At 68.3% G+C, this 56,429-nt stretch carries 53 protein-coding genes and 1 pseudogene (2 of these 54 cut by a window edge); 32 read left to right on the forward strand and 22 right to left on the reverse strand.

Annotated elements, in window-relative coordinates:
- A protein-coding gene (gene coaBC / locus ACZYVJ_RS24265) for a bifunctional phosphopantothenoylcysteine decarboxylase/phosphopantothenate--cysteine ligase CoaBC (RefSeq protein WP_463833682.1) crosses the window boundary here: on the forward strand, positions 1-1,055 show its 3' portion. Its footprint begins 211 nt before the window's first position; 1,055 of the gene's 1,266 nt are visible here — the last part of the coding sequence; the start codon falls outside the window, past its left edge; its stop codon occupies positions 1,053-1,055.
- A 97-nt stretch (positions 1,056-1,152) separates the two neighbouring features.
- Complete coding sequence (metK, locus tag ACZYVJ_RS24270) at positions 1,153-2,364, forward strand: methionine adenosyltransferase (protein ID WP_463833683.1); 1,212 nt, start codon at positions 1,153-1,155, stop codon at positions 2,362-2,364.
- Here metK and ACZYVJ_RS24275 read toward each other — a convergent pair.
- From ACZYVJ_RS24275 to ACZYVJ_RS24290, 4 genes are read right to left on the reverse strand one after another with little or no spacing between them, the layout of a single operon-like run.
- Positions 2,348-2,920, reverse strand: a complete 573-nt coding sequence (locus ACZYVJ_RS24275; protein ID WP_463833684.1) for a pyridoxamine 5'-phosphate oxidase family protein — start codon at positions 2,918-2,920, stop codon at positions 2,348-2,350. The genes metK and ACZYVJ_RS24275 overlap by 17 nt on opposite strands.
- Positions 2,921-2,936: 16 nt before the next feature.
- Complete coding sequence (locus ACZYVJ_RS24280) at positions 2,937-4,433, reverse strand: flavin-containing monooxygenase (RefSeq protein ID WP_463833685.1); 1,497 nt, start codon at positions 4,431-4,433, stop codon at positions 2,937-2,939.
- Positions 4,434-4,443: 10 nt separating this feature from the next.
- Positions 4,444-4,584, reverse strand: a complete 141-nt coding sequence (locus tag ACZYVJ_RS24285; RefSeq protein ID WP_463833686.1) for a hypothetical protein — start codon at positions 4,582-4,584, stop codon at positions 4,444-4,446.
- Between the two features lie 22 nt (positions 4,585-4,606).
- A complete protein-coding gene (locus tag ACZYVJ_RS24290) occupies positions 4,607-5,581 on the reverse strand; it encodes an alpha/beta hydrolase (protein WP_463833687.1) in 975 nt (324 codons plus the stop codon).
- On the opposite strand from ACZYVJ_RS24290, the gene ACZYVJ_RS24295 reads away from it, so the two are divergent.
- From ACZYVJ_RS24295 to ACZYVJ_RS24305, 3 genes are all read left to right on the forward strand, one after another.
- Entirely contained in the window at positions 5,580-6,362 is a 783-nt protein-coding gene (locus ACZYVJ_RS24295; RefSeq protein WP_463833688.1) for a lysoplasmalogenase, read from the forward strand. The two genes, ACZYVJ_RS24290 and ACZYVJ_RS24295, sit on opposite strands and share 2 nt — an antisense overlap.
- 79 nt (positions 6,363-6,441) lie before the next feature.
- Positions 6,442-8,454: a primosomal protein N' gene (locus tag ACZYVJ_RS24300; RefSeq protein WP_463833689.1), complete on the forward strand. Its 2,013-nt coding sequence runs from the start codon at positions 6,442-6,444 to the stop codon at positions 8,452-8,454.
- A 129-nt stretch (positions 8,455-8,583) separates the two neighbouring features.
- Positions 8,584-9,069: a MarR family winged helix-turn-helix transcriptional regulator gene (locus tag ACZYVJ_RS24305; RefSeq protein ID WP_064878794.1), complete on the forward strand. Its 486-nt coding sequence runs from the start codon at positions 8,584-8,586 to the stop codon at positions 9,067-9,069.
- An 8-nt stretch (positions 9,070-9,077) separates the two neighbouring features.
- On the opposite strand, the gene ACZYVJ_RS24310 is transcribed toward ACZYVJ_RS24305, so the two are convergent.
- The gene (locus ACZYVJ_RS24310) at positions 9,078-9,905 is read right to left on the reverse strand and encodes a class I SAM-dependent methyltransferase (RefSeq protein WP_463833690.1); all 828 of its coding nucleotides are present in this window, start codon (positions 9,903-9,905) and stop codon (positions 9,078-9,080) included.
- Positions 9,906-10,090: 185 nt separating this feature from the next.
- Here ACZYVJ_RS24310 and fmt point away from each other — a divergent pair, with 185 nt between their 5' ends.
- From fmt to ribD, 4 genes are read left to right on the forward strand one after another with little or no spacing between them, the layout of a single operon-like run.
- Positions 10,091-11,038, forward strand: coding sequence for a methionyl-tRNA formyltransferase (gene fmt / locus ACZYVJ_RS24315; RefSeq protein ID WP_463833691.1), 948 nt, complete (start codon positions 10,091-10,093; stop codon positions 11,036-11,038).
- Positions 11,035-12,486 carry an RsmB/NOP family class I SAM-dependent RNA methyltransferase gene (locus ACZYVJ_RS24320; RefSeq protein ID WP_463833692.1) on the forward strand — a complete coding sequence of 484 codons (1,452 nt, stop codon included), beginning with the start codon at positions 11,035-11,037 and terminating at the stop codon, positions 12,484-12,486. The genes fmt and ACZYVJ_RS24320 overlap by 4 nt, the downstream gene beginning before the upstream one ends.
- A 52-nt stretch (positions 12,487-12,538) precedes the next feature.
- Positions 12,539-13,237 carry a ribulose-phosphate 3-epimerase gene (gene rpe / locus ACZYVJ_RS24325; RefSeq protein ID WP_463833693.1) on the forward strand — a complete coding sequence of 233 codons (699 nt, stop codon included), beginning with the start codon at positions 12,539-12,541 and terminating at the stop codon, positions 13,235-13,237.
- A complete protein-coding gene (gene ribD, locus ACZYVJ_RS24330) occupies positions 13,234-14,259 on the forward strand; it encodes a bifunctional diaminohydroxyphosphoribosylaminopyrimidine deaminase/5-amino-6-(5-phosphoribosylamino)uracil reductase RibD (RefSeq protein ID WP_463833694.1) in 1,026 nt (341 codons plus the stop codon). The genes rpe and ribD overlap by 4 nt, the downstream gene beginning before the upstream one ends.
- Here the strand turns inward: ribD and ACZYVJ_RS24335 are convergent.
- Together ACZYVJ_RS24335 and ACZYVJ_RS24340 are read right to left on the reverse strand one after the other, a co-directional pair.
- The gene (locus ACZYVJ_RS24335; protein WP_463833695.1) at positions 14,256-15,836 is read right to left on the reverse strand and encodes an MFS transporter; all 1,581 of its coding nucleotides are present in this window, start codon (positions 15,834-15,836) and stop codon (positions 14,256-14,258) included. The genes ribD and ACZYVJ_RS24335 overlap by 4 nt on opposite strands.
- Positions 15,833-16,540, reverse strand: coding sequence for an LppX_LprAFG lipoprotein (locus ACZYVJ_RS24340; protein WP_463833696.1), 708 nt, complete (start codon positions 16,538-16,540; stop codon positions 15,833-15,835). The genes ACZYVJ_RS24335 and ACZYVJ_RS24340 overlap by 4 nt, the downstream gene beginning before the upstream one ends.
- Before the next feature lie 118 nt (positions 16,541-16,658).
- Here ACZYVJ_RS24340 and ACZYVJ_RS24345 point away from each other — a divergent pair, with 118 nt between their 5' ends.
- Positions 16,659-17,261, forward strand: a complete 603-nt coding sequence (locus ACZYVJ_RS24345) for a riboflavin synthase (protein WP_463833697.1) — start codon at positions 16,659-16,661, stop codon at positions 17,259-17,261.
- A gap of 55 nt (positions 17,262-17,316) precedes the next feature.
- Here the strand turns inward: ACZYVJ_RS24345 and ACZYVJ_RS24350 are convergent, their stop codons facing one another.
- Positions 17,317-18,216 carry a TIGR03619 family F420-dependent LLM class oxidoreductase gene (locus ACZYVJ_RS24350; protein ID WP_463833698.1) on the reverse strand — a complete coding sequence of 300 codons (900 nt, stop codon included), beginning with the start codon at positions 18,214-18,216 and terminating at the stop codon, positions 17,317-17,319.
- 86 nt (positions 18,217-18,302) lie between these two features.
- A complete protein-coding gene (locus ACZYVJ_RS24355; protein ID WP_463833699.1) occupies positions 18,303-18,926 on the reverse strand; it encodes an NADPH-dependent F420 reductase in 624 nt (207 codons plus the stop codon).
- Positions 18,927-19,025: 99 nt separating this feature from the next.
- Between ACZYVJ_RS24355 and ACZYVJ_RS24360 the strand changes: the two genes are divergently transcribed.
- From ACZYVJ_RS24360 to ACZYVJ_RS24380, 5 genes are all read left to right on the forward strand, one after another.
- Positions 19,026-19,508 carry a MarR family winged helix-turn-helix transcriptional regulator gene (locus tag ACZYVJ_RS24360; RefSeq protein ID WP_463833700.1) on the forward strand — a complete coding sequence of 161 codons (483 nt, stop codon included), beginning with the start codon at positions 19,026-19,028 and terminating at the stop codon, positions 19,506-19,508.
- Positions 19,509-19,973: 465 nt separating this feature from the next.
- Positions 19,974-21,251 (forward strand): bifunctional 3,4-dihydroxy-2-butanone-4-phosphate synthase/GTP cyclohydrolase II, encoded by a 1,278-nt coding sequence (locus tag ACZYVJ_RS24365; RefSeq protein WP_064952937.1) that lies wholly within the window; start codon positions 19,974-19,976, stop codon positions 21,249-21,251.
- A 49-nt stretch (positions 21,252-21,300) separates the two neighbouring features.
- Entirely contained in the window at positions 21,301-21,783 is a 483-nt protein-coding gene (gene ribH, locus ACZYVJ_RS24370) for a 6,7-dimethyl-8-ribityllumazine synthase (protein ID WP_463833701.1), read from the forward strand.
- A complete protein-coding gene (locus ACZYVJ_RS24375) occupies positions 21,780-22,250 on the forward strand; it encodes a PH domain-containing protein (RefSeq protein WP_463833702.1) in 471 nt (156 codons plus the stop codon). The genes ribH and ACZYVJ_RS24375 overlap by 4 nt, the downstream gene beginning before the upstream one ends.
- An 18-nt stretch (positions 22,251-22,268) precedes the next feature.
- Positions 22,269-22,946: a hypothetical protein gene (locus ACZYVJ_RS24380; protein WP_463833703.1), complete on the forward strand. Its 678-nt coding sequence runs from the start codon at positions 22,269-22,271 to the stop codon at positions 22,944-22,946.
- Positions 22,947-23,007: 61 nt separating this feature from the next.
- On the opposite strand, the gene ACZYVJ_RS24385 is transcribed toward ACZYVJ_RS24380, so the two are convergent.
- From ACZYVJ_RS24385 to ACZYVJ_RS24395, 3 genes are all read right to left on the reverse strand, one after another.
- Positions 23,008-23,346, reverse strand: a complete 339-nt coding sequence (locus ACZYVJ_RS24385) for a hemophore-related protein (protein ID WP_064936546.1) — start codon at positions 23,344-23,346, stop codon at positions 23,008-23,010.
- Between the two features lie 103 nt (positions 23,347-23,449).
- Positions 23,450-24,928, reverse strand: coding sequence for a PPE family protein (locus tag ACZYVJ_RS24390; protein ID WP_463833704.1), 1,479 nt, complete (start codon positions 24,926-24,928; stop codon positions 23,450-23,452).
- Between the two features lie 316 nt (positions 24,929-25,244).
- Positions 25,245-26,426, reverse strand: a complete 1,182-nt coding sequence (locus tag ACZYVJ_RS24395) for a cupin domain-containing protein (RefSeq protein ID WP_463833861.1) — start codon at positions 26,424-26,426, stop codon at positions 25,245-25,247.
- A gap of 103 nt (positions 26,427-26,529) precedes the next feature.
- On the opposite strand from ACZYVJ_RS24395, the gene uvrC reads away from it, so the two are divergent.
- The 9 genes from uvrC to ACZYVJ_RS24440 all read left to right on the forward strand — a co-directional run bounded on the left by uvrC (position 26,530) and on the right by ACZYVJ_RS24440 (position 37,915).
- A complete protein-coding gene (gene uvrC, locus ACZYVJ_RS24400; RefSeq protein WP_463833705.1) occupies positions 26,530-28,473 on the forward strand; it encodes an excinuclease ABC subunit UvrC in 1,944 nt (647 codons plus the stop codon).
- The gene (rapZ, locus tag ACZYVJ_RS24405) at positions 28,470-29,390 is read left to right on the forward strand and encodes an RNase adapter RapZ (RefSeq protein ID WP_463833706.1); all 921 of its coding nucleotides are present in this window, start codon (positions 28,470-28,472) and stop codon (positions 29,388-29,390) included. Before uvrC ends, rapZ begins: the two co-directional genes overlap by 4 nt.
- Before the next feature lie 8 nt (positions 29,391-29,398).
- Positions 29,399-30,463, forward strand: a complete 1,065-nt coding sequence (gene yvcK, locus ACZYVJ_RS24410; RefSeq protein ID WP_463833862.1) for a uridine diphosphate-N-acetylglucosamine-binding protein YvcK — start codon at positions 29,399-29,401, stop codon at positions 30,461-30,463.
- Entirely contained in the window at positions 30,460-31,437 is a 978-nt protein-coding gene (gene whiA, locus ACZYVJ_RS24415; protein WP_040631623.1) for a DNA-binding protein WhiA, read from the forward strand. Before yvcK ends, whiA begins: the two co-directional genes overlap by 4 nt.
- A gap of 829 nt (positions 31,438-32,266) precedes the next feature.
- Positions 32,267-33,517 (forward strand): PPE family protein, encoded by a 1,251-nt coding sequence (locus ACZYVJ_RS24420; RefSeq protein WP_463833864.1) that lies wholly within the window; start codon positions 32,267-32,269, stop codon positions 33,515-33,517.
- 14 nt (positions 33,518-33,531) lie between these two features.
- The gene (locus ACZYVJ_RS24425; protein WP_463833707.1) at positions 33,532-34,890 is read left to right on the forward strand and encodes a PPE family protein; all 1,359 of its coding nucleotides are present in this window, start codon (positions 33,532-33,534) and stop codon (positions 34,888-34,890) included.
- A 42-nt stretch (positions 34,891-34,932) separates the two neighbouring features.
- Positions 34,933-35,292 carry a DUF732 domain-containing protein gene (locus ACZYVJ_RS24430; protein ID WP_463833708.1) on the forward strand — a complete coding sequence of 120 codons (360 nt, stop codon included), beginning with the start codon at positions 34,933-34,935 and terminating at the stop codon, positions 35,290-35,292.
- A gap of 74 nt (positions 35,293-35,366) precedes the next feature.
- Positions 35,367-36,356: a PPE family protein gene (locus tag ACZYVJ_RS24435; protein ID WP_463833709.1), complete on the forward strand. Its 990-nt coding sequence runs from the start codon at positions 35,367-35,369 to the stop codon at positions 36,354-36,356.
- A gap of 164 nt (positions 36,357-36,520) precedes the next feature.
- Positions 36,521-37,915: a WS/DGAT/MGAT family O-acyltransferase gene (locus ACZYVJ_RS24440; RefSeq protein WP_463833710.1), complete on the forward strand. Its 1,395-nt coding sequence runs from the start codon at positions 36,521-36,523 to the stop codon at positions 37,913-37,915.
- A 21-nt stretch (positions 37,916-37,936) separates the two neighbouring features.
- Here the strand turns inward: ACZYVJ_RS24440 and ACZYVJ_RS24445 are convergent, their stop codons facing one another.
- From ACZYVJ_RS24445 to ACZYVJ_RS24460, 4 genes are all read right to left on the reverse strand, one after another.
- Positions 37,937-39,304 carry an HNH endonuclease signature motif containing protein gene (locus tag ACZYVJ_RS24445; RefSeq protein ID WP_463833711.1) on the reverse strand — a complete coding sequence of 456 codons (1,368 nt, stop codon included), beginning with the start codon at positions 39,302-39,304 and terminating at the stop codon, positions 37,937-37,939.
- Positions 39,305-39,416: 112 nt separating this feature from the next.
- Positions 39,417-40,688, reverse strand: a complete 1,272-nt coding sequence (locus ACZYVJ_RS24450) for an alpha/beta hydrolase (protein WP_463833712.1) — start codon at positions 40,686-40,688, stop codon at positions 39,417-39,419.
- The gene (fadD12, locus tag ACZYVJ_RS24455) at positions 40,688-42,307 is read right to left on the reverse strand and encodes an acyl-CoA ligase FadD12 (protein ID WP_463833865.1); all 1,620 of its coding nucleotides are present in this window, start codon (positions 42,305-42,307) and stop codon (positions 40,688-40,690) included. The genes ACZYVJ_RS24450 and fadD12 overlap by 1 nt, the downstream gene beginning before the upstream one ends.
- A 15-nt stretch (positions 42,308-42,322) precedes the next feature.
- Positions 42,323-43,063: a lysophospholipid acyltransferase family protein gene (locus ACZYVJ_RS24460; protein WP_463833867.1), complete on the reverse strand. Its 741-nt coding sequence runs from the start codon at positions 43,061-43,063 to the stop codon at positions 42,323-42,325.
- Positions 43,064-43,321: 258 nt separating this feature from the next.
- Between ACZYVJ_RS24460 and ACZYVJ_RS24465 the strand changes: the two genes are divergently transcribed.
- The 4 genes and pseudogenes from ACZYVJ_RS24465 (at position 43,322) to ACZYVJ_RS24480 (ending at position 47,652) form a co-directional block, all read left to right on the forward strand.
- Positions 43,322-43,768, forward strand: a complete 447-nt coding sequence (locus ACZYVJ_RS24465) for a hypothetical protein (protein WP_463833713.1) — start codon at positions 43,322-43,324, stop codon at positions 43,766-43,768.
- 148 nt (positions 43,769-43,916) lie between these two features.
- On the forward strand, positions 43,917-45,674 hold the full coding sequence (locus ACZYVJ_RS24470) for a DUF3556 domain-containing protein (RefSeq protein ID WP_463833714.1): 1,758 nt from the start codon (positions 43,917-43,919) through the stop codon (positions 45,672-45,674).
- Complete coding sequence (locus ACZYVJ_RS24475) at positions 45,671-47,098, forward strand: phytoene desaturase family protein (RefSeq protein WP_463833715.1); 1,428 nt, start codon at positions 45,671-45,673, stop codon at positions 47,096-47,098. Before ACZYVJ_RS24470 ends, ACZYVJ_RS24475 begins: the two co-directional genes overlap by 4 nt.
- 71 nt (positions 47,099-47,169) lie before the next feature.
- A pseudogene (locus tag ACZYVJ_RS24480) lies at positions 47,170-47,652 on the forward strand (DUF309 domain-containing protein).
- A 178-nt stretch (positions 47,653-47,830) separates the two neighbouring features.
- On the opposite strand, the gene ACZYVJ_RS24485 reads toward ACZYVJ_RS24480, so the two are convergent.
- The 5 genes from ACZYVJ_RS24485 to ACZYVJ_RS24505 form a co-directional block, all read right to left on the reverse strand.
- Positions 47,831-48,211 carry a hypothetical protein gene (locus tag ACZYVJ_RS24485; RefSeq protein WP_463833716.1) on the reverse strand — a complete coding sequence of 127 codons (381 nt, stop codon included), beginning with the start codon at positions 48,209-48,211 and terminating at the stop codon, positions 47,831-47,833.
- A complete protein-coding gene (locus ACZYVJ_RS24490) occupies positions 48,208-49,788 on the reverse strand; it encodes a wax ester/triacylglycerol synthase family O-acyltransferase (RefSeq protein WP_463833717.1) in 1,581 nt (526 codons plus the stop codon). Before ACZYVJ_RS24490 ends, ACZYVJ_RS24485 begins: the two co-directional genes overlap by 4 nt.
- A 315-nt stretch (positions 49,789-50,103) precedes the next feature.
- A complete protein-coding gene (locus ACZYVJ_RS24495; RefSeq protein ID WP_463833718.1) occupies positions 50,104-50,286 on the reverse strand; it encodes a DUF6307 family protein in 183 nt (60 codons plus the stop codon).
- A 36-nt stretch (positions 50,287-50,322) separates the two neighbouring features.
- Positions 50,323-51,498, reverse strand: a complete 1,176-nt coding sequence (locus tag ACZYVJ_RS24500) for a N(5)-(carboxyethyl)ornithine synthase (RefSeq protein ID WP_463833719.1) — start codon at positions 51,496-51,498, stop codon at positions 50,323-50,325.
- 6 nt (positions 51,499-51,504) lie between these two features.
- Complete coding sequence (locus ACZYVJ_RS24505; protein WP_463833720.1) at positions 51,505-52,248, reverse strand: TetR/AcrR family transcriptional regulator; 744 nt, start codon at positions 52,246-52,248, stop codon at positions 51,505-51,507.
- A gap of 379 nt (positions 52,249-52,627) precedes the next feature.
- On the opposite strand from ACZYVJ_RS24505, the gene gap reads away from it, so the two are divergent.
- Genes gap through secG form a run of 4 tightly spaced genes read left to right on the forward strand, consistent with a single transcriptional unit; the run spans position 52,628 to position 55,944 of the window.
- On the forward strand, positions 52,628-53,647 hold the full coding sequence (gene gap, locus ACZYVJ_RS24510; protein WP_064950380.1) for a type I glyceraldehyde-3-phosphate dehydrogenase: 1,020 nt from the start codon (positions 52,628-52,630) through the stop codon (positions 53,645-53,647).
- 3 nt (positions 53,648-53,650) lie between these two features.
- Positions 53,651-54,880, forward strand: a complete 1,230-nt coding sequence (locus ACZYVJ_RS24515; protein ID WP_463833721.1) for a phosphoglycerate kinase — start codon at positions 53,651-53,653, stop codon at positions 54,878-54,880.
- A 14-nt stretch (positions 54,881-54,894) separates the two neighbouring features.
- Complete coding sequence (tpiA, locus tag ACZYVJ_RS24520) at positions 54,895-55,680, forward strand: triose-phosphate isomerase (protein ID WP_463833722.1); 786 nt, start codon at positions 54,895-54,897, stop codon at positions 55,678-55,680.
- A gap of 30 nt (positions 55,681-55,710) precedes the next feature.
- A complete protein-coding gene (gene secG, locus ACZYVJ_RS24525; RefSeq protein WP_064879356.1) occupies positions 55,711-55,944 on the forward strand; it encodes a preprotein translocase subunit SecG in 234 nt (77 codons plus the stop codon).
- A gap of 24 nt (positions 55,945-55,968) precedes the next feature.
- On the opposite strand, the gene ACZYVJ_RS24530 is transcribed toward secG, so the two are convergent.
- Positions 55,969-56,429 carry the 3' portion of an LLM class F420-dependent oxidoreductase gene (locus ACZYVJ_RS24530; protein ID WP_463833723.1) on the reverse strand. Its footprint extends 457 nt past the window's final position, so the window shows 461 of its 918 coding nt (coding positions 458-918); its start codon lies off the right edge, out of view; it ends in the stop codon at positions 55,969-55,971.

Genomic DNA, 56,429 nt, shown 5'->3' on the forward strand with positions numbered 1-56,429 from the left:
TGCCGGAGGTTCCGCACGTCCAGCTCGGTAAGCAAGCCGACCTGGTCGTGGTGGCACCGGCCACCGCGGACCTGCTGGCCCGGGCGGTACACGGCCGGGCCGACGATCTGCTCACCGCCACCCTGCTCACCGCGCGATGTCCGGTGCTGTTCGCACCCGCCATGCACACCGAGATGTGGTTGCACCCGGCCACCGTCGACAACGTGGCCACGCTGCGCCGCCGGGGAGCGGTGGTGCTCGAACCCGCCGCCGGGCGGCTCACCGGGACGGACAGCGGCTCGGGCCGGCTACCCGAGGCCGAAGAGATCACCACGCTGGCTCACCTGCTGCTGGAGCGCCACGACGCGTTGCCCTACGACCTCGCCGGCTGCAAGGTGCTGGTGACGGCAGGCGGCACGCGTGAACCCGTCGACCCGGTGCGCTTCATCGGCAACCGCAGCTCCGGCAAGCAGGGCTACGCGGTGGCGCGGGTGGCCGCCCAGCGCGGCGCCGAGGTCACGCTGATCGCCGGGCACACCGCCGGGCTGATCGACCCCGCCGGCGTCGAGGTGGTCCACGTCAGTTCTGCCCAGCAACTGGGCGACGCCGTCGCCAAGCACGCGGCCGAGGCTGACGTGCTGGTGATGGCCGCCGCCGTCGCCGACTTCCGGCCGGCCCGGGTTGCGGCCGCCAAGATCAAAAAAAGCCCGAAGGAGCAGGACCAGCCGCCCACGATCGAGTTGGTCCGCAACGACGACGTGCTGGCGGGCGCGGTGCGGGCGCGGGCCAACGGCGAGTTGCCCAATATGCGCGCCATCGTGGGATTCGCCGCGGAGACCGGCGACGCCAACGGGGACGTGCTGTTTCACGCCCGGGCAAAGCTGCGCAACAAGGGCTGCGACCTGTTGGTGGTCAATGCGGTCGGCGACGGCCGGGCCTTCGAGGTGGACAGCAACGACGGCTGGCTGCTGGCGGCCGACGGCACCGAGTCGGCGCTGCAGCACGGCTCGAAGACGTTGATGGCCAGTCGTATCGTGGATGCGATCGCCGCGTTCCTGCACGGGGACAGCGGGTAGAACGGTCGAGTTCTTCTCGGTATCCGGGGCAGGTGCCGGCCGGGCCGACGCCAGCCGATATAATTCGGCTAACTAACTAATTGGAAGGATTGGCATTGTGAGCGAAAAGGGTCGCCTGTTTACCAGTGAGTCGGTGACGGAGGGACATCCCGACAAGATCTGTGACGCGATCAGCGACTCGGTCCTGGACGCCCTCCTGGCGCAGGACCCCCGCTCGCGTGTCGCCGTCGAGACGCTGGTCACCACCGGTCAGGTGCACGTGGTGGGTGAGGTGACCACGACGGCCAAAGAGGCCTTCGCCGACATCACCAACACGGTTCGCGAGCGCATCCTCGACATCGGCTACGACTCCTCGGACAAGGGCTTCGACGGGAGCACGTGCGGGGTGAACATCGGCATCGGGGCGCAGTCACCTGACATCGCCCAGGGCGTCGACACCGCCCACGAGCACCGCGTCGAGGGTGCCGGCGACCCGCTGGACCTGCAGGGCGCCGGCGACCAGGGGCTGATGTTCGGCTACGCGATCAACGACACCCCGGAGCGGATGCCGCTGCCGATCGCGCTGGCCCACCGGCTGTCGCGGAAGCTGACCGAGGTCCGCAAGAACGGCACGCTGCCCTATCTGCGGCCGGACGGCAAGACGCAGGTCACGATCGAGTACGAGGACGACGTTCCGGTCCGTCTGGACACCGTGGTGGTGTCCACCCAGCACGCCGAAGGCATCGACCTGGAGAAAACGCTGGACCCCGACATCCGGCAGCACGTGCTCAAGACCGTGCTGGCGGAGCTGGCCCACGACACCCTGGACTCGTCGGCGACGCGGGTGCTGGTCAACCCGACCGGCAAGTTCGTCCTCGGCGGCCCGATGGGCGACGCCGGGCTGACCGGCCGCAAGATCATCGTCGACACCTATGGCGGCTGGGCCCGTCACGGCGGCGGCGCCTTCTCCGGCAAGGATCCGTCCAAGGTGGACCGTTCGGCGGCCTACGCGATGCGCTGGGTGGCCAAGAACATCGTCGCCGCCGGGCTGGCGGAGCGAGTCGAGGTGCAGGTGGCCTACGCCATCGGCAAGGCGGCCCCGGTCGGGCTGTTCATCGAGACCTTCGGCACCGCGACGGTCGACCCGGTCAAGATCGAGAAGATCGTGCCGGAGGTGTTCGACCTGCGGCCCGGCGCGATCATCCGCGACCTGGACCTGCTGCGGCCGATCTACGCACAGACCGCCGCGTACGGGCACTTCGGTCGCACCGACATCGAGCTGCCGTGGGAGCAGCTGAACAAGGTCGACGACCTCAAGCGCGCGATCTAGGCGGCGGGTGGTCGGATTCCAGCGCGGGCAGCCCGTCGATGCTGCGCCGGTTGCGATCGACCAGCCGCCCGTACTGGTCGTCGGTGGCCTTGCGATGCGCGGCGTCGAGCACCGGCCGTTCGTCGACGAGATCGAAATAGGGCACCGCGAATCCGCACGCGTCGGCGATCCGCTCCACATCGACCACGATGATGGCGCGGACCCCCGCGTGCTGGTCGCCGAAATGCCGCATCAGATCGGCGAATTCGGCGTCGTCCGGGCGGATCACCCGCCCCGTGCCGAACAGCCGCAGAATCCGCGAGTTGCGGGTGAACGAGCAGAACATCACGGTGATGCGGCCGTTGTCGCGCAGATGGGCGATGGTTTCCACGCCGCTGCCGAAAAGATCCAGGTAGGCGACGGTGTGCTCGTCGAGCACCGCGAACGTGTCGCGATATCCCTTGGGGGACAGGTTGATTCGCCCGCCCTCGGACGGGGCGGTGGCGACGAAGAATACGGCCTGCTCCCGGATGAAGTCGCGAAGCGACCCGTCGATGCCCGGAAACTCCTTCGCCACGTGTGCAGCGTAGCCGCTAACGGGTGAACCGGTAGTCGTCCAGATTGAATCGCCGGCTGCGCCAGTACACCTCCGGGGTGGTGCCCGGCCGCAGCGGCACGTCCCCGTTCTTGTCGAAGTAGTAACTGTTGGCTAGTTGGCAGCTGTCCTGCCAGAAGATCTGCCGGGGCCGCCGGCGCATCATCTCGGCGAAGTAGCGGTCGTTGGCCTCCTCGCTCACCTCGACGCGGGTCGCGCCGACGCGCTTGGCCTGCTTGAGGCAGCGCACGATGTGGTGGGTCTGCGCCTCGATCAGCGCGAAATACGAAGAGCCGACGTAACCGTAAGGACCGAACACGGTGAACAGGTTGGGAAATCCCGGCACGGTCACGCCCTCGTAGGCCTGCAGCCGGTGTTCATCCCAGAAGCGGCTCAACGACTTCCCGCCGGTCCCGGTCACGGCGAAGGTGGGCACGTTGTCGGGATCCATCACCTTGAAGCCGGTCGCCAGGATCAGGACGTCGATCTCGTGGTTCTCGCCGTCGGTGGTGGCCACCGCGTCGGGCGTGATCTTGTCGATCGGTTCGGTGACCAGCCGCACGTTGTCGCGGTTGAACGTGGCGAGGTAGCCGTTGTGGAAGCCGGGACGTTTGCAGCCGACGGCGTATCGCGGGGTGAGCTGTTCGCGCACGACGGGATCCCGAACCTGTTGCCGCAGATAGGACTTCCCCAGCGAGGCCATCCTCTTGGCCAGCGGGATGACCGTGAAATAGTGCGCCGAGATGGGGAAGGTGAGCTCCACGTAGGCCTGGCTGAGCAGACGCTGGACGAACTTGCCGCCGGGAATTCGCATCGCCCAGCGCGCCGGCGCCGGCAGCGGGACGTCGAACTTCGGGAAGCACCAGATCGGGGTGCGCTGAAAGACCGTGAGCGACGACACGATTGGCGCGATTTCGGGAATCACCTGCACGGCCGAGGCACCGGTGCCGATCACCGCGACGCGCTTGCCGCGCAGATCCTGGCCGTGGTCCCACCGCGCGGTGTGCATGGTGATGCCGCCGAACGAGTCCACGCCGTCGATGTCGGGCAGGTTCGGCACCGTCAGCACGCCGCAGGCGCTGATCAGAAACCGGGCGGTGATCTCCCCGGCCGGGTCGGTCTGCACCCGCCACAGGCCGCGCTCGTCGTCGAACTCAGCGGTTTGCACCTTGGTGTTGAACCGGATTCGCGAGCGGATGCCGTACTTGTCGGCGCAGTGTTCGGCGTAGGCCTTGAGCTCACGGCCCGGCGCGTAGGTCCGCGACCAGTGCCGGCTCTGCTCGAAGGAGAACTGGTAGGAGAACGACGGAATGTCCACGGCGATACCGGGATAGGTGTTCCAGTGCCAGGTGCCGCCGACCCCGTCGCCGGCCTCGATCACCAGGTAATCGGGCAGCCCGGCCCTGTCCAGGTTGATCGCCGCACCGATGCCGGAGAACCCGGCGCCGATGATCAGCGTGTGGTAGTCGGGGGTTTCGTCTTCGTGCGTGACCATCGTTGCCTGCCTAGGGGTGCAGCGCCTTGTGGAGAGCCGTCAGTCCGCGCTCGGTGGCCGCCGCGGCGGCGGGTATCGCCAGGGCTGGGCTCGTTGCTGAGCTCCACCGGCACGCCGTTATCGCGGGCCGGGCGGTGGTCGGCTCGTTCATGGGTTCACCGTACGCCGCGACCTCACCGGTGCAGGGCGGTTCGCAGCGCGTCCAGTCCGGCCTCGAGGGCCGCGGTGGCGGCGGGCACCACGCCGGCATAGCCCAGGTAGCCGTGCACCAGCGTCTCGGCGTTGTGCACCCGGGCGTCGACCCCGGCGGCGGTCAGCAATTCGCCGTAGCGGATGCCGTCGTCGCGCAGCGGGTCGTACCCGGCGACTGCGATGTAGGCCGGTGCCAGGTTGCTCAGGTCCTTCGCACGCCCCGGCGCCATGTCTGACGGCGGATTCGACATGTCGACTTCGCCCGCGTACCAACGAGAGAACTCCGCGACGGCCTTGGCGTCCAGGATCGGCGCGGTGGCGTTCTCGGCGAACGACGGCAGCGACGCGTCCCACATCGTCGACGGATACCAGAGCAGCTGGAACACGATCGGTGGGGCGGCGTTGTCCCGCGCCCGCTGCGCCACCGCGGCGGAGATGGTGCCACCGGCCGAATCTCCGGCGACGGCGATCCGGTTCGGGTCGCCGTGTAGTTCGGCGGCGTTCTCGGCGGCCCAAAGCGTTGCGGCCCAAGCATCTTCGACGGCGGCGGGGTAGGGGTGCTCGGGGGCCAGCCGGTAGTCGACGGACACCACGATCGCGTCGGCGCCGACCGCGTGCTGACGAGCGGTTCCGTCGTGGGTGTCGAGGTCGCCGATGACGAACCCGCCGCCGTGGAAATACAGCACGACGGGCGACGCCGCGCTCTCCGGTTGACCGTCAGAATGGATTGGTGGCCAATAGATCCGGACCGCGATGGCGCCCGAGGGCCCCGGGATCGTGCGGTCCTCGACCCGCAGCTCGGGATGCAGCGGCCGGCGCGGCAGATCGCGGAACCGCTGCCGCGCCGCGTCGATTCCGTCCTCAGTGGATAGCCGGAAGGGAACCGCATCCAGTACCTTCTGCAGGATGGGGTCGATAGCGGGTTTCTCGTCGGCTGTGTTAGCCAAGCTGGGCATGGACGTACCGTACGCACCTCGTCTGGTGGCCGGCGCTTGGGTGGTGGCCGGCTGGGTGGCCCTCGGCTACGGCATCTACCTGACCGTACTGGCGCTGCGCTCGCCGCCGGGTATCGAGCTGACCGGGCACTGGGTGCTGCAGCCGGCGTTCAAGGCCTCGATGGCGTTCCTGCTGACGCTGGCGGCGGCCGGGCACGCCGTCGTCCGCGAGCGGCGGTGGCTGATGCTGGCGCTGCTGCTCTCGGCGACCGGCGACTGGGTGCTGGCGATCCCGTGGTGGACGCTGTCCTTCGTGGTGGGCCTGGCGGCATTCCTGTTGGCGCACTTGTGTTTTGTGGCCGCGCTGCTGCCGCTGGTGCCGGCCTTCTCGGGGGAGGGCAAGGATGCACGGCCGTCGACGGTGCGCATCGTTGCGGTGGTCCTGATGTGCGCGGTGTCGATCGCGTTACTGGCCTGGTTCTGGCCCCACCTGGGCGCGGAGAAGCTGAACCTTCCGGTGACGGTCTACATCGTGGTGCTGACCGCGATGGTGTGCACGGCCCTGCTGGCGAAACTGCCGACGATCTGGACGGCGGTGGGGGCGGTGTGTTTCGCGGCGTCGGACTCGATGATCGCCATCGCCCGCTTCATCCTGGGCAATGAGGCGCTGGCGGTGCCGATCTGGTGGTCGTATGCGGCGGCCCAGATCCTGATCACGGCGGGGTTCTTCTTCGGCCGCGAGCTTCCTGCCCAGCAAAGCGGGGCGGTCGCCGGGGACGCTCCGACGCCCGCCGAGGGCTGATTGTCACCGGTGCCCGGTACGCTGCGGACCGGGCGGTGAAGGCATTGGATGACAACATGATTCGCGGTCCGGGGTCGCGGTGAGCCCCAGCGCGCGCACGCCCGTCGAGGTGGAGCCCATCGCCCGGGTGCTGCCGATGCTGTCGGTGCCGCACCTGGACCGCGAGTTCGACTACCTGGTGTCGGCAGAGCAGTCCGACGACGCCCAGCCCGGGGTGCGGGTGCGGGTGCGCTTCCACGGCCGGCTGGTCGACGGGTTCGTGCTGGAGCGCCGCAACGACACCGATCACGCCGGCAAGCTGGGCTGGCTGGATCGCGTCGTGTCGGCCGAACCGGTGCTCACCCCGGAAATCCGCCGGCTGGTCGACGCGGTGGCCGCGCATTACGCCGGCACCCGCCCCGACGTACTGCGCCTGGCCGTGCCGGCCCGGCACGCGCGGGTGGAGCGGGAAGCCCTGGTCAGCCGCGATGCGGCGGTCCCGGAGCCCGTCGACCCGGCGAGCTGGGACGGTTACGGCCGGGGCGCTCAGTTTCTAGCCGCCCTGGCCGAATCCCGGGCCGCCCGGGCCGTCTGGCAGGCGCTGCCGGGCGAGTCGTGGACGGACCGCTTCACCGAGGCCGCCGCGCAAACCGTGCGGACCGGCCGGTCGGTGCTGGCGATCGTTCCCGACCAGCGCGACCTGGACGCGCTGTGGCAGGCCGCGACGGCGCGGATCGACGAGGGCAGCGTGGTGGCCCTGTCGGCCGGCCTGGGGCCGGCGGCCCGGTATCGGCGCTGGCTGGCGGCGCTGCGCGGCTCCGCGCGGTTGGTGATCGGCACGCGCAGCGCGGTGTTCACGCCGCTGAGTGATCTCGGGCTGGTCATGGTGTGGGCCGACGCCGACGACAGCCTGGCCGAGCCGCGGGCGCCGTACCCGCACGCACGCGAGGTGGCGATGCTGCGCGCGCATCAGGCCCGGTGCGCGGCCCTGATCGGCGGGTACGCGCGCACCGCCGAAGCCCACGCGCTGGTGCGCAGCGGCTGGGCCCACGACATCGTCGCGGCGCGGCCGGTGGTGCGCACCCGCACGCCACGGGTGATCGCCCTCGACGACACCGGTTACGCCGATGAGCGCGACCCGGCGGCGCGCACGGCGCGCATACCTTCCATCGCGCTGCGCGCCGCCCGCTCGGCGCTGCAGGCCGGGGCCCCGGTGCTGGTCCAGGTGCCGCGGCGGGGGTATGTCCCGTCGCTGGCCTGCGCGCGGTGCCGGACCATCGCCCGCTGCCGGCACTGCACGGGCCCGCTGTCGTTGCAGGAGGGCGGCGCGGCGCTGCTGTGCCGCTGGTGCGGCCGCGTCGACCCGACGCGCCGGTGCGCGCGCTGCGGGTCGGACGCGGTGCGCGCCGTCGTGGTCGGTGCCCGCCGCACCGCCGAAGAACTCGGCCGCGCGTTTCCCGCCACCGCGGTTATCACCTCGTCGGGTGACGGCGTGGTGCCCCAGGTCGCGGCCGGCCCGGCGCTGGTGGTGGCTACCCCCGGCGCCGAGCCGCCGGCGGCGGGCGGTTATGGGGCGGCGCTGCTGTTGGACACCTGGGCGCTGCTGGGCCGCCAAGACCTGCGCGCGGCCGAGGATGCGCTGTGGCGTTGGATGACCGCCGCCGCGCTGGTGCGCGCCCGCGGCGACGGCGGCGTGGTGATGGTGGTCGCCGAATCCTCGCTTCCCACGGTGCAATCGCTGATCCGCTGGGATCCGGTGGGTCATGCGGAGGCCGAAGCGACCGCGCGGGCCGAGGTCGGTCTGCCGCCCAGCGTGCACATGGCCGCCGTCGACGGGACGCCCGGCGCCGTCACTGCGCTGCTCGACGAGGCCCGGCTGTCCGACCAGGAGTCTCTCCACGCGGATTTGCTTGGGCCGGTGGACCTTCCGGCCGGGGTGCGCCGCCCGGCCGGCACCCCGGCCGGTGCCCCGGTGACGCGAATGCTGGTGCGCGTGCCCCGTCAGCAGGGCCTGGCGCTGGCGGCGGCGCTGCGGCGCGGCGTCGGTGTGCTCAGCGCGCGGCAGACCCATGAGCCGGCCAGGGTGCAGATCGACCCGCTGCACATCGGCTAACCTTCACCAACCATTACCCTAGGCGACAATATTCGCATGCAATAATCTCTTCTTACGACATTAGAGTGTTGCTACACTTTCTAATCCTTAGCCGCCGAGAGGTCCCGAAACCACCCCGGAAGGGGCGATATGGCAGCCGACAACACCGCCGTTGACGAGTCATTGGACGTCATCACCGATGCCCTGCTGACGGCCTCTCGTTTGCTGATGGCCATCTCGGCTCGCTCCGTCGGGCAGGTCGACGAGACCATCACCATCGCGCAGTTCCGGACGCTGGTGATCCTGTCCAATCGCGGCCCGGTCAACCTGGCCACCCTCGCCGGCCTGCTGGGCGTGCAGCCGTCGGCCACCGGCCGGATGGTGGACCGGCTGGTCGCCGCCGGGCTGATCGACCGCTTGCCGCACCCGACCTCGCGGCGCGAGCTGCTCGCCGCGCTCACCACGCGCGGCCGCGACGTCGTCCACCAGGTCACCGCGCACCGGCGCGCCGAGATCGCGGCCATCGTGGCGAAGATGCCGCCGCCGGAGCGGCACGGGCTGGTGCGGGCTCTGACGGCGTTCACCGCCGCCGGCGGCGAGCCCGACGTCCACCTGGACGCCGAGATCGACCTGTAGCCGGGGGCCTAGGCGGTCCGCTTCTGGGCGGTCACCAGGAGATACTCCCAGCCCATGGTGCCGTCGCTCAGGTGCTGCTGCGCGAGTTCGACGAGCTGGGCGTCCAGCTCGGCCGTCAGCACCCGGTTATGGCCGATGTTCGCGTACGCCTCGATCGTCGGGCCGTAGTGCTGCTTGAAGTAGGCGTGCACAGCCTTGGCGTTGTCGAATCGGTTGACCGCCAACATGCCTCGCGTCGAGGTGATATCGCCGATGTGGCTGCCGAGCAGCGCGGCGACATAAGCCGGGCGCCCCCAGAGCGCGGCCGGTGGCACGGGGTGGGACAGGCTCGGGCGGTACGGCCGAATGGTGGCGAGCATGCGGCCGAAGAATCCCTCGGGGGTCCAGCTGATCAGGCCGATCGTGCCGCCCGGGCGGCAGACCCGGACCAGCTCGGCGGCGGCGCGCTGCTGATCGGTGGCGAACTGCACGCCGATGGCGGATATGACGACGTCGAACTCGCCGTTGCCGAACGGCAGCGCGTGCGCATTGGCTTCCCGGTAGTCGATCGTCAGGCCCCGTGCCTCGGCCCTGGCCCGCGATCGTTGCAACAGCTCCGGGGTGAGGTCGGTGGAGACGACGGTGGCGCCGGTTGCGGCGGCAGGCAGCGAGATGTTGCCCGAGCCGGCGGCGACGTCGAGGACCCGCACGCCACGCCGGATGTTGGTGGCTTTGACCAGGGCCGGTCCGAGGGGAGCCATCACTTCCTCGGCCATCAGGGCGTAGTCGCCCAGTGCCCACACCACGCGAGAGGTTGCGGCGGTAGAGGCGTCGCTGATCGGGGCGTCGAGGGTCATCTAGACCTCCTTTGAGAAGGGGAAAGGGTTGTCTTTCGACCTCGTTGTCGACGCGAATCGACAGCGCGGGTCACAACGGTAGTTAATGGCTGCCAGAAATAATAACCATAGGCAATAGTGTACGCACGCACGTTCCGGCGGCGCGGCGGGTGGGGCCTGTGTCCGCCGCTTCCTAGACTGGGCCGGTGCGTCTTGTCTTCGCCGGTACCCCCGAACCCGCGCTGCCCGCACTGCGCCGCCTCATCGACTCACCGCGTCACGAGGTGATCGCGGTGCTGACCCGGCCCGACGCCGCCGCCGGACGGCGCGGCAAGCCAGAGCCCTCGCCGGTGGCCCGCGAAGCGCTCGACCGCGGAATTCCGCTGCTCCGGCCATCGCGGCCGAACTCGGCGGAGTTCATCGCGGAGCTGTCGGAGTTGGCGCCGGACTGCTGCGCGGTGGTGGCCTATGGCGCGCTACTGCGCGACGGCCTGCTTGCCGTGCCCCCGCAGGGCTGGATCAACCTGCACTTCTCGCTGCTGCCCGCCTGGCGCGGTGCCGCGCCGGTGCAGGCGGCGATCGCCGCGGGGGACAGCATCACCGGGGCCTCGACGTTCCAGATCGAGCCGAGTCTGGACTCCGGCCCGATCTACGGAGTCGTGACCGAGACGATCCGGCCGACCGACACCGCCGGGGAACTGCTTGAGCGACTTGCTGTTTCGGGCGCGGCGCTGCTGTCGACCACGCTGGACGGCATCGCCGACGCGACGCTGACACCGGTGCCGCAGCCCGCCGACGGGGTCAGCATCGCACCCAAGATCACCGTCGAGCAGGCCCGGGTGCGGTGGGACCTGCCGGCGCTGGTCGTGGATCGTCGCATCCGCGCCGTCACGCCCAACCCCGGCGCGTGGACGTTGCTCGGCGACCTGCGCATCAAACTGGGGCCGGTACAGGTTGCCGAGGCCTGCGCGATGCCCGGACCGCCAGAACCGTTGCCGCCCGGCGCTATTCACGTCGACCGCAAGAGCGTCTGGGTCGGCACGGGTTCGGATCCGGTGCGGCTGGGCCAGATCCAGCCGCCCGGAAAGAAATTGATGAACGCGGTCGACTGGGCGCGCGGCGCCCGGCTCGACCCCGCGCTGCGGGCGACATGAACACCGGGCGTGACATACCCCAGCGCGGCCGGCCGGAGCGCAGGCCGCCGCGACCACAGCAGCGCGACCGCCGACCGCAGCAGCGGGACCGCCGGCCGCCGCGCCGGCCCCTGGACCCGGCCCGCGCCGCGGCGTTCGACGTGCTTCGGGCGGTCAGCGAGCGCGATGCCTACGCGAACCTGGCGCTGCCCGCGCTGCTCCGCGAGCGCGGAATCACCGGCCGCGACGCGGCATTCGCCACCGAGCTCACCTACGGCACCTGCCGCACCCGGGGCCTGCTCGACGCCGTCATCGGCGCGGCCGCGGGGCGCTCGCCCGAGGCCATCGACCCGGTGCTGCTCGACCTGCTGCGCCTCGGCGCGTACCAGTTGCTGCGCACCCGGGTCGACGCGCACGCCGCGGTGTCCACCACCGTCGAGCAGGCGGGAATCGAATTCGACTCGGCGCGAGCGGGTTTCGTCAATGGGGTGCTGCGCACCATCTCCAGGCGCGACGAGCAGTCCTGGCTCGCCGAGTTGGCCCCCGACCCGGCGCAGGATCCGGTCGGGCATGCGGCGTTCGTGCATGCCCATCCCCGGTGGATCGCCCAGGCCTTCGCCGATGCGCTGGGTGCCGCCGCGACCGAACTCGACGCCGTGCTGGCCAGCGACGACGAGCGGCCGCAGGTGCACCTGGCGGCCCGCGCCGGCGCGCTGACCGCCGCCGAACTGGCCGACGCGGTGGATGGGACCGTCGGCCGCTATTCGCCGTACGCGGTGTACCTGGCGGGCGGCGATCCCGGGCGGCTGGCGCCGGTGCGCGACGGCTTCGCGCTGGTCCAGGACGAGGGCAGCCAACTGGTGGCACGGGCGCTGACCCTGGCCCCGGTCGAGGGCGACGGCGGCCGGTGGCTGGACCTGTGCGCCGGGCCGGGTGGGAAGACGGCGCTGCTGGCGTCGCTGGGGGCGGGATCGGGGGCTCGCGTCACCGCGGTGGAGCCGACGCCGCGCCGCGCCGACATGGTCGTCGAGAACACCCGCGGCCTGCCGGTCGACGTGCTGCGGGTCGACGGGCGACAGACGGAGCTGGAGCCGACCTTCGACCGGGTACTGGTCGACGCGCCCTGCACCGGGCTGGGGGCGCTGCGCCGCCGCCCGGAAGCCCGGTGGCGGCGGCAGCCGGCCGACGTGCCCGCGCTGACCAAGCTGCAACGCGAATTGCTGGGCGCCGCGATCGCGCTGACCCGCCCCGGCGGCGTGGTGCTGTACGCCACCTGCTCGCCGCACCTGGCCGAGACCGTCGGCGTGGTCGCCGACGCGCTGCGCCGCCACCCGGTGAGCGCGCTGGACACCCGGCCGTTGTTCGAGCCCGTCGCGGACCTGGGGGACGGGCCGCACGTTCAGCTGTGGCCGCACCGGCACGGCACCGACGCGATGTTCGCGGCCGCGCTGCGCCGCGAGGCGGGGTAGCGGGGACGCGCCGGATGTGAAGGGGGCCGCGCGGCTCAGTAGTCTGGCGCTCATGCCTCGCAACACGGAACCGTTACAGGGGCCTCTGATCGCGCCGTCGATCCTTTCCGCTGACTTCTCGCGGCTCGCCGACGAAGCCGCCGCCGTGACCGGCGCCGACTGGTTGCACGTCGACGTGATGGACAACCACTTCGTGCCGAATCTGACCATCGGGCTGCCGGTGGTGGAGAGCCTGCTGGCCGCCACCACCATCCCGATGGACTGCCACCTGATGATCGAGGACCCCGACCGCTGGGCGCCCCCCTACGCCGAGGCGGGGGCCTACAACGTCACCTTCCACGCCGAGGCCACCCAGAATCCGATCGGCGTGGCCCGCGATATCCGCGCCGCCGGCGCCAAAGCGGGGATCAGCGTCAAGCCGGGAACCCCGCTGGAGCCCTACCTGGAAATCCTGCCGCAGTTCGACACCCTGCTCATCATGTCGGTCGAGCCCGGCTTCGGCGGCCAGAGCTTCATCCCCGAGGTGCTGAGCAAGGTGCGCACCGCGCGCAAGCTCATCGAGGCGGGGGAGTTGACGATCCTCGTCGAGATCGACGGCGGCATCAACGCCGACACCATCGAGCAGGCCGCCGAGGCCGGCGTCGATTGCTTCGTCGCCGGGTCGGCCGTGTACGGCGCCGACGATCCGGAGGCCGCGATCGACGCGCTGCGGCGCCAGGCCGCCGGCGCATCCCCGCACCTGCGTCGATGACGGTTCCGCCGGGCGACAGCCTGGACGCCGCGATGCGTTTGGCGATCGACCAGTCCAACCACGTCAAGGGGACCACCTATCCGAACCCTCCGGTGGGGGCGGTCATCCTGGACGCCGCTGGCGAGGTGGTCGGCGTCGGCGCCACGGCACCGGCCGGTGGCGATCACGCCGAGATCCTGGCGCTGCGACGGGCCGGTGATCTGGCGGTAGGGGGCACCGTCGTGGTCACCCTCGAACCGTGCAATCACTACGGCAAAACCCCGCCCTGCGTGAACGCCCTGCTCGACGCGAAGGTGGGCGCCGTGGTGTACGCGGTCGCCGATCCGAACCCCGAGGCCGCCGGCGGGGCGGCCCGACTCGAGGAGGCCGGCGTCGCGGTGCAGTCCGGGGTGCTGGCCGACGAGGTGAGCGGCGGACCGCTGCGGGAGTGGCTGCACAAGCAACGCACCGGGCTACCGCACCTGACCTGGAAGTACGCCAGCAGCGTCGATGGCCGCAGCGCGGCCGCCGACGGCACCAGTCAGTGGATCTCCAGCGAGGCCTCGCGGCTGGATCTGCATCGCCGACGCGCCGCCGCCGGCGCGATCGTGGTGGGCACCGGCACCGTGCTGGCCGACGACCCGGCGCTGACCGCCCGGCTGCCCGACGGCTCGCTGGCCGACCGGCAACCGCTGCGAGTGGTCGTCGGTATGCGTGAAATACCTTCGGAGGCAAAGGTTCTCAACGACGATTCGCGGACCATGCTGATCCGCACGCATGACCCGATGGAAGTGCTCAAGGCCGTGTCCGACCGCACCGACGTGCTGCTAGAGGGCGGCCCGACGCTGGCGGGTGCCTTCCTGCGGGCCGGGGTGGTCAACCGGATCCTGGCCTATGTCGCGCCGACGCTGCTGGGCGGCCCCGTCACCGCGGTCGACGACGTCGGCGTGTCCACGATCACGCGGGCACTGCGCTGGCAGTTCGATGGCATCGACCGGGTCGGGCCCGACCTGGTGCTCAGCCTGGTGCCGCGTAGCGGCTAGCGCTCACCTAACGAGACCGCTTGCGGTTCAAGGACTTCCGGCTCTTCGGCGTGTTCTTTGCGCCCGCCGATCAACAGACCCAGCAGCGCACCCGCGATACAGATCACCACCGTGGCCGAGAAGATGTCGCCGTACATCTGGGCGAAGGCCTTGAGGTACATCGTGCCCTGGGCGGCTATACGCTCCAGCAGGGTGGCGTTGGCCGGGATCGCGGCCGTCAGGCCCGCCACGATCTGGTTGAACCGGTATAGGCCCCAGGCGCTGAGCGCGGCGACACCGATCAGCATGCCCGTCATCCGGGCCACCACCACCGCCGCCGAGGCGATGCCGTGTTGGGCGGACGGAACCACGCGCAGCGCGGCGGAGGTCAGCGGCCCGATCACCAGGCCCAGGCCCAGCCCGGCCACCAGCAGGTCGGCATGCAGCACCGGCACGCTGAACACCCCGAAGATGTTGTGCTTCTGGCTCATCACGTCCTGGCGCCAGAAGTGAATCAGCCAGTACCCATACGCCGCGATCAGCAGCCCGACGAAGGTCATGATGCGGTCACCCACCCGGGTGGCGATCCACCCGCCGAGCACCGCCCCGATCGGCAGCGCGATCAGGAACCACAACAACAGCCCGGCGGCCTGCGTCTGGGACTGTCCCAACACGCCCTGCCCGAACAGCTCCACGTCCACCAGCGTCACCATCAGCGCGGCACCGGCGAACAGCGAGGCGCCCAGCGCGGCCAGGAACGGGCGGAAGTGCACGCCCGCCGGTTCGATCAGCCGGGCGCGGGCGAAGCGCTCCCAGCCCAGGAACAGCGCCGCGACCACGACCGCACCGATGACCAGCGGCAGCCCGTAGCTCGGCAGGATCTGCTTGCCGTCGGGTTGCGGGTTGTACAGACCGATCACGGCGAGGCCCAGGGCGACCGCCAGCAGCACGCCACCGACCAGATCGACCTTCTCCGGCTCCTCCACCCGTTGGTGCGACGGCAGGCTGAACTGGATCATCACCATCGCGATCAGCGTCAGCGGGACGTTGATCCAGAACACGTAGCGCCAGTCGTGGAACAGGAAAACGATGAAGATCCCGTACAGCGGGCCCAGCACGCTGCCGAGTTCCTGCGCGGCGCCGATGCCGCCCAGCACGCCGGCGCGGTTGCGCTGCGCCCATAAATCGGCGCCGAGGGCGAGGGTGACCGGCAACAGCGCGCCGCTGGCCACACCCTGGATGGTGCGGCCGCCGACCAGCAGGTGGAAATCGCCCCAGTGGCCGGCCAGCGCGGTGACCACCGAGCCGACGATGAACAGCGCCAGGCTGACCTGCAGCACCAGCTTGCGGCCGAATCGGTCGGAGGCGCGGCCCAGCAGCGGCATCGCGGCGATGTAGCCCAGCAGGTACATCGTGATGATCCAGGTGATGCGCTGCAGCTGGTTAATCGGGATGTGAACGTCGGTCATGATGTCGCGCATGATCGTCACGACGACATAGGCGTCCAGGGCGCCCAGCAGGACCGCCAGGCTGCCCGCGCTGATCGCGACGCGGCGCCCGGTCTGGTGCCCGGTTGGGACGGCGGTCTCCGCGGTCACGAGCTCACCGGGGGCTTGGTGACCTGAACCTGCTCGCCCCAGTTGGACAGGGTGATCTGGGCAGCGTTGCCCGAGCTCTTCTGCAGATTGGCCTGGACCAGCTGGTGGTCACCGCTCTCCTGGACCCACACCGTGCTCGGCACCGGCTGCGTCGCATCGAACTGCGGCACGATCTTGTTCACCGCGTCGGCCGAGACGTTGCCGGTGATGCGGATCGTGTTCTGCCCGTTGATGTTTTCGCGGCCCTCGGCCTTCGCGTTGCTGAAGTTGGCCAGCGCATTGCCCAGCCCGTTGTCGGGGTTCAGCAGCACCGAGACATCGTAGATGTCGGAGGCCTTGCCGAAGTCGCTCCACTTGTTCGGGGTGAGGGTGGCGTACAGGGTTCCGTCGAGCACCACGAAGTTGGCGTCGATGTCGGAGCCGCCCAGGGTGATGGTGGCGTTGCCCGAGGCGGCGGTGGCCGGTGCCGTGGTGAGGTCACCGGTCAGCGTCTTGATGGGGAGCCCGGGGATCTTGCCCTGGATGCTCAGCGCGATGTGCGCGCTCTGCACCTTCTTGGTGGCGTCGGCCGCCTGCTTGACCAAGGTCGTGCCGTCGGGGAGCGGCGCGCCGCTCTGCTTTGAGCCCGACGAACAGCCGGCGATCAAGGCGGTGGCGAGGGTCAGGGATGCGATGACGGCCGATATACGGCGGCGGGTCTGCATACTGTGCATCGTAGAGGGTGCGGGTGACTGCCCCGATGAACGCGGGGTGCCGGTGTCGTCCGGGCGCGGGTGTTTGCCCTGCTCATCTGCGTGAGCGAGGGCCAATTAGCCTAAGAGGATGTTTACCGGAATTGTCGAGGAGCTCGGCGAGGTGACGGCTCGCGACGTCCTTTCGGACGCCGCACGGCTGACCATCCGCGGTGCCGTCGTGACCGCCGATGCGGGCCATGGCGATTCGATCGCCGTCAACGGCGTGTGCCTGACCGTTGCCGAGCTGCTGCCCGGCGGCCAGTTCACCGCCGACGTGATGGCCGAGTCGCTCAACCGGTCCAACTTGGGCGAATTGCAGGTCGGCAGCCGGGTCAACCTGGAGCGCGCCGCGGCCGTCAACAGCCGGCTGGGCGGGCACATCGTGCAGGGGCACGTCGACGGGACCGGGCGCATCGTGGCCCGGACACCGTCGGAGCACTGGGAAGTGGTGCGCATCGAGATGCCCGCCGGGGTGGCCCGCTACGTCGTGGAGAAGGGCTCGATCACCGTCGACGGGATTTCGCTGACGGTGTCCGGGCTGGGCGGCGAGCCGCGGGACTGGTTCGAAGTCTCGCTGATCCCCACCACCCGCGAATTGACGACTCTGGGCCGCGCGCCGGTCGGGACACAGGTGAACCTCGAGGTCGACGTCATCGCCAAATACGTCGAGCGGTTAATGGCGGCTAAATAGGACCCTGGCGGCGAAAACAGCTGGATGAACTGAGGATTCAGAGCATGAGCTGCCGTCAAGCTTTCCCACGATCACTCCATCGGGTGATTAGCTCGCTGGCGAAGTCAAGCATCTGCTCAAGGCTGGGGAACATCGCGAAGGCATCCACGATCGCCTCATCAGCACCGGACCCGGCGAGGCGCTCGAGTCTGTCGACAACATCGTCAACAGACGTGCCCGGTTCGAGGTTGATCCGCATGGCCGTCTTCAGCGCGTCCGGATCGCGGCCGGCGTCCTTCGCCGCCCGGCGCGCAATCGACCACAAGTGGTCGGTGACCTCGTCCTGCAGCCCCTCGACCCCGAGCCAGCCGGTGCCGCTGCGGCCGACCCGGCGCATCGCGGCCTCGCTAGCACCGCCGATCCAGATGGGCGGACCGCCGGCCTGGACCGGGCGCAGGTCGGCATGGACCGGCGGCAGCGAGAAGAACTCGCTCTCCCAGGACACCGGGGTGGTCGTCCACCACTCGTGCAGGAACGCCAGCAGGTCATCGAGCATCTGCCCGCGCCGGCGCCAGTCCGCGCTGTGGGCGATGTCGTGTTCGTCCTTCATCCACCCGATTCCCACACCAACGTCGAGGCGGCCTTCGCTGAGCACGTCGAGCGTGGTCAGCAGGCGGGCCAGGTGCACTGGCTCGTAGTAGAACGTGCTGAGCGTGCTGGCGTTCAGCCGCACCCGGCTGGTCGCCGTCGCGGCGACCGTCCAGAGCAGCACCGGATCGAGGTAACGCGTCATCTGCGGCGGGTACGGCTGCTCCTTGCCCGGATACTCGCTGTGCATATCGACAGGCGTGACCAGGCGATCGCCGACCCACAGCGTGTCGTAGCCAAGGTCCTCCAGTCCTCGGCAGAACGCGCTCAGACCAGCGGCACTGCTGATAGCGGGCCCGACTATGGGAAGTGCAAAACCAAGCTTCATCGCGAATCCTTTCGATGATCCATCAACCATTACAGGGACGCACGGCGCCCCTGTTAGTGCACTGCTTGAACCGGCGGCGGTGGGGCTCAGCCGGGAACGGTGGCGCCGAGGGCGAAGTCGTAGTTTCCCACCCCGTGGCTGGCGAGGCCCATCATGACCAGGCCCGTTCCCTCCAGCCAGTGCGCCATGTTCAGGCCACCGACGTCCAGCGGGCGCAACCCGAGGCTCTCGATGAACTCCGCCACGCCCGCCTTGGCGCGCGTGTCGTCGCCGGCGATGAAGACGTCGAGCGGCCGGCCCTGGGCCAGGACGACACCGAAGATGGTGTTGAACGCCTTCACCACGCTGGCGCTGGCCGGGGCCGCCTTGGCAACTTCCTGCGCGATCGAGGTGTCATCGGGGATGGCCAGCCCGTCGGCCGCGGAATTGAAGGGGTTGCTGATGTCGACGAGCACCTTGCCCGCCAGGGCGTCTCCGTACTGGGCGACGACCGGAACGACGTCGGCGTACAACAAGGCCACGATGACGATTTCGCCGGCCGGGACGGCGCCGAACTCTCCCGTCGTGGCGCCGCCGCCGAGAGCCTTGGCCAGGTCAGCGGCCTTGGCCCGATCGCGGCCGATGACCTCGATAGTGTTGCCGCCCGCTACCGCCAGCGCGCCGATGGCGCGGGCCATGTTCCCGGTGCCGATGATGCTGATGTTGCTCATGAGGTGTCCCGTCTTGGGTAAATGAGCGAAAAGGTTGACGAGTCCACCTTACGAGGGATTAGGTGACACGTCAACCAATCCGGGGTAGCATCGAGGCTGATGGAACCGAATTGGCTGAACCCCAGTGAAGACCGCGCCTGGCGGGCCTTCCAGCACGCACATCATCAGCTCGACGTGCACCTGAACCGGGGCCTGCAGGAATCAGGTCTCTCCGGGGCCGACTACGAAATCCTGGCGGTGCTCTCGGGTCACGAGGGGGACCGCATGCCCGCCCGCGACCTGTGCAACGCGCTGGGGTGGGAGAAGAGCCGGGTCTCCCACCAGGTGCGGCGCATGCAGAAGGACGGGCTGATCTGCCGCGAGCCGAACCCCGACGACGCCCGCAGCACCGTGGTCTGCCTGCTGCCGGCCGGCCGCGCCGCCATCGAGAGGGCGGCGCCCGGGCACGTGGAGGACGTGCGCCGGAACTTCATCGACCTCCTCACCCCGGCTGAGCTCGACATGCTCGCCGCCCTCAACGAACGAGTCCTGCGCCACCTGGCCAAAGACGGCGACTCTCGCACCGAAGACAAGCAGTCGTAACCTTCAGGCCGCAGCGGCCTGCTTCGGGATCAGCTGGTTACTCGGCTGATCACACCGGGCGCCAGTTGGGCCTTCCCAGTAACCCCAATGGTTCATGCCGGGATCCCAGATGATCTGAGCCCACGGTGCCCACGGCGGCGGCGGCGCCGGAGGCCGGGGCAGCGGAAATTGTGATCCCGGCAACGATTGCGCGACCGCCGCCGGGGGTGACGAGGCCCGCCCGGCGCCGGGACGCGGTGGGGATCCGCGGCGAGAAGATAAGTGCGAGGTCATCGGGCGTGGTCAGGCCGTCGGATCGGCCAACCGGCCCAACAGCGCAACGGGATCCGGGACCGTCCCACTGATCAAGCAGTGGCAATAACGGCGGTGCCGCCGTGGTTCATACTGAATGCAACACGTGGGCTTCTCGTGTGAGCCGTTTCGACAGTGTTCCCGCCGGACAGCGGGAACGGCGAGGTAGCAAAGATGACGAGGTTGGACTCCGTCGAGAGGGCGGTTGCCGACATTGCGGCCGGCAAGGCCGTCATCGTCATTGACGACGAGGACCGCGAGAACGAAGGCGATCTCATCTTCGCCGCCGAGAAGGCGACGCCGGAGATGGTGGCGTTCATGGTGCGCTACACCTCGGGATACCTGTGCGTGCCGCTGGACGGCGAGGTCTGCGACCGGCTGGGCCTGCTGCCGATGTACGCGGTGAACCAGGACAAGCACGGCACCGCCTACACCGTCACCGTCGACGCAAGACGGGGTGTGGGCACCGGGATTTCGGCCTCGGACCGGGCCACCACGATGCGCCTGCTGGCCGACCCCACCAGCGTCGCCGACGACTTCACCCGGCCGGGTCACGTAGTTCCGTTGCGCGCCAAGGACGGTGGCGTGTTGCGCCGTCCCGGTCACACCGAGGCCGCCGTCGACCTGGCCCGGCTCGCGGGGTTGCAGCCCGCGGGCGCCATCTGCGAGATCGTCAGCCAAAAAGACGAGGGCTCGATGGCGCAGACCGACGAACTGCGGGTGTTCGCCGACGAACACGACCTCGCGATGATCACCATCGCCGACCTGATCGAGTGGCGCCGCAAGCACGAGAAGCACATCGCCCGGATCGCCGAGGCCCGGATACCGACGCGGCACGGCGAGTTTCGTGCCATCGGCTACGCCAGCATCTACGAAGAGGTCGAACACGTCGCGCTGGTGCGCGGGGACATCGCCGGGCCGAACTCCGATGGTGACGACGTGTTGGTGCGCGTGCACTCAGAATGCTTGACCGGTGACGTGTTCGGTTCGCGCCGCTGCGATTGCGGGCCCCAGCTGGACGCCGCGATGGCGATGGTCGCCCGCGAGGGACGCGGCATCGTGCTGTACATGCGTGGACACGAGGGCCGCGGCATCGGGCTGATGCACAAGCTGCAGGCCTATCAGCTGCAGGATGCCGGTGAAGACACCGTCGACGCCAACCTCAAGCTCGGATTGCCCGCCGATGCAAGGGATTACGGTATCGGCGCGCAGATCCTGGTGGATCTCGGGGTGCGCTCGATGCGGCTGCTGACCAACAATCCCGCCAAGCGGGTCGGGCTGGACGGGTACGGCCTGCACATCATCGAGCGGGTGCCGCTGCCGGTGCGCGCCAACGCCGAGAACATCCGTTACCTGATGACCAAGCGGGATAAGATGGGTCACGACCTGGCCGGACTGGACGACTTTCACGAATCCGTCCATCTGCCAGGTGAATTCGGCGGTGCTTTGTGAGCCGCGTCCGCGACGATGCAGAGCGCAGCGATGCTGAGGAGGGGCGCAAATGAGCCCCGCCGATGGTGTGCCGGAGGTTCCGCCGCTCGATGCATCCGGCCTGCGACTGGCCCTGGTTGCGAGCACCTGGCACAGCGAAATCTGCGACGCGCTGCTGGCGGGTGCCCGCAAGGTGGCCTCGGAATCGGGTATCGACGCTCCGACAGTGATCCGCGTGATCGGCGCGATCGAAATCCCGGTGGTGGCGCAGGAACTCGCCCGCAACCACGATGCCGTCATCGCGCTGGGCGTTGTGATTCGCGGGCAGACACCGCATTTCGAATACGTCTGCGATGCGGTGACGCAGGGCCTGACCCGGGTGTCGTTGGACACTGCCACACCGGTGGCCAACGGCGTGCTGACCACCGACACCGAGGAGCAGGCGAGGGACCGGGCCGGCCTTCCGGAATCGGCCGAGGACAAAGGGGCGCAAGCCACTTTGGCGGCGCTGACCACCGCGCTGACCCTGCGTGAGTTGCGCGCCCGGTCGTGACGTCTCCGCCGGACCGCGAGTCCTGGGATGCGGTGCTGCGTCCCCATCGCACACCGTTATTCGCTTATGGGGCGGCGTTTGTCATCGCCGCGGCGCACATCGCGGTGGGCGCGCTGCTCAAGGTGGGCTCCACCGGGGTGGTCTTTCAGACCTCCGATCAGGTGGCGATCGCAGTGCTGGGCCTGGTCATCGCCGGCGTCGTGCTGTTGTTCGCGCGGCCGCGGCTGCGAGTGGGGCCGGCCGGCGTTTCGGTGAGAAATCTGTTGGGCGACAAGCTGATCGAGTGGCCGGATGTTGCCGGCGTGTCGTTTCCGGTGGGTCACCGCTGGGCGCGCATCGACCTGCCCGATGACGAGTACATTCCGGTGATGGCCATCCAGGCCGTCGACAAGGGCCGCGCGGTGGACGCCATGGACACGGTCCGGTCGCTGCTGGTGCGCTATCGGCCGGACCTACAGATCCACTGAGGGCTGTACCATCAGCCGATGGCGCTTCAGGCACGGGTGGCCGCTCTCGCCGTCCTCACCGTGCTGGCGCTGGGTGGGTGCGACGCAGTGGTGGGGGGACGCGCGGTCCGGGCGGCCGATCAGGCCGGGGCAGCGCCGTCGGCGACCGTGAAACGCCCATTGGCCCGCGCGCAAGACCTGCTGCTGCAGAGCGGGGATGACACGCCGTTCGGTGCGGCAGCCGCGATTTCGGTGGGAGACAACTACTTCACCAGCGCTCGGCCACCGGAGTGCTCGGCGGCGCTGCTGTTCAAGACTTCACCGCTGCGGCCGCCCGGCCCATCGGACCACGCCGAATCCGCGTACCAGTTCAGTGGGCCGGCGACTTGTGCCGAGTCGATCGACCTCTACGACAATGCGCTGGACGCCCACGACGTGGTGTGGGGTGGCTTCAGCGCGGTCTCCAAGTGCCGCGATGACGCGGTGGGCGTCTCCCCCCAAGGGGCGTGGAATCCGATGCGGCTGAGTTATTTCGGTATTCCGACCGAAGACGTCCTGGTATGGACGATGACCGAGCAGGCCTGGACGTGTGATTACGGGCTCGCCATCCTGCCGCACGTGGCTCTGCTGCTGGCGGCCTGCAACAACGCATCCGGATTCCCCATGGCGGACTGGGCGGCGAAACGACGCGCACAGGTCGACGGGCGCACCGCTTAGACGCGGTGGCCCGCCCCCTGGTGGTTCAACTCGTGGGCCGGAAAGCCCGGGCCGGAGGCACTCAGTACCGAGTGCAGTCCGTCATCATTTGCTGGAAGATCGGCAGGGCCTGCTGGGCCCCCTGGTTGTGCTCGATCGCGTGCAGCAGGTTCACCCGCTGATCTGGCGACGACGCCAGGTACTGCTGCAAGAACTGCTGGTTCGGCGGCGACTGGTCGAGATACTGGGCGGCCATCGGGTTTTCGGCGTGCACGGCCCGCATCGCCTGGTCGTAGCTACAGGTGGTGTTGATCATCGGACCGTAATCAGGGCTGGCCGATGCGACCCCGGCCCCAGCGGTCGACGCCAATGCCAGACCGCCGACGGTGACGGCCAGTTTGGCCAACGAGCGCTTCATCATTTACGGACTCCCTCCATTGCTCTGCCCCACTCTAGCGTTGAGCTAGGAGCTTGGTAGCCAGAACCGAAGCCGTCCAAACCGCCGCGACCCCGCGCGGGGCCTTTTACAGCCCTTCTACCTGCCCGGTTGTCCCTTCTTCTGTTTCCGGGCTCCAGCTGCTCGGCAACAGCGGCAGGCTGGGGCTGCCGTCCAAAGAAGCGCCGGCAACTGTGCTCAAGCCCGCGGGAGCGGCACCCGATTCGGGCGCGGTGCCGGCAAACCCCAGCCCCAGTCGCCCCGCGCCCCGATCCGAGGCGCTCGCGGAGCCAGATTGCGCGTCCGAACCATCGTCGAGGTATTCGTACCGGCGCCCGGGATCGATCAGGCCCGGCCGCGGGCGCCGGCGGCGCCGGACCTGTTCCCCCCGGCTCGCCGCGGCCGGCGCCGCGACGGCGTCGGGTGCGGCCGACTTCTGGCCGGCGCGCGACCCGAGGCTCATGCCGGTTCCGGCCCCGAGGCCGGGAGGTCCGACCACGTAGGGGTAGCTGAAGGCCGGAACACCGGGGGCGGGCGGCGCCGGCGCGGCGGCGGGGGCTGCCGATGCTGCGGCGGGTGCGGGGGCGGGCGCCGGGGCGACGGCCGGGGCCAGAGCGGGTGCGCCGAGACCGGGGGCCATGGCGACGGGCGCTCCCGTGTGCGATGGAGCCGGGGCGGCCACCGCGCCCGGCATGGTGAGGGCTGGTTGAGGCACGCCGGTCAAACCGGCCAACCCCGCCAAACCCGCCGCGCCGGCGACGGGGATGAAGGGGGCGATCAGGCCGGCGGAGAGCTGCGCCAATTGCGGCACCTGGGTAGTAGGGAACGTGTAGAGCGCCTCGCCCGCCCAGTGCGGAACCTTGGCGGCCAGCAGCGGGTCGGTCATCAGGCTGTTGAGGATCGAGGAGGGGTTGGATCCTCCAGACTGGCTCAGGTCCCCGTCGAGTTCCTGGGCGACTTCTTGCACGCGAGTTACCCACCAGCTCAGCTGATCTGCCCCGCCGCCCGCATCCTGGTTGGGCGGGTTGGCCAGCTGGATCGGCGGGGGCGGGGCGGTCGGCGGGACCCACGTCTGCGCGGTCTGGGACACCGCTTCATAGATCGCCATCGTGGTGGCCGCCTGCAGCCACATCCGCAGATATTCCATCTCGTTGAGCGCGATCGGAATCGTGTTCACGCCAAGGAAATTCGTCGCCACCAACTGCGCGAAGGTGGCGTGATTGGCTTCCAGCTCTTCCAGCGTCGGCATGGCCGACAGCGCGGCGGTGTAGGCCGCGGCAACGGTATCGGCCTCTAAGGCGGCTGCCGAACTGTTGGCGCTGTTCTGCAGGAGCCATGCCAGGTATGGCACGTGCGCGGCCACGAATGCCTCCGCGCTGGGGCCCTGCCACGTCCCGGCCTGCACCGCGGCCAGCAATTCGCTGAGATCTGCAGCCGTCTCATCGTATTCGGCACTCAGGGCCTGCCACGCCTGCATCGCCGCCAGCAAGGATCCGGGCCCGGGGCCGCTGGACAGCGCCGCCGAATGCACCTCCGGGGGAAAGGCGGCCCAGATCGGCATGGTCATCGTCGACCACCCGCGGGCACCCGTGCTGCCATGTTGCGCTCCTCCCGACGAACCGGTCGGCGGTCCCGCGTGGCCGGCGGGCGGCGGCCCTATCAGTCACGCGGGAAGCGCTTTGTCCCGGCCTCTCAGTGGTTTTCAGCGTTTTCGGCGATGCGACGTTGCGATCTGGGCGGAGGTTGGTCACCGATATCGCGTAGCTGAGCGATAAGGACGCCGGCCGCTCGGGCCGTGACCCGCATGTACCGAAGTCTACGTAGAAAGTATCCGCAAATACGGATAGAAATCGGGACTTTCACCGGATATGCGAAGCTAACTGTCAGCCTTTGGACAGCCGGACCAAGAACCCGTTCAGGATCAACGTCTGCGCCAACCCGGTCTGCTGCGCCGGGCTCAACCCGGGCAGGTCGCCGACCCGAAACGGCTCGGTGCTGCCGGCGAGGAACAGCATCGCCGCTTCGTGGTCGGCGCCGGCGCCCACCGACAGCTGCGCGAACTGCAGGACCACGCGGTCGTCGACGTGCGCCACCCGCGCATAGAGCGGTTCATACTTCGCGACCAGCGTTTGCCCGTCGATCCCGACGGTGTCGCTGACCCGGCCGACCGGAGGGCATCGGCCCCGCCGGACCAGGACCTCGGCCAGCGCGCCGAGGCTTTCGGTGAGGAGCTCGGGATCGTCGAGGGCTTGCAGGGTGTCGCGTACGAGGCCGCCAAGGCCGGCGCGGGCGGTTGCGTCTCTTTGGTGCCGTGGCGATAAACGGGCGTGCACGCGCGGGTCGCGCAGACTCAGGGCGTACAGCGCGTGCGTGAGTAGCGTGAGCATGGTTGGCGCATGGAGCCCGATCGTCAGATGGACCGACGGATCGGCGCGCGTTTCGGCCGAATGCACTTGGCCGCGCGGCAAATACAGCACGTCGCCCGGTTGCAGGCACACGTCGGTCGGCGATGTGAGCCCGTCGGTCCCCACGCCCCTGCGCCGCTGGATCTCGTGCGGCGGCACGGCGGCCCCGCCGGACACATGCCACGTCTTGGATCCCTCGATCTGCAGGACCAGCACGTCGTGCGGGTCATAGTGGGGGGCAAAGCCGGTCGACTCCGGTGGCGTGACGTAGGCGTTCACCCGCGTCGGGAAGTCCAGCTCGACCTCGATGGAATGGGACAACGACGCGATCGTGCGCAGATAGCGCTCGACCCCGTTCATGACGATCGTGTAGCCCTCGGCCAGGCCCTCGCGTGCCCGGGCCGGGTCCAGGCCGCCGTCGGCGCGGCGGTAGGCCGCCGGATCCTTGTCCTCGCCGCCCTTGACCAGCCGGACGGCCGACGGTTCCGGCTGCACATGCTCGAGGAGTTCGTCGACCGCCGAAGACCCGGGTAGCAGCCGGTCGAAGTAGCCGGGCCGGCAGCGCCGGATGTGGTGGTGCCTGCTCGCCCAGATCTCGTCCAGGAAGGTCTCGACACCGAGGGGCTGCAGCAACCAGGCTAGCGAGGACTCGACGGTAATCCCCCTCAAACATCGTCGCGACCGGGTATGCACCACCCTAGACCGGCACCCGCACGCGCCCCGCCTTTCTCGGCACCACGCCGGCGGCTACTAGCCTGGATCTGTGCCCGATCCCGCCACCTACCGCCCCGCCCCCGGGTCCATCCCGGTCGAGCCCGGCGTCTACCGATTCCGGGATCCGCACGGGCGAGTCATCTACGTCGGCAAGGCCAAGAGCCTGCGCAGCCGGCTGACGTCATACTTCGCCGACATCTCCAGCCTGCACCCGCGAACCCGGCAGATGGTGACCACCGCGGCCAAGGTCGAGTGGACGGTGGTCAACACCGAAGTCGAGGCGCTGCAGCTCGAATACAACTGGATCAAGGAATTCGATCCGCGGTTCAACGTCCGCTATCGCGACGACAAGACCTACCCGGTGCTTGCGGTGACCCTCAACGAGGAGTTCCCCCGGCTGATGGTCTATCGCGGCCCCCGCCGCAAGGGGGTGCGGTACTTCGGGCCGTACTCACACGCGTGGGCCATCCGGGAAACGCTGGACCTGCTCACCCGGGTGTTTCCGGCTCGTACCTGCTCGGCGGGAGTGTTCAAGCGGCACAAGCAGATCGACCGCCCCTGCCTGCTCGGCTACATCGACAAATGCTCGGCGCCGTGCATCGGCAGGGTCAGCGCGGAGCAGCACCGCCAGATCGTGGACGATTTCTGCGACTTCCTGTCCGGCAAGACCGACCGGTTCGCCCGGGAACTGGAACAGCGGATGAACGCCGCGGCCGAGCAGCTCGATTTCGAGCGGGCCGCGCGGCTGCGCGACGACCTGGGCGCGGTGAAGCGGGCGATGGAGAAGCAGGCCGTCGTGCTCGGTGACGGCACCGACGCCGATGTGGTGGCGTTCGCCGACGACGAGCTCGAGGCCGCGGTCCAGGTGTTCCACGTCCGCGGCGGCCGGGTCCGCGGCCAGCGCGGCTGGATCGTCGAAAAGTCGGCCGACCCAGGTGATTCCGGTGAGGAGCAGTTGGTCGAGCAGTTCCTGACCCAGTTCTACGGCGAGCAGGCCGAATTAGGCGGCGCCGCAGACGAATCGGTGAACCCAGTGCCGCGCGAGGTGCTGGTGCCCTGCCTGCCGTCCAATGCCGGCGAGCTGACCAGTTGGCTGTCCGGCCTGCGCGGATCCAGGGTGGTGCTGCGGGTGCCGCAGCGCGGAGACAAGCGTGCGCTGGCCGAAACCGTGCAGCGCAACGCGAAAGAGGCGCTGCAGCAACACAAACTGAGGCGCGCCGGCGACTTCAACGCCAGATCCGCTGCGCTGCAGAACATCCAGGATGCCCTCGGCCTGTCCGACGCGCCGCTGCGCATCGAATGCGTGGACATCAGCCATGTTCAGGGCACCGACGTGGTCGGCTCGCTGGTGGTGTTCGAGGACGGCCTGCCGCGCAAATCGGACTACCGGCACTTCGGCATCCGGGAAGCCGCGGGACAGGGACGCTCCGACGACGTCGCATCGATCGCCGAGGTGACCCGGCGCCGCTTCGCGCGGCACCTGAGTGAACAAAACGACCCGAATATGCTTTCGCCGGAAGGAAAGTCTCGCCGGTTCGCCTACCCGCCGAACCTCTACGTCGTCGACGGCGGTGCGCCGCAAGTCAACGCGGCCAGCGCGGTGCTCGAGGAGCTCGGCATTACCGACGTCGCGGTGATCGGCTTGGCCAAGCGGCTGGAAGAGGTGTGGGTGCCGTCGGAGCCCGATCCCGTCATCATGCCGCGCAACAGCGAGGGACTTTATTTGCTGCAACGGATTCGTGACGAAGCGCATCGGTTCGCGATCACCTACCATCGCAGCAAGCGATCCAAGCGTATGACGGCATCGGTGCTGGATTCGGTGCCAGGATTGGGAGAACATCGCCGCAAGGCATTGGTAAGCCATTTCGGATCGATAGCCCGCCTCAAGGAGGCCACCGTCGACCAGATCACCGCCGTTCCCGGCATCGGGGTGGCAACCGCCACCGCCGTCCTGCAGGCGCTGCGACCCGATCAGTCCGAGGCCGCCCGGTGACGGGCCCGGGTGAGTTCGCGGGCGGCCACTCGGTGGATGCCCCGGCCGGTATCGACGTCGTTCTGGTGACGGGATTATCCGGCGCCGGGCGGGGTACCGCAGCCAAGGTGCTCGAAGACCTCGGCTGGTATGTGGCGGACAACCTGCCCCCGCAGCTGATCACCCGGATGGTCGATTTCGGTCTGGCCGCCGGCTCGCGGATCACCCAGCTCGCGGTGGTGATGGACGTGCGGTCGCGCGGCTTCACCGGCGACCTGGACTCGGTGCGGACCGAGTTGGCAACCCGAAACATCGCCCCGCGCGTGGTGTTCATGGAAGCATCCGACGACATGTTGGTGCGCCGCTACGAACAGAACCGGCGCAGTCACCCGCTGCAGGGCGATCAGACCCTGGCCGAGGGCATCGCCGCCGAGCGCCGGATGCTGGCATCGGTTCGCGCCACCGCCGACCTGATCATCGACACCTCGACGCTGTCGGTGCGCGGCTTGCGCGAGACCATCGAGCGGGCCTTCGGCGGCGTCGCCAGCGCGACCACCAGCATCACGGTCGAGTCCTTCGGTTTCAAGTACGGCCTGCCGATGGACGCCGACATGGTGATGGACGTGCGGTTCCTGCCGAACCCGCATTGGGTCGACGAATTGCGTCCCCGCACGGGGCAGGATCCCGCGGTGCGGGATTACGTGTTGAGCCAGCCCGGCGCGACCGAGTTCCTCGACGCCTACCATCGATTGCTATCTCTGGTCGTCGACGGCTACCGCCGGGAGGGCAAGCGCTATATGACGGTCGCTATCGGCTGCACCGGCGGCAAGCATCGCAGCGTCGCGATCGCGGAGGCACTGATGCAATTGCTGAACGCCCAGAAGGGTGACGCGCAACTGTCGGTGCGGGTGCTGCACCGGGATCTGGGCCGCGAATGACCGAGCCGCTGAACCGGGGCATCGTCGCGCTGGGCGGCGGACACGGCCTGTATGCGACGCTGTCGGCGGCCCGCCGGCTTACTCCCTACGTCACCGCGGTGGTAACCGTCGCCGACGATGGTGGTTCTTCCGGCCGGCTGCGCAGCGAACTGGACGTGGTGCCGCCGGGTGATCTGCGAATGGCGTTGGCGGCCTTGGCATCTGACAGTCCGCACGGGCAGCTGTGGGCGACCATCATGCAGCACCGGTTCGGCGGCAGCGGCGCCCTGGCCGGGCATCCGATCGGCAACCTGGTGCTGGCCGGCCTGTCCGAGGTGCTGGCCGACCCGGTGGCCGCGCTCGACGAGCTCGGACGCATCCTCGGCGTCAAGGGCCGGGTGCTGCCGATGTGCCCGATCGCCCTGCAGATCGAGGCCGACGTCTCCGGTCTGGAGAGCGACCCGCGGATGTTCCGGCTGATCCGCGGCCAGGTGGCGATCGCGACCACACCGGGCAAGGTGCGCCGCGTGCGGCTACTGCCGGACAACCCCCCGGCGACCCGGCAGGCCGTCGACGCCATCATGGCCGCCGATCTGGTGGTGCTGGGCCCCGGTTCGTGGTTCACCAGCGTGATCCCGCATGTGCTGGTGCCCGGGCTGGCGGCGGCGCTGCGGGCGACCGCCGCGCGGCGCGCCCTGGTGCTCAATCTGGTGGCCGAGCCGGGGGAGACGGCAGGCTTCTCGGTCGAGCGTCATCTGCACGTGTTGGCCCAGCACGCACCGGAATTCAGCGTGCACGACATCATCATCGACGCCGAACGGGTGCCCAGCGAGCGCGAACGCGATCAACTGCGCCGCACCGCCACACTGCTTTCGGCCGAGGTCCACTTCGCCGACGTGGCCAGACCTGGTACACCTTTACATGATCCAGGCAAGCTCGCGGCGGCCCTGGACGGGGTCCGGACGGCCAATAAGGCTTCGGGACCTTCTTCGGTCACGGCCACCGCGGATATTCGGGTCGACGGTGCAAACCCACCAGCCGGTGGGAGTGGACCTGCCGGCAGCGAACCAAGGGGTGACGACGCGTGGCGATGACGACCGAAGTCAAGGACGAACTGAGCCGCCTCATCGTGAAATCGGTCAGCGCGCGCCGGGCGGAGGTCACGTCCCTGTTGAGGTTCGCCGGCGGCCTGCACATCGTGGGTGGCCGCGTCGTGGTCGAAGCCGAGGTGGACCTGGGCAACGTCGCGCGGCGGTTGCGCAAGGACATTTTCGAGCTTTACGGATACAACGCCGTCGTACATGTGTTGTCGGCCAGCGGGATTCGCAAGAGCACCCGGTACGTATTGCGGGTGGCCAACGACGGTGAGGCGCTGGCGCGCCAGACCGGCCTGCTCGACAACCGTGGCCGCCCGGTGCGCGGACTGCCGGCCCAAGTGGTGGGCGGCAGCGTCGGCGACGCCGAGGCCGCCTGGCGGGGAGCCTTCCTGGCGCACGGGTCGCTGACCGAGCCAGGGCGTTCGTCGGCGCTTGAGGTCAGCTGCCCCGGCCCGGAGGCGGCGCTGGCGTTGGTGGGTGCCGCGCGCCGGCTCGGTGTCAGCGCGAAGGCCCGCGAGGTGCGTGGCGCCGACCGCGTGGTGGTGCGCGACGGCGAGGCGATCGGCGCGTTGCTGACCCGGATGGGAGCCCAGGACACCCGGCTGGTGTGGGAGGAGCGCCGGATGCGGCGCGAGGTACGAGCCACGGCTAACCGGCTCGCCAACTTCGACGACGCCAACCTGCGCCGCTCGGCGCGGGCCGCGGTCGCTGCCGCGGCCCGGGTGGAGCGGGCGCTGGAGATCCTGGGCGACACCGTCCCCGACCATCTGGCCTCGGCCGGCAAGCTGCGCGTCGAGCACCGGCAGGCGTCGCTGGAGGAGCTCGGCCGCCTCGCCGACCCGCCGATGACGAAAGACGCTGTGGCGGGCCGTATTCGGCGGCTGCTGTCGATGGCCGATCGCAAGGCGAAGGTCGAGGGCATTCCCGACACCGAGTCGGCGGTCACGCCGGATCTGCTGGAAGACGCCTGACGACGATGCGCACCGAAGGCGCGTCGTAGCGCCACCCGCCTTGGCAAAGCCGAGGGCGCAGCGTCGAGTGGTAGCGGGTCCGACGCTCGCGGTGCTCGATCTGCCGGAGTTTCGATAGGTGTGCGCGTGGCCACGCCTCGGCGCGTCATCCGTCCATGCGCCTGCAGCGCTGGATTCTATGAATTGCATGATTTATGTGCGTTGGATATGAGTTGCCATTTTCGGACGGTCTTTATCGTCGATCATCCGAACATAAAATCGTGCGCCTTCCGGTCAAGCCCCGGCTGAGCGCGCTGCCCTCGAGTAGCAATTTCATACAGATTGCATAATTTCTTTGACATGTATATGAGTTGTGGGCGTATCGGCTGCGCCATGCACGAATCTGTGCTCCACCGCCCGTTTCTCGCCCCCACGGTGCCTGGGCATCGTTCGGACGGTCGGGCGTCGCGCCGCCGCGGAGCCGTCTTCACAAAGGACATCTACGGCCGACACAATTTGTGATAGCGAGATTTTTATTCACGGATAGCGGCCCGGGGGACGGCCTCCCCGGATTTTCATCACCTATTCATCGCGTCGCTTTGTCGGATTTGCGCGAGGTCGAGAGTGTTTATCGGCGGCTTGCTTGCCGAGCGCCGACTCACGGCTCTTGCATCGCAGCGCGGCGATGCCGGCGAACCCGGCACATCACGTCGACGGGCATTTCGGTCACCGATGGTTAGTGTCTCGTCTACAAGCGGACAAGTCACCCGCCAGCAAACTCGTATCCGATGTGCTGGCGGGGGTACGGATCGGGCCGGCGGTGGTGACACGGCCGGAGGCGGAGGAAGGCATGGATTTCGGGTCGTTACCGCCGGAGATCAATTCCGGCAGGGTCTACGCAGGGCCGGGGTCGGCGCCGTTGCTGGCGGCTGTGGCTGCCTGGAACGGGTTGGCAGCCGAATTACATTCGGCCGCAGCGTCATACGGTACGGCCATCGCGGAGCTGCGAACCTCCTGGTATGGGCCTTCGTCGACGGCGATGGCGGCCGCGGCGGCACCCTTCATCGCGTGGCTCGACGGCGCCGCCGCGCAGGCCGAGCAGACCGCCGTCCAAGCCACGGCGGCGGCCGCGGCCTATGAAGCCGTTTTCGCGGCGACTGTCCCGCCGCCGGTGATCGTGGCCAACCGGGCGTTGTTGGCGTCGCTGATCGCGACCAACGTGCTGGGCCAGAACACTCCGGCGATCGCGGCCACGGAGGCCCAGTACGCCGAGATGTGGGCCCAAGACGCCGCGGCGATGTATGCCTATGCCGGCGCGTCCGCTGCCGCGGCCCGGCTGGCCCCGTTCAGCGCGCCACCAACGACCGCCGACGCCAACGCCGCGGCCGACCAGTCACGCGCGGTCACCTCCGCGCTCGAGTCGTCGACCGCCTCCGGCGCGGAATCCGCTCTGTCGGAATCGGTTTCGCAGGCTCCGGTCGCGGCGCAGGTCAATGCGGCGGCGGTGACGGCGGCGGCCGGACTCCCGCTGAGCCTGACGGACATTACGGGGATTCTGAAGACCTTCAACAGCGTCATGGGCACCATCTCCGGCCCGTACACGCCGCTCGGCGTGGCGAACCTGATGAAGAACTGGTACCAGATCGCCGTCAGCATCCCGAGTCTGGGGACGGGCATCCAAGGCATCGGTCCACTGCTTCACCCGAAACCGCTCATCGGCGTGTTGTCGCCACTGCTGCACAGCGATCTCCTGAGTGGCCCGACCGCGCTGTCGAGTGCGGGCACGGCTTCGGCGTCGGTGGGCCGTGCCGGCTCGGTGGGATCGTTGTCGGTGCCGCCGAATTGGGCCTCGGCGGTGCCGGCAGTCCGGACGGTCGCCGCCGAACTGCCGGAGACCGTGCTGGACGCCGCGCCCGCGATGGCCGCCGGGCAGCGGGGCATGTTCGGCCCGACGGCCCTGTCGAGTCTGGCGGGACGCGCGGTCGGTGGGACCGCGACTCGCGCCGCCGCGGGGCCGGCCGTTCGCGTGCCCGGTGCCGTGGCCGTCGACGACATCGCGACCACGTCCACCGTCATCGTGATACCTCCGAACGCGAAATAAGGAAGGTTCCGGCAATGGTTTTCGGCGATTTCGCAGCGCTGTCACCCGAGGTGATCTCCACCCAGCTCTATTCGGGACCGGGCGCGGGCTCGTTGTTGGCCGCCGCGGCGGCCTGGGATGGGCTGGCCGCCGAGTTGCACGCCACCGCGGCTTCGTACGCAGAGGTGATCTCGGAGCTGGTCGGCGAGTCGTGGCAAGGCTCGTCATCGGAGTCCATGGCCGCCGCGGCGGCGCCGTACGTGGCGTGGGTATCGACCACGGCGGGCGTGGCCGAGCAGTCGGCCGCCCAGGCCAGGTCGGCCGCCGCCGCCTACGAAGCGGCATTGGCGGCCACCGTGCCGCCGGCGCTTGTTGCGGCGAACCGCAGCCGGCTGGCCGCACTGTTGCAAACCAACATCCTGGGGCTGAACGGCGCGGCGATTGCGGCCACCGAAGCCGAGTACGGCCAGATGTGGGCCCAAGACGTCGGCGCCATGTTCAGTTACGCCGCCGCGTCGGAGTCCGCTGGAGAGCTGACGCCGTTCCAGGAGGCGCCGGCTACCACGAACGACACCGCAGCGGCGGCACAGGCGGCCGCGGCGTCGTCCAACTCGTTGTCGTCGTGGCTGAAAGAGATCGAGGCCTACATCACCTCGCTCACCGGTCAATACACCCAGTTCTGGCAGAACCTGATCGGGGGCGCCACGGGGAGCACGGAGATAGCACCGTTCTGGGAGACGCTGTATTCCAGCATTTCGCAGATCGGCACCCAGGCCACGTGGACCAACGTCGTCAATGCCAGTACCAGCCTTGGCGTCTCGCAGTGGAAGAACTTCTTCATCTATGCGCCGTGGAGTGCCGCGATGTCGAAATCGTCGCTGGGCGCCGGTCTGACGTCGCCGGGACATGTCGCCTCCGGCATCGCCGTGAAACCCGTGTCGGCGGTATTGGGCAACGCGCCGACGGTGGGAAAGATGTCGGTGCCGCCCGCCTGGGCGACCGCCGCGCCGGCGATCAGGTTGTCCTCCGCCGCGCTACCGGGCACCAGCCTGGCCGCGGCCGCTGCGGCAGATATCCCCGGTGGCCTCGTCAACGAGGCGACCCTGGGCAGTCTCGCGGGCGGCGCGCTCGGCAGCCCGGCGTCGCGCGTCGTCAGCACAACGGGAATCCAGGCCCGCGCGATCACCGGCGAGCGCCGACAGGGGCCGGTCAAGCTCGACCGCATCATCGCCCAATTGCAGGAGATGCCCGACCAGGTGCAGCACTGGAACGTCGACGAGGCCGGCCTCGACGACCTGGTCGCCAAACTCAGAACAACACCGGGCGTCCATGCCGTGCACGTGACGGACGGAGATGAGATTGCGGCCGGATCGCCCAAGTCGAAGTTGGGTTAGTGCGTTCGGGCGCAACGGATCTAACCCATCGAAGGAGGATGCATGAAAATGCTGCTGGCGCTTGCCGGTGTAGCGCTGGGGATCGTCACCGCCGTACCCGCGCACGCCGTCCCGGGAGAGGACGAGGCGGCCGCCGACGACAACAACGAAGTCTTCATCGCCGACCTGCATACGGTGGGCATCAGCTTTCAGGATCCGGGACAGGCCGTGACCGCCGGAAAAGCGGTCTGCGGCTTGCTCGCCCGCGGCGTCTCCGGTCTTCAACTCCTCAACGACCTGCGGGACAACAACCCCGCACTGACCACCAACGGCGCCGCCCAGTTCGCGACGATATCGGCGAAGGCGTACTGCCCGCGACAACTCGACGGTTCCTCGGGCCCCGGCTCCAAAGGCGGTGGCTAGAAACCAAACGAACACTGCCGCAATAGAACCCGCGCCCCACCATCGCATATCCATCACCCTGAAAAGAAAACCTGATGTTGCAGCATAATTCGCCCGCCGTTGAGCTGGCGTCAGTGATGGATTTCGGTACCCTGCCGCCGGAAAGCAATTCCGGGCGGATGCATGCGGGCCCCGGCGCCGGATCAATGATGGACGCCGCCAAGGCTTGGGGTGTGTTGGGCGCCCAACTCGGCGACATGGCGCTGAGCTACCGGGCGGTGATCGCCAAGCTGGATCTGGGAGAGAGCAGCGCGTCGACGACGGCGATCACCCACGCCGCCGCGCCGTATCTGGCATGGCTAGACGCTACCGCCGCGCAGGCGCGGCAGACGGCCATCCAGGCCACGGCGGCCGCGGGCGCCTACGGTTTGGCGCTGGCGGCGGTGGTGGCGCCCCATGTGATCGATGCCAACCGGCTGCGGCGGATCTCGCTGGCCGCGGCGAACTGTCTGGGCCAGCTGAGTCCGGCGGTGGCCGACGCCGACGCCGATTACGAACGGATGTGGGCTCAAGACGTCGCCGCCATGTACGCCTACGCCCGCGCCTGTGCCGGCGTCTGGAAGCTGACACCGTTCAGTTCGCCGCCCTCCACCGATCCCTGCCAGTCCGCGGGGGTCTCGCCGCCGTCCCGCAACTGGTCTCTGACCGTCGCGCCAGAGGTCATAACGACTGGCAGTCAGGTGATCTCGACCATCTCCGAAGCGCTCGATGCGCTGTCCTCCTCGCCGTTGGCCACCTTCGATGCGTCCCTGTTGCCGGTAACGGTGCCGCTGTCCAAGTTGAGTTCGTTGTCGGCGCCGCTGGACGTCGCCCTCAAGCACCTGAGCTCCCTCAACAAGGCCGCCGCGCTGTGCAGGGCCGCGGTCATGTGCTCGCCTGGCCGCACCAATCACGCGGCGCCCCGGATGAGCGTCGGGAGCGGCGCGGCGATCGGGATCTTGTCGGTGCCACGGGCGTGGACGCGATCAATGCCGAGCCCGACGTCGCCCAGTTCGCATCCGACTCCTGTTGATCGAAGCCAGTGAGCTACCGGTAGAGGGTGCTCGCGGGGCCCCGGGACCGGACCGGATCCGCATCGCGGGTAACCGCAACGAACTGGTAGCCACGCGGACGCCTCCCGCGCCGAGGCGGCGGGTAGTTTGTTTGCCATTGCTGGTCGCGACGGGGACTGGGGGGCTACGGTCAGGTGATGAAGCGGCTTTCGAGTGTTGACGCGGCGTTTTGGTCGGCAGAAACCGCGGGCTGGCACATGCATGTGGGGGCGCTGGCGATTTGCGACCCGAAAGAGTGCTCCGAGTATAGCTTTCAACGCCTCCGTCAATTACTCATCGAGCGCCTGCCGGAGGTACCGCAGTTGCGGTGGCGGGTCACGGGTGCGCCGCTGGGGCTGGACCGGCCGTGGTTCGTCGAAGACGAGGAGCTGGACATCGACTTCCACGTCCGCCGCATCGGGGTTCCCGCGCCGGGCGGTCGATGCGAGCTCGAGGAGCTGGTGGGCCGGTTGATGTCCTACAAGCTGGACCGTTCCCGTCCGCTGTGGGAGATGTGGGTGATCGAGGGCGTCGAGGGCGGGCGGTTCGCCACGCTGACCAAGATGCATCACGCCATCGTCGACGGGGTATCGGGCGCCGGCCTGGGTGAAATCCTCTTGGACGCAACGCCGGAACCACGGCCGGCCCAACACGAGACGGTCGGGTCGCTGGTCGGGTCCCAGCTTCCGGGCCTGGAAAGGCGCGCGGTGGGTGCGCTGATCAACATCGGCGTCAAGACGCCCTTCCGCATAGCCCGACTGGTGGAGCAGACCGTGCGCCAGCAGGTCGCCGCGCTGGGTGTTACCAGTAAGCCGGCGCGGTACTTCGACGCGCCCAAGACCCGGTTCAATGCGTCGGTCTCGCCGCATCGGCGCATCACCGGCTGCCGCGTCGAGCTGGCCCGGGCCAAGGCCGTCAAGGATGCTTACGGTGTCAAGCTCAACGACGTCGTGCTGGCCTTGGTGGCCGGTGCCGCGCGCGATTACCTACAGAAGCGCGGTGAGCTGCCGGCCAAGCCGCTCATTGCCCAGATCCCCGTGTCGACGCGCACCGATGAGAACAAGGACGACGTCGGCAACCAAGTCGGTTCGATGACCGTTTCCCTTGCCACAGATATCGAAGACCCCGCCGAGCGGCTGCGGGTTATCCACGACAGCACGCAAAGTGCCAAGTTGATGGCAAAGGCGTTGTCCGCGCATCAGATCATGGGTCTCACCGAGACGACGCCGCCCGGGTTGTTGCACCTGGCCGCGCGGGCCTACACCGCCAGCGGGCTGTCGCGAAACCTGGCTCCCATCAACCTGGTCGTCTCCAACGTCCCGGGCCCGCCGTTCCCGCTGTACATGGCCGGCGCAAAACTGGATTCTCTGGTGCCGCTGGGACCGCCGGTGATGGACGTCGCGCTGAACATCACCTGCTTCTCCTACACCGACTACCTGGACTTCGGTTTCGTGACGACGCCCGAGGTGGCCAACGACATCGACGACATGGCCGATCGGATCGAGTCGGCGTTGACCGATTTGGAGAAGGCCGCCGCGCGCGAGAGCGGGTAGTCCTGCCTGGCAATCTCGCGGCTACGGGCCGTCGTCGTCACCCCTGTCGCGTATCAGTTTCTCCGGGTGGTGGAAGGTGTTGGTGCGGGGTCGGCCTCTGTCCAGGCGCGGGGGCGGAATCCATTCGGTATCGCCTCCGGCGTTCTTGCGAGTCATCCAGCCGCCGGGTTTGAGCAGGCGGTGATGGGGGCCGCAGGCGAAGGTGAGTTCGTAGGTGTCGGTGGTGTGGCACTTGGACCAGTCGGTGACGTGATGAACTTCGCAGTAGTAGCCGGACATGGTGCAGCCCGGTGCCGAGCAGCCACGGTCCTTGGCGTACAAGACAATTCGTTGTCCGGGTGAGGCCAGCCGCTTGGCGTGATACAGGGCCAGGGCTTTTCCCTTGTCGAAGACCGCCAAATAGTGGTGGGCGTGGCGGGCCAGCCGGATCACGTCGCTCATCGGCAGGATGGTGCCGCCCCCGGTCAGGGCGCGCCCGGCGGCGGTCTCCAAATCCTGCAGTGTCGTGGTGACGATGATGGAGGCCGGTAAACCGTTGTGCTGACCGAGCTCGCCGGTAGCGAGTAATCCGCGCAGCGCCGCTTTCAGGGCATCGTGCTGGCGTTGGCCGGTGCTGCGGGAGTCTCGCTCGATTGCCTGCTCACTGGGACTACCGTCTACACAGGGATTTTCGTCGTCGGGATTGCACATGCCCGGGGCGGCGAGTTTCGCCAGGACGGCTTCGAGGGTGGCGCGTGCTTCGGGGGTCAGCCAGCCACGCAGTTCCGACATCCCGTCAGAACCCTGTCTGCCCAGGTTCAGTCCGCGCCGCCGGGCCCGGTCGTCGTCGGTATAGATGCCGTCGGGGTTGAGGCAGTCAGCGAGCGTATTGGCCAGGCCGGCCAGTTGTTCGGGACGAAACCGGGTGCCTTCCTCGGCCAACCGCGCCTCGACCTGCTCGCGGGTCGCCACGTCCACCCAGCCTGGCAGCTGGTGGTAGAACTTGCGGATCACCGCTACCTGGCCGGCGCCCAGCGTGCCGTCGCGTTGGGCGGCCGCGGTGGCGGCCAGGGCCGGTGGCACGGGTTCACCGGTCAGGCCGTGGCGCGTGCCCAGATCCCGCGCCTCCTTGACTCGCCGGGCGGCCTCGCCGCGGCTGATCAGCGTCGACTCGGTGATCGCATGGGTCAACGTGCCGCCGAGTTCCTCGGACGGGGCTTGGCGGGCAAGGGAATTGATCAGCGGATGCTCCAGGGCCGGTATGCGCCGGCGCAGCTTCTCACAGCGCTCCAGGATCGCCAGTTGTTGCCGTGCGTTCAACGCGTCGAACGACAACGCGCAGGCGCGGTCCAAGTCGGCATCGAGCGCGTCGAAGACCGCGTCGACATCCTGCTGACTGCTTGGACTCACACCGCCAAACTAGCCGCACCCACCGACAAGGATCGCCACTTTGTGACCACTGAAACCACAGTGGCGCAAGGGGTTACAGAAGCTCAGCCGGATGGGGGCGAAGCCATCACATCTAGTCGCGCTCGGGTGGATTCGTCGCGTACACCCACGATAGGAATCGCGCCACGGCCTCCGCGGACCGATGCGCCCGCGGGGAACTGAAGATGTCGAAAGCGTGTTGGGCGTGCGGTAATTCGGCGTAGGCGACCGGGTTTTTGGATACCGCGCGCAGTTCCTCGACGAAGTCTGCGGCCTCGCCGACCGGGATCAGCGAATCGTCGTGGCCGTGCAGGACGAAGAACGGCGGTGCGTCGGCGCGCAGCCGCCGGACCGGTGAGGCGTCGACGTAGATGTCGCGGTGGGTGGCGAATTTCTTTTTCACGACGAACTTTTGGAGCAGGTCCACGAACTCGCGCCGGCCCTCGCCCTCGGTGGAGTACCAGTCGTAGCGCCCGTACACCGGCACCGCGGCCACCACCGAGGTGTCGGCATCCTCGAAGCCGGGCTGGAACTTCGGGTCGTTGGGCGTCAGCGCCGCCAGCGAACACAGATGGCCGCCGGCGGATCCGCCGGTGATGGCCACGAAGTTCGGGTCGCCGCCGTAGCGGGAGATGTTCTCCTTGACCCAGGCCAGCGCGCGTTTGACGTCGACGATGTGGTCCGGCCAGGTGTGCCGCGGCGACACCCGGTAGCCGATCGACACGCACACCCAGCCGCGCGCGGCGAGATGGCTCATCAGCGGATAGGCCTGGGGGCGGCGCATTCCGATCACCCAGGCGCCGCCCGGCACCTGCAGCAGCACGGGCGCCTTGCCGTCGCGGGGGAGGTCGTGCCGGCGCCAGATGTCGGCGAGGTTGGCGCGGCCGTGCGGACCGTAGGACACCACGTTGGTCTTCTCGACGTAGCGGCGGCGCGCCACGGTGTTGCCCAGGGGCAGGGTGCGCCGCCCGCTGCGCGTCGGTGCGCTCTGGGGCAGCTTGGCCAGCGCCTCTTCGTAGTCGTCGCCCAGTTGATCGCGCAGCCCCGCCTCGAGTACCGGGCCGGGAGTGGTGACGCCGCGATACTTGATCACGCCCAGGATGGCCCAGGACGCCACCGTCACGGCCAGGGCGGCCTTGCCGCGCCGTCCCGCGAAGTCGCCGCGACGGCCCCGCCGCAGCGCGTCGAGTAGCGAGGCGGAGAAATAGACGCCCGGCACCTCGGAAGCCGGCCAGCCGAACCAGAAGACCAGCACGGTGGTGTAACCCTTACGGGCCAGTGGGCGTAATCCGTTGGCGGCGTTGGCTAATTCGAGCGTGGCCCGGGCTAGCGGCCGGGGTTTTCTGATGGTCCGGGCCAGCCGCATCAGCCGGTCACCCGCGCTTGCAGCTCGGCGCGCAGGATCTTGCCGGTGCTGCTGCGCGGAAGCTCGTCCAGCACGGTGATCTCGCGCGGGATCTTGTAGTTGGCCAGGTTCTCCCGCACGTGCTGCTTGAGCGCCTCGGGGGCTGCGCCCGCGTCGAGCTCTGCGCCGGGCTCGAGCACCACGAAGGCCGCCAGCCGCTGCCCGTATTGTTCGTCGTCCACGCCGATCACCGATGCCTCCGCCACGTCGGGATGTGCCGCCAGAATCTTCTCCACCTCGATCGGGTACACGTTCTCGCCGCCGGAGACGATCATCTCGTCGTCGCGGCCGACGACGAACAGGCGCCCCGCCTCATCCAGATAGCCCAGGTCACCCGACGACATGAAGCCGGCGTGGAAATCTTTCGTGCTCCCCGAGGTGTAGCCCTCGAACTGAGTGTTGTTGCGCACGTAGATGCTGCCGACCTCACCGGTGGGCAGTTCGTTGAATTCCGGGTCCAGGATCCGGATTTCGGTTCCCCCCGCGGGCCGGCCCGCGGTGTCGGGTGCCGCGCGCAGGTCCTGCGGGGTGGCCGTCGCGATCATGCCGGCCTCGGTGGCGTTGTAGTTGTTGTAGATCACGTCGCCGAACGCGTCCATGAACGCGATGACCACGTCGGGTCGCATCCGCGATCCCGATGCCGCGGCGAATCTCAGGGACCGGCCGCTGTAGCGCCGCCGCACCTCGGCGGGCAGCTCCATGATGCGGTCGAACATCACCGGCACCACGGCAAGCCCGGTGGCCTTGTGGCGGTCGATGAGGTCCAGCGTCGCCTCGGGGTCGAACTTGCGCCGGGTGATCACCGTGCAGGCCATGGACGCGGCGAAGATCAACTGGGAAAAGCCCCAGGCGTGGAACATCGGCGCCACGATCACGATGTTTTCCTCGGCTCGCCACGGCGTGCGGTCCAGAATCGCCTTGAGCGTGCCGACTCCGGCGTTGCCGCCGGTTTGGTTGGCGCCCTTGGGGGTTCCGGTGGTGCCGGAGGTGAGCAGGATCATCCGGCCCTTGCGGCCGGAGCGCTGGGGCTGTTGGCCGGCGTGAGCGGCGATCAGCTTCTCGACGGTGAGATCGTGTTGCCCGTCGGTCCAGGCCACGATGCGGCCGGCGTCCGGCCTGTCGGCCAGCGCGCGATCCACAATCGGCGTGAATTCCTCGTCGTACACCACGGCTTCGACGCCCTCGCGGTTGACCACCTCGGCCAGCGCGGGCCCGGCGAACGAGGTGTTGAGCAGCACGACGTCGGAACCGATCCGGTTGACGGCCACCACCGCCTCGACGAAGCCGCGGTGATTGCGGCACATGATGCCCACGACCTTCGGTTGCCCCGCGGGCAGCTGTTGCAGCGCGGCGCCGAACGCGTTGATCCGCTCGTCGAGCTGGCGCCAGGTCAGCGTGCCGCGTTCGTCGATCAGCCCAGGACGATCCGGGCAGCGCTGCGCCGCACTGGCGAAGCCGACCGTCATGCCCATGCCCTCGCGGCGCATGGCCGCGGCCATCTTGAGGTAGCGGCCGGGGCGCATCGGCGCGATCATGCCGGCGCGGCTCAGCGTGGTGACCAGGCCGAGGGTCTCGCTCAACGGATTCGGCACGGCTCAGCCCAGGATCGGGAAGCGACGCTTGGCGGCCAGCTCGGTCAACGCCTCCTGCATCACCGACCGCACATACTCGTCGACCTCGTCGACGTCCGGGTCGTCGCCGAACTGCTTGGCGATGTCGATGGGCTCCAGCACCTGGGTCACGATCTTGGTGGGCAGCGGCAGGTTCGGCGGGATGACCGCGCTCAGGCCGAAGGGGAAGCCGAACGACAACGGCAGAATCGCGCTGCGCAGCAAGCGTTTAATGCCCAGCCGCTCGGCCAGCCAGGTGCCGCGGGTCAGGTAGAGCTGGGTCTCCTGCCCACCGATGGACACCGCGGGCACGATCGGGACGCCGGCCTCGATCGCCGTGCGGATGTACCCCTTGCGGCCGTTGAAGTCGATGACGTTCTCCGACAGGGTCGGCCGGTAGGCGTCGTAGTCGCCGCCGGGGAACACGATCACCACGCCGCCGGACCGCAACGCCTCGGCCGCGTTCTCCCGATTGGCGCGGATGTATCCGGTGCGCCGGAAGAGGTCTCCGGTGGGTCCGGTCATCAAGATGTCGTGGCTCAGCGTGTACACCGGCCGGTCGTAGCCGAGTTTGTCGTAGAAGTGGACGCTGAAGATCGGGACGTCCATGGGGAACATGCCGCCGGAGTGGTTACCGACCACCAACGCTCCGCCGGGCGGGAACGTATCCAGGCCGTGCACCTCGGACCGGAAGTAGGTTTTCAGGACCGGGCGCATCACCGCCATCAAGCGCTGGGTCAAGCCGGGGTCGAATTTGCCGATGTCCCCGCCGCCGGGGTTGCCGTTGTCGGTCACTTTCCTCCCTTGACACTCGCACGAGGCCGCTTGAGGTTTGGGGGGCCGAGTCGAGTCCCTCGATGGTAGCGACCGGACCCTCGTTGCTGTCAGGGTGTTTCACCCTATTTCGTCCGAGCCTGTGGTCCGGTCCCCACCGGGACGCTATTGTTACGGCGCCCTGAGTAATCCTCGAGCAAAGGGGAGCTGATGGACATAGCCGGTCTGTCACCTGAGCGTGGCGCACGGTCGAACGTTTCACGCAGGTCGGCGGGCCCTCGGGACCGGCGCGGGTGGCGCCCTCATACGGCTGCGTCCCGCCCGGAAACTACTCGTCAGGGCCAAGAACCGTCCCGGCCGGCACCGGCCCTCGAGCGGGCCGCCGACGCGCTCGCCTCGGCCACCCCGGACAGCGCGGATCAACTGCAGGCCGACTACTTCGTGCGGCTGCTCGCCGGTCGGCGCGGCTTCATCGATCAGCGCATCGAGGAGTATCAGCGCAAGATCGGCACCGCGGAAGCCAAGGGCGACCTCGACGCCGTGGCGAACCTGCGCCGCCTGGTGCGCGTCGCCGAGCAGGATCGGCGGACCCTGGACGTCCTGATCGACAAGCTGCGCCGGCGGTTTGTCCGCCGGGCAACCCCAGGATCGCACTGAATCACCCAGCACCGCAGCGGGTTTCATCATCGGAGTACTGACGAGGTAGCCGGCGCGGATCGCCGCCGCGAACAATTCGGCACACCCGCGTGGTGCTGCCGATACATTCTATGGGCCAGCTGGTTTCTAGACAGGAACGAGGCCGCCCATGGGATTCATGGCTCCGGAGTTTCCCGACGTCGACCCGCAGACGTGGCTCAGCCTGCCGCGCTCGACCAGGCGTCAGATCATGACCCGGCACTGGGTCGAACACGGCTTCGGCTCCCCGTACGCGGTCTATCTGTTCTACGTCTTCAAGATCGTCGGCTACGCCGCCGGCGCCGCCGCGGTGATCTCGCTGACGCCGGGCCTGGGCGGCCTGGGTCACCTGGCGGACTGGTGGACGCAGCCGATCGTGTATCAGAAGCTGGTCGTCTTCACGCTGCTGTTCGAGATCCTGGGCCTGGGCTGCGGATCCGGGCCGCTGACCGCGCGGTTCTGGCCGCCGTTCGGTGGCTTCCTGTATTGGTTGCGCCCCAACACTATTCGGTTGCCGGCTTGGCCGGACAAGGTTCCGTTCACCCGTGGGGACCGCCGCACCGTCGTCGACATCGCGCTGTACCTCGTGGTGCTGGCCTCCGGCGTCTGGGCGCTGCTCTCCCCGGGGCGGGGCGGTCCGGTCACCCCGGCGGGCGACGTCGGCCTCATCGATCCTCTGCTGGTCGTGCCCGCCATCGTCGCGCTCGCGCTGCTGGGCCTGCGGGACAAGATCGTGTTCCTGGCGGCCCGCGGCGAGCACTACGGGCTGACCTTGCTGGTTTTCTTCTTCGGGTTCACCGACCAGATCGCCGCCTTCAAGATCATCATGCTGGCGTTGTGGTGGGGCGCGGCGACCTCCAAGCTCAACCACCACTTCCCGTACGTCGTCGCGGTCATGATGAGCAACAGCCCACTGTTGCGCAGCCGCGCGTTCAATTGGTTCAAGCGCCGCCTCTACCTCGACCCGGTCAACGACCTGCGGCCCTCCTGGATCCCGAAGGCGATGGCCCACGTCGGCGGGACGACGGCGGAGTTTCTGGTGCCCCTGGTTCTGGTGTTCGTCGCCGACGGTCACCGCTGGGCATGGTTCCTGATCGCCTTCATGGTGCTGTTCCACCTCAACATCACGTCCACCATCCCGATGGGTGTCCCGCTGGAGTGGAACGTCTTCTTCATCTTTTCGCTGTTCTATCTGTTCGGGCACTACGCCGGCGTCACGGCCGCCGGGCTGAGCTCGCCACTGCTGCTGGTCATCCTGATCGCCGCGCTGGCGGTGGTGCCGATTGCGGGCAACCTTTTCCCGCAACAGATTTCGTTCCTCCCGGCGATGCGCTACTACGCGGGCAACTGGGCCACCAGCACTTGGTGTCTGCGTAGGGGCGCCGAGGCCAAGATCGAGGCGAACATCACCAAGGCGTCGGCGCTGGCGCCCAATCAGCTTGCCCGGCTTTACGATCCGCAGACCGCCGAGCTGATGATCGACAAGTTGATGGCGTGGCGATCCATGCACACGCACGGGCGGGCGTTGGGTGGGCTGGTGCCGCGCGCCCTGCCCGCCGGGGCAGACGAGGCCGACTACCTGTTGCGCGACGGCGAGATCATCGCCGGGCCGCTGATCGGGTGGAACTTCGGCGAAGGCCACCTGCACAACGAACAGCTGCTGGCCGCCGTGCAGCGGCGCTGCGACTTCGACGAGGGCGACGTGCGGGTGATCATCCTGGAGGCCCAGCCGATCCATCGCCAGACGCAGGCCTACCGCATCGTCGACGCCAAGACCGGCCTGGTCGAGGAGGGCTACGTCGACGTCGCGGGCATGCTGTGCCGCCAACCCTGGCCGGAGCCCGGCGACGACTATCCCGTGCACGTCATTGATGGCGGCGCCAGGTGACCACCGCGGTCGTCGTGGGCGCCGGACCCAACGGACTGGCCGCGGCCATCCGGCTCGCCCGCGAGGGTGTCGACGTGCAGGTGCTGGAGGCGCGCGAGACCGTCGGCGGGGGAGCGCGCTCGGCCGAGCTGACGGTGCCCGGGGTGATCCATGACGTCTGCTCGGCCACCCACCCGTTCGGCGTCGGGTCGCCGTTCTGGAAAGAGATCGACCTGCCGCGCTACGGGCTGGTGTGGAAGTGGCCGGAGATCGACTGCGCGCATCCGCTCGACGACGGCACCGCCGGGGTGCTGTATCGGTCGATCGATCAGACGGTGGCCGGCATGGGTCCTGACGCCGGCCGGTGGCGCCGGGCCGTCGGGGACCTCGCCGCCGGATTCGATGACCTGGCGCAGGATCTGCTGCGCCCGGTGCTGCACCTCCCGCGCCACCCCGTGCGCCTGGCCGGCTTCGGGCCCCGCGCCCTGTTGCCGGCCACCGTGCTGGCCCGCTGGTTTCGCACCGAGCAGGCCCGCGGGCTGTTCGGCGGGGCCGCCGCGCACATCTACACCCGCCTGGACCGTCCGCTGACCGCATCCCTGGGGCTGCTCTTTCTGGCCAGCGGGCACCGCTACGGATGGCCCGTCGCGCAAGGCGGCTCCGGGTCGATCACCCGCGCCCTGGCCGCGGCCCTGCAGGCGCACAGGGGCAGTATCGCCACGGGAGTGGCTGTCACCGGCCGCCGCGATATCCCAGATGCCGACATCGTCATGCTCGACCTCAGCCCGGCCGCGGCGCTGCGGCTCTACGGCGACCTCATGCCCGGCCGGATCAAGCGGTCCTACCGGCGCTACCGGCAGGGGTCCTCGGCCTTCAAGGTCGACTTCGCCATCGACGGCGACATCCCCTGGACGAACCGCGACTGCCGACTCGCCGGCAGCGTGCATCTGGGCGGCGCTTTCGCCGAGACCGCCGACACCGAACGCCAACGCGCACAAGGCAAGATGGCTGAGCGGCCATTCGTCCTGGTCGGCCAGCAGTATCTGGCCGATCCGTCCCGCTCGTCGGGCAACATCAACCCGATCTGGGCGTACGCGCACGTGCCGTTCGGCTACGACGGCGACGCCACCGGCGCCGTCGTCGACCAAATCGAGCGGTTCGCCCCCGGATTCCGCGACCGCATCGTCGCAACCGTCAGCAAGGGCACCGCCGATCTGGCGGCCTACAACCCCAACTACATCGGTGGCGACATTATCGGCGGCGCCAACGACGGGCTGCAGGTCCTCCTGCGCCCGCGCATCGCCGTCAACCCGTATGCGATCGGCGTGGCGGGTGTCTATTTATGCTCGCAATCGACGCCGCCGGGAGCCGGAATCCACGGCCTGTGTGGCTACTACGCCGCCGGGGCGGCGCTGGCTTGGCTGCGGAAGCGTCGCAGCGACTGACGGCGCCGGCCCCACCGCGCGGTATCGACCGGGATTGCGCTAAGGGGGGAATTGCTTGTCATGATGGGCAGATGGCCGGGCGTGATCGCGATGATTCCGGTCGGCCGCGAAGCGCCCGACCGCGCGACGCTCTGGGCCGACCACTTGCGCCGGGCAGCGCAGGTGTTTCGCGCGTCCGGACGACCTGGTGCTGGCACCGGCCGAGGCCCTCGCGTATGCCCAGGATCTGCTGGACCGAGGCCTCGCCTTCAACGCTCACGAGGTGTTCGAGGCAGTGTGGAAGAACGGCCCGGTCCACGAACGGCCACTGTGGCAAGGCCTGGCGCAGCTCGCGGTGGGAATCACGCATGTCCAGCGGGGCGACGTCCATGGTGCGACCGCTCTACTTCGCCGCAGCGTCCGCCCATCTTGCCCACGAGGATCGGCCGGCGCCGCACGCTATCGACGTCTCCGGGCTGGTCGACTACGCCGGCGCGCTGATCGACGACCTCGCCGCCGGGGTCGACGTCACCCCGACCCGGCTCCGGCTACGACCCCGCCTGGTAAACCGGTGAGCCGGGTAGACCCGCCGACGGGATCGGCGTTCATACCGCGCCGCCGCCGTGGCTATCGCGTTGTGTCGCCCAGCGGCGCAGGTCGGTTTGTCCACTGGTTGCCTAAGCCGCCGTCGGAATCCCAGATCGACTGCCGGGCCATTTCGTTGCGTGCCGGGCGACGTCGACAGGTGCGGAGCTAGTCCGGATGGCGGATGGTCGCGCGCCTGAGGCGGCGATTGTTCATCGGATCGTGTGTCGACTTCTGGTGTTCCAGCTGCCGTGCCAACTCGCGCTTTGCATCGCACAGAGCGCGGGTGATGTCCGTATTTTCCGCGACCGCTACGAGTAGTGGATGGCCGGGAAGGGTTGTGCGTAAAGTGATGCGCTGTTCCTTGCCGCCGCGGTCCTGCAGGGTGACTTCGATGTCCACGTCATTCGGATCCCATCTGCCTAGCTGCCCTTCGAGCGTGGACAACGTCTGTGTGACATGCGGACGCTCCTTGGCAAGAAAGCCCGCGCCTACGTGGATCACATTCTCGCGGAAGATCTTTCGTTTAGAGTGGTCAGATTTCCTCATTGTGGCCTCATTCCGGTTGTTAGGTTTCTCAGGTCATAGTGATCACGCCAGCCTGCTTCGTCCGCCGCGAATTGCGTTGTGGCAGCGCATTTCATGGCGGACTCCCGCTCGCTGGAGCGGCAAAGGCCTGCGCTCTGGCCGGACTTTGCGTCGGCGGCTACTTTCAGTTCACCGACCACATCTTCGATGGCGCTCGCGACCGATGCGACGTCATCGACGTTGTCGGGGCACGCGACGATGCCCACAGTCAGGGTGCCGTCATAGGATACGGCGGTGATGTTGAGATTGGAGCCCTCAAACAGCGGGGCGAGGGCGTGGATCCCCAGCACATGCGCTCCGGCGCAATAGATTTCGCCGCTGGGGCCCGGAACGTTGGAAGTGATGACATGGGCGACCGGCGAGTGGAATCGGGACAGTTTCAGGCCGGTGTACACACCCATCGCCCAGGCGATTACCACGGGTGGAACGAGATCTATGACATCGGCGAGGTTGACGGGCGGCGCCGCGCGTCGCCTGTTCTTGATCCTGGACGTCGCGTCGTGAATGCTGGCCAGCTGCTGTGCCGGATCGGCCAGATCGACCGGCAATTGGACGAGCACCGGTGACCAACTATTGGACGCGTCGCCATCGATACCTCGTGTCGAGATCGGCATCATGGTGCGCAGCGGATGACTGGGCACCGTGTCGTGGGTTGCCAACCATCGGCGCAGCGCCGATGCCGTTGCGGTCAGGAATACATCGTTGACAGTGACATCGAACGCGGCGGTGATGGCCCGCAGGTCGTCCATGGCCAACGCCGCGAAGGCAACGCTGCGTCGCCCGGTGAGCGGCGCGTTCAGCTGCGTTCGCGGCGAGTTCTCGTCCTCTTCGAAATCCTTACCATCGGGCCATCGCGGATCGACCCCCGGGAGGAGTTGGCGTACCGATCCCAGCGCGGTTCCTATTGCCGACTTCATCGCGACGGGACCCAACCGGATGGCGATCCGGACGCCCACAGCGGTGTTGGCCGCGATCTCGTCGATCGCGTCCCATACCCTCGCGGCCGCCCCTGGCATCGTGGCCCGGGCCCGCGGGGGTGCCGCCGCGAATTCACCTTGGGCATCAACAGTCATCAGTTCGGGCAGCATCGACGTGACTGCGCCCACCCCATCGGTCATGGCGTGGGAGAACTTGATCAACACGACGAGTCTGCCGTCGGCGAGGCCTTGCACGACCCAGGCGTCCCATAGCGGGCGGCGGCGGTCCAGAGGCTGCGCATGCAGTTCACCGATGAGCGTGGTCAACTCGCGCGTAGTGCCGGGTTCGGCCAGCCGGACGCAATGCAGATGGCTGTGGACATCGAACGCGGGGTCCTCGATCCATGACGGCTGACCCAATCCGAAAGCCCTGGTGAGCAGCCGGTGGCGAAAATCGGGCATCGCCGCGGTGCGCTCGGCCAACAGCTTGTAAATCGCCGCGGCGGTCGTTTCGCCCTGCGCCTCGGGGTCGCAAAACAACACCGCCGTCACATGGGTGGGCATCACGGATGTTTCACCGTGCAGCGTGACACCGTCCAGGCCGGTCAATCGTTGCATCATGCTGCTCCATTCGTATATGCGAGTCGTGAGCTCAAAGCTTGCCGGCGAATCTTCCCGACGCGCTCAGCAGCGACCGTCCAAACGCCTGGCCGCAGGGTGATTCGTGATCGCCGGCATGCCTTGCAATTCGTGCCGACGCACTTTGGTCAGTCTACACTGTGTCAATCGACGTATGTCTACACCGTTGACACTGGGCCCCGCGGGTTATCGCTCGCACAATGTGGCGCATCCACATAGGGATCAGCAGGACGAAAGAAACGCGCCACTACGAAAATCCGTGCGGCCGTTGGGGGTTGAAGCAAGCCGTGCCGGTGCTTAGCGCACCCTTTCGGGTATTGAGTTCAATGCAGCCAGGACATGCACGGCGAGTTTGACAGCCGCGTCACTGCCCAGCTTGGAGTTCGCGGTGATGGTGTCCGTGACGAGTTGGAGACGAATATCGTAGGGAGTACAGGCCGTTGTGAGCGAAGCCATCGAATGTCCTTTGTAGTCGAGCATGTTCGCTCGCAACCGAGCTGCTCGATACCGATGAGCTTACGCCGATTCGCGGCCGCCGCGGGCGCGACGAGCATGCGGATATTGAGTACGTCGATTTTGGAAGGACAGGATCTTTGGATTCAGTACAGTCCCGTCGAGGATCTCGATCGCCCGACGCACCGTCTGATCGGCGTGCCACCTCTCAGGCCCGGCGATCACGGTCGGCAGGTAGGGGAGCAACGCCTCGCTGATCTCCCAGGTCGCCGAATCCCACAAGTAGGACGGGCTGTGATCGACCGCGTAGTAGGTGACGTTCGCTCGGACGGGGAACGTCGGCCGCGCAAACGAAGTTGGGCGTGCCCAGCTGAAACCCATTGCCTCATCACAGGATACGTCGATTATGAGGCTGTTCGGTCGTAGTGCGGCGAGGTCGTCGTCGCCCAGGAAGGTCAGCGGTGCGTTGGTATCCTGCAACACGCAGTTGACAATGATGTCGTGCTGGGCGAGGAATCCGGCGAGCGCCGCTCTGCCTCCCTGGGTGGACACGAAAATCTCCGTCGAACCATCGAGAGAGTTTGGGTCCTGAGCGAAATGGACGATCCGGGCCGGATGAATGGGGGAGGCCACTTCGGTCACGCTGCGGTTGGTGAGGACGTTGATGTCGTGCACGCCCTGCGCGTTCAATGCAGTCACCGCGCCTCGCGCGGTGGCGCCGAAGCCGATGACGACGGCCCGCAACCGGCGACCGTAGGTGCCCGACCAACCGACGATAGACATGGCATGCAGCACCGAGCTGTAACCCGCGATCTCGTTGTTCTTATGGAACACATGCAATTTGAATGAACCGTTGCGACTCCACAGGTTCATCGACTCGAACGCGATCAGTGTCTGTCGACCGTCGATGGCGCGCTGCGTCAGCTCCTCGTCTTGCACACAGTGCGGCCAGCCCCACAGCACCTGGCCGTCGCGAAGCTCGGCCAGATCGCGGGCGTGAGGCTTAAGCAGCAGAATGACATCGCACTCGGCGATCAATTGCTCACGGGAACGGATGCCGGCCACCCAACCCGACAGCTCCGTATCGGAGACGCCAAAATACTTCCCATAGCCCGCTTCGAGGTAGATGCCTGCGCGAACATCGGCATCTATCCGGTCGAAATGACGCGGGTGTATTGGCAGCCGGCGCTCGTTCTCCTTGCAAGTCGCGCCGATGACACCGAGACGCAATTGACCCATGCCGGCCTACTCCCTGACACGTTTGCGGGAAGAGCGTCTTGGCGCCGGCACGGTGGCGGCAAGACCGATGAACAACACATCCAGAGCGCGGTCGAGTTCGGCTGCACCGTCGTAGTAGCCGAGCGCTGGGGCCAGCGCACGCACTTGGGGGAACTCGGTGATCGTCAGTCGGTGCAAGCCTAGGCGCAACACATCATCGGACTCCTCGGGCCGCTCGACGACCTCCTGCAGCTCGGTGAGGATGTGGCCATACAGATAGCCGAAGAGCACGCGGTAGATATGTAACGCGTCGACCCCGCTGAAGCCCACCGCAGTGAGCAGCGCGACGACGTCCTCCAGTGGCCGTAGCATGCCCGGGGGTCGCTGCCCCAGCGGCGTGGCTAGTGGCCGAGTGACCAATAGCGGCACCACATTCGGGTGCTCGAGGGCCAGTCGGCGGAAGTCATGCGCCACCGCGCGCAGCTGCCCGACCCAGTCCGGGTCCGCAGTGTCCACCCGCAATTGGGCCAACACGATCTCGGCGACCCCGTCGAGCAGCGCCGCCTTGTTCGGCACATGCCGATAGATCACCGTCGGATCCCGACCCACTGCCTCACTCAGACGCCGCATCGACAATCCATCCGCACCGTCACGATCGACCAATCGCAACGCACACTGCAAAACCACCGACCGGCTGACCGCGCCGTGTCCTGGTCGGTTGGCGACGGACGCGTCAAGTCCATCAGCGGCAACTGCCGGTTGCTTCGCCATTGGGCGTCCCTTTCCTTTAGGCGTCTTCGGTTGGCTACGTGTCTCGGGTGCTCCGCCCTATCCTAACGCCGTTCGCCAACGTTGTTGACGTGCAGCGTGGGGAGCGTGTGCATCAGGCTAGAAGGGCTTCCACCCGCAATTTCAGGCTCGACACGTGCGGGCGCCCAGGCAAAGCTGGGCTGGACTCGCAACCGCTGGTCCGGGTGATGTTGCGCACAAGTTATGTCGTCTACCGACGGCCAGCCTGCAAAGGCGATGGTCCACACGCTTACCGGCGCGGCAACCGCGCGTGTCGCTGATCTAGGCTGACCACAGGCAGTGTCCGGCGGACATGGGCGAGACATGGAACCGACGACCAGGAAAGACAGAGGAGAGACAAGTGACGGTCCGAGTAGGTATCAACGGCTTCGGTCGAATCGGGCGGAACTTCTACCGGGCCTTACTGGCTCAACAGGAGCAGGGCACCGCTGACATCGAGGTGGTCGCGGTCAACGACCTCACCGACAACGCCAGCCTGGCGCACCTGCTGAAATTCGACTCCATCCTGGGCCGCCTGCCCCACGACGTCAGCCTCGAGGGTGACGACACCATCGTCGTCGGCAGCAAGAAGATCAAGGCGCTCGAGGTCAAGGAAGGCCCGGCGGCGCTGCCCTGGGGCGACCTGGGCGTCGACGTCGTCGTCGAGTCCACCGGCATCTTCACCAACGCCGCCAAGGCCAAGGGCCACCTGGACGCCGGCGCCAAGAAAGTGATCATCTCCGCGCCCGCCACCGACGAGGACATCACCATCGTGCTGGGCGTCAACGACGACAAGTACGACGGCAGCCAGAACATCATCTCCAACGCCTCGTGCACCACGAACTGCCTCGGTCCGATCGCCAAGGTGCTCAACGACGAGTTCGGCATCGTCAAGGGCCTGATGACCACCATCCACGCCTATACCCAGGACCAGAACCTGCAGGACGGGCCGCACAAGGACCTGCGCCGGGCCCGCGCCGCCGCGCTGAACATCGTGCCGACCTCCACCGGCGCCGCCAAGGCCATCGGCCTGGTGCTGCCGGAGCTGAAGGGCAAGCTGGACGGGTACGCGCTGCGGGTGCCGATCCCCACCGGCTCGGTCACCGACCTCACCGCCGAGCTGAAGAAGTCCGCCACCGCCGACGAGATCAACGCCGCGATGAAGGCCGCCGCCGAGGGACCCATGAAGGGCATCCTGAAGTACTACGACGCGCCGATCGTGTCCAGCGACATCGTCACCGACCCGCACAGCTCGATCTTCGACTCCGGCCTGACCAAGGTGATCGACGACCAAGCCAAGGTGGTGTCCTGGTACGACAACGAATGGGGCTACTCCAACCGCCTCGTCGACCTGGTCGCCCTGGTCGGCAAGTCGCTGTAAACCGTGGCTGTCCACAATCTGAAAGACCTTCTCGCCGAGGGGGTTTCCGGACGCGGCGTGCTGGTGCGCTCCGACCTGAACGTGCCGCTCGACGACGGCAAGATCACCGACGCCGGCCGCATCACCGCCTCGGTGCCGACGCTGAAGGCGTTGGTCGATGCGGGCGCCAAGGTGGTGGTCACCGCGCACCTGGGGCGGCCCAAGGGCGGCCCGGACCCGGAGCTGTCGCTGGCGCCGGTCGCCGCGGCGCTCGGTGAGCAGCTCGGCCGCCACGTGCAGCTGGCCGGCGATGTCGTCGGCACCGACGCGCTGGCGCGCGCCGAGGGGCTGACCGATGGCGACGTCCTGCTGCTGGAGAACATCCGCTTCGACGCCCGCGAGACCAGCAAGGACGACGGCGAGCGGCTGGCGCTGGCCAAGCAACTGGCCGAATTGGTCGGTCCGACAGGCGCTTTCGTCTCCGACGGCTTCGGCGTGGTGCACCGCAAGCAGGCCTCCGTCTACGACATCGCCACCCTGCTGCCGCACTACGCCGGCACGCTGGTGGCCGAGGAAATCCAGGTGCTGGAGCAGTTAACGAGCTCCACCAAGCGGCCCTACGCGGTGGTGCTGGGTGGATCGAAGGTGTCCGACAAGCTCGGCGTCATCGAGTCGCTGGCCACCAAGGCCGACAGCATCGTCATCGGAGGCGGGATGTGCTTCACTTTCCTTGCCGCGCAGGGCTTCTCGGTTGGCAAGTCGCTGCTGGAGACAGAGATGGTGGACACCTGCCGCAGGCTGCTGGACACCTACGTCGACGTGCTGCGGCTGCCGGTGGACATCGTGGTGGCCGACAAGTTCGCCGCCGACGCGACCCCGCAGACCGTCGCGGCCGACGCCATCCCGGACGAACTGATGGGCCTGGACATCGGACCGGGCTCGGTCAAACGGTTCACCACGCTGCTGTCCAACGCGCAGACCGTCTTCTGGAACGGGCCGATGGGCGTGTTCGAGTTCCCCGCGTTCGCCGCGGGCACCAAGGGCGTCGCCGAGGCGATCGCCGGGGCCACCGGTAAGGGCGCGTTCAGCGTGGTGGGCGGCGGTGACTCCGCGGCCGCGGTGCGCGCGTTGGGCATCCCGGAGGGCGACTTCTCGCACATCTCCACCGGCGGGGGCGCGTCGCTGGAATACCTTGAGGGCAAGACGCTTCCGGGTATCGAGGTGTTGAGCCGACCCCAGCCCGACCACAACTAGGGAGGCCCAGAGTCGTGAGCCGCAAACCGCTGATCGCCGGCAACTGGAAGATGAACCTCAACCACTTCGAGGCCATCGCGCTGGTGCAGAAGATCGCGTTCGCGTTGCCGGACAAGTACTACGACAAGGTCGACGTGACGGTGCTGCCGCCGTTCACGGATCTGCGCAGCGTGCAAACCCTGGTCGACGGTGACAAGCTGCGGCTGACCTACGGTGGCCAGGACCTGTCCGAGCACGACTCGGGCGCCTACACCGGCGACATCAGCGGCGCGTTCCTGGCCAAGCTGGGCTGCACGTTCGTCGTCGTCGGGCACTCCGAGCGGCGGACCCATCACCACGAGGACGACGCGGTGGTGGCCGCCAAGGCCGCCGCGGCGCTCAAACACGAACTGACCCCGATCGTCTGCATCGGCGAGGACCTGGACATCCGGGAGGCGGGCAGGCACGTCAGCCACTGCGAGGAACAGGTGCGCGGCTCACTGGCCGGGCTGTCGGCCGAACAGATCGGCAAGGTCGTCATCGCCTACGAACCGGTGTGGGCGATTGGCACCGGGCGGGTGGCCAGCGCCGCCGACGCCCAGGAGGTGTGCGCGGCGATCCGGAAACAGTTGGCGTCCCTCGCCTCGGCAAAGGTCGCCGAGGACGTGCGGGTGCTCTACGGCGGCTCGGTGAACGCGAAGAACATCGGTGAGCTGATCGCCCGCGACGACATCGACGGTGGCCTGGTCGGCGGCGCGTCGCTGGACGGCGAGCAGTTCGCCACGCTGGCGGCGATCGCCGCCGGTGGGCCGCTGCCCTGAGAACGACCCCGTCCCGGTAGGCTGGCCGTCATGCAGTTGGCTTTGCAGATCACCCTGGTCGTCACCAGCATCCTGGTGGTGCTGCTGGTGCTGCTGCACCGCGCCAAGGGTGGCGGCCTGTCCACGCTGTTCGGTGGCGGCGTGCAGTCCAGCCTGTCCGGGTCCACGGTGGTGGAGAAGAACCTGGACCGGCTGACGTACTTCATCACCGCCATCTGGCTGGTGTGCATCGTCGGCATGGAGCTGATGATCAAATACCGCTGACGCCCGGTAGCTGATCCCGCGCGTTCACATTGCTGCGGTGAGTCTCCACAGTGCTTCGCGGTCGACCGAGCCGGAACGGTCCAGCGGGCTGAGCACGACGTCGGTGGCTCCGGCGTCACGGTAGCGGCGCAACTGGCGTGCGACAGATTCCTCGGGTCCGATTGCGGCGAGGTCGACGACACTGGCGAGGCCCTCTCGGGCGATCACATTGCGATACGACGGGATGGCCTCATAAAAGCTCAGCTGTTGGGCGGCGGTGGTGCGAGCGCCGTCGACGTCGTCGGACAACAGTACGGGCACCGCGGCGATGACGCGGGGTGCCGGGCGGCCCGCCTCGGCCGCCGCCTTGGTGATTTCGGGCACGATGAATTCTCCGATAGTCCGGGGCCCGGCCAGGTAGGGCAGTGTCCCGTCGGCCAGTTCGCCGGTGACCCGCAATGCCTTGGGGCCCATCGCCGCCACATACACCGGGATCGGTGTACCGC

Source organism: Mycobacterium sp. IDUB_3 (assembly GCF_055419585.1).

Excerpts from the sequence above, each read along its gene's own strand:
- ACZYVJ_RS24280 (WP_463833685.1), bottom strand. The coding sequence starts at position 4,433 with ATGGTCACGCACGAAGACGAAACCCCCGACTACCACACGCTGATCATC.
- ACZYVJ_RS24285 (WP_463833686.1), bottom strand. The coding sequence starts at position 4,584 with ATGAACGAGCCGACCACCGCCCGGCCCGCGATAACGGCGTGCCGGTGG.
- ACZYVJ_RS24295 (WP_463833688.1), top strand. The coding sequence starts at position 5,580 with ATGGACGTACCGTACGCACCTCGTCTGGTGGCCGGCGCTTGGGTGGTG.
- ACZYVJ_RS24290 (WP_463833687.1), bottom strand. The coding sequence starts at position 5,581 with ATGCCCAGCTTGGCTAACACAGCCGACGAGAAACCCGCTATCGACCCC.
- ACZYVJ_RS24305 (WP_064878794.1), top strand. The coding sequence starts at position 8,584 with ATGGCAGCCGACAACACCGCCGTTGACGAGTCATTGGACGTCATCACC.
- ACZYVJ_RS24310 (WP_463833690.1), bottom strand. The coding sequence starts at position 9,905 with ATGACCCTCGACGCCCCGATCAGCGACGCCTCTACCGCCGCAACCTCT.
- ACZYVJ_RS24320 (WP_463833692.1), top strand. The coding sequence starts at position 11,035 with ATGAACACCGGGCGTGACATACCCCAGCGCGGCCGGCCGGAGCGCAGG.
- rpe (WP_463833693.1), top strand. The coding sequence starts at position 12,539 with ATGCCTCGCAACACGGAACCGTTACAGGGGCCTCTGATCGCGCCGTCG.
- ribD (WP_463833694.1), top strand. The coding sequence starts at position 13,234 with ATGACGGTTCCGCCGGGCGACAGCCTGGACGCCGCGATGCGTTTGGCG.
- ACZYVJ_RS24340 (WP_463833696.1), bottom strand. The coding sequence starts at position 16,540 with ATGCAGACCCGCCGCCGTATATCGGCCGTCATCGCATCCCTGACCCTC.
- ACZYVJ_RS24345 (WP_463833697.1), top strand. The coding sequence starts at position 16,659 with ATGTTTACCGGAATTGTCGAGGAGCTCGGCGAGGTGACGGCTCGCGAC.
- ACZYVJ_RS24350 (WP_463833698.1), bottom strand. The coding sequence starts at position 18,216 with ATGAAGCTTGGTTTTGCACTTCCCATAGTCGGGCCCGCTATCAGCAGT.
- ACZYVJ_RS24355 (WP_463833699.1), bottom strand. The coding sequence starts at position 18,926 with ATGAGCAACATCAGCATCATCGGCACCGGGAACATGGCCCGCGCCATC.
- ACZYVJ_RS24360 (WP_463833700.1), top strand. The coding sequence starts at position 19,026 with ATGGAACCGAATTGGCTGAACCCCAGTGAAGACCGCGCCTGGCGGGCC.
- ACZYVJ_RS24365 (WP_064952937.1), top strand. The coding sequence starts at position 19,974 with ATGACGAGGTTGGACTCCGTCGAGAGGGCGGTTGCCGACATTGCGGCC.
- ribH (WP_463833701.1), top strand. The coding sequence starts at position 21,301 with ATGAGCCCCGCCGATGGTGTGCCGGAGGTTCCGCCGCTCGATGCATCC.
- ACZYVJ_RS24380 (WP_463833703.1), top strand. The coding sequence starts at position 22,269 with ATGGCGCTTCAGGCACGGGTGGCCGCTCTCGCCGTCCTCACCGTGCTG.
- ACZYVJ_RS24385 (WP_064936546.1), bottom strand. The coding sequence starts at position 23,346 with ATGATGAAGCGCTCGTTGGCCAAACTGGCCGTCACCGTCGGCGGTCTG.
- ACZYVJ_RS24390 (WP_463833704.1), bottom strand. The coding sequence starts at position 24,928 with ATGACCATGCCGATCTGGGCCGCCTTTCCCCCGGAGGTGCATTCGGCG.
- whiA (WP_040631623.1), top strand. The coding sequence starts at position 30,460 with ATGACGACCGAAGTCAAGGACGAACTGAGCCGCCTCATCGTGAAATCG.
- ACZYVJ_RS24420 (WP_463833864.1), top strand. The coding sequence starts at position 32,267 with ATGGATTTCGGGTCGTTACCGCCGGAGATCAATTCCGGCAGGGTCTAC.
- ACZYVJ_RS24425 (WP_463833707.1), top strand. The coding sequence starts at position 33,532 with ATGGTTTTCGGCGATTTCGCAGCGCTGTCACCCGAGGTGATCTCCACC.
- ACZYVJ_RS24430 (WP_463833708.1), top strand. The coding sequence starts at position 34,933 with ATGAAAATGCTGCTGGCGCTTGCCGGTGTAGCGCTGGGGATCGTCACC.
- ACZYVJ_RS24435 (WP_463833709.1), top strand. The coding sequence starts at position 35,367 with ATGTTGCAGCATAATTCGCCCGCCGTTGAGCTGGCGTCAGTGATGGAT.
- ACZYVJ_RS24440 (WP_463833710.1), top strand. The coding sequence starts at position 36,521 with ATGAAGCGGCTTTCGAGTGTTGACGCGGCGTTTTGGTCGGCAGAAACC.
- ACZYVJ_RS24450 (WP_463833712.1), bottom strand. The coding sequence starts at position 40,688 with ATGCGGCTGGCCCGGACCATCAGAAAACCCCGGCCGCTAGCCCGGGCC.
- ACZYVJ_RS24460 (WP_463833867.1), bottom strand. The coding sequence starts at position 43,063 with ATGGCGGTGATGCGCCCGGTCCTGAAAACCTACTTCCGGTCCGAGGTG.
- ACZYVJ_RS24465 (WP_463833713.1), top strand. The coding sequence starts at position 43,322 with ATGGACATAGCCGGTCTGTCACCTGAGCGTGGCGCACGGTCGAACGTT.
- ACZYVJ_RS24470 (WP_463833714.1), top strand. The coding sequence starts at position 43,917 with ATGGGATTCATGGCTCCGGAGTTTCCCGACGTCGACCCGCAGACGTGG.
- ACZYVJ_RS24485 (WP_463833716.1), bottom strand. The coding sequence starts at position 48,211 with ATGAGGAAATCTGACCACTCTAAACGAAAGATCTTCCGCGAGAATGTG.
- ACZYVJ_RS24490 (WP_463833717.1), bottom strand. The coding sequence starts at position 49,788 with ATGATGCAACGATTGACCGGCCTGGACGGTGTCACGCTGCACGGTGAA.
- ACZYVJ_RS24495 (WP_463833718.1), bottom strand. The coding sequence starts at position 50,286 with ATGCTCGACTACAAAGGACATTCGATGGCTTCGCTCACAACGGCCTGT.
- ACZYVJ_RS24500 (WP_463833719.1), bottom strand. The coding sequence starts at position 51,498 with ATGGGTCAATTGCGTCTCGGTGTCATCGGCGCGACTTGCAAGGAGAAC.
- ACZYVJ_RS24505 (WP_463833720.1), bottom strand. The coding sequence starts at position 52,248 with ATGGCGAAGCAACCGGCAGTTGCCGCTGATGGACTTGACGCGTCCGTC.
- secG (WP_064879356.1), top strand. The coding sequence starts at position 55,711 with ATGCAGTTGGCTTTGCAGATCACCCTGGTCGTCACCAGCATCCTGGTG.